We start from the raw sequence: 56954 nt of genomic DNA, 5'->3' as shown, positions 1-56954 counted from the left end.
ACCGGCGGCCTCCAGACGCGAGGCCATCGCCGCATCGTTCTGCGCCAGCCAATCGCTGCTGTTGGCGGTGCGCTTGATGCGCAGGCAGTCCACGCGGCCGATGTTCAGGCCCTGGGTGCGTTCAACCAGCACGCCCTTTTGCTTGGGGCAGTCTTGGGTCCAGACGGTGTTGCGGTTGTTCAGGTCATCAACGCTGGAGCGCAGCGACATCACGCCGACCAGCTCGCCCAGCTTGGTGCGCATCTGCCAGAGCCGGGCCTGCAGCGGCTTGTCCTTGGCCAGGTCTTCGGGCAGCACATCCAGCACCTCGCTGTCCGTGCCCCAGTAGCTCCAGCGCAGGTCGCTGTTCTGGTCCAGGGACACCAGGGTGCGGCCCACCGGCTCCACATGCGAAGGCAGTGGCGCGCAGGCGCTCAGCACCACGGCTGCGGCGGCGCACCCCAGCCAGGACAGAGAACGGGCAGCGGAAAAAGACATAAGGCGGATCCTGAAAACAGTAGCGGCGGCCAACAGACAGCGCGTGGCCTGTGCCACACCGCCAAGCCCTGCATCATAGCAAGGCGCTCGCGGATTCTGTTCTAGGCCGTAGCGGATTCTGTCCGAGGCCGCCGGGCCGAATCAGGAGACTTTGGCAGTGAATGTATCTAAATGCTTCACTTGCTCTGGCAGCTGGCCGGCAGATACTGTTGCGCCGCGCCATCAGCGCTGCAATGCCAGATCACCTTGCCGCCCTCACCCTGCATGGGCTGCATCTCCAACTGGCCATGGATGGTCAGTGCAGTCAGCGACATGTCGTCGCTGTCATACATCAGCCGGCCCTCCTGCTCGGGCGACACACCAGCATCGGCCAGCGAGTCAGGCACTTCCTCATAGGTCTGGTAGTAGCGCGACAGTGCCTGGCGCACGGGCTCGGCCTGCGTCCATTCCTTCTCGAAAGCGTCCTTGCCCTTCTGCGACTGCATGCCTTGCATCAGCATCTGGCTGAAGGCGCCGCCGCCGGCTCCGCCCTTGAGCGCCGGGATGGCCACTGCGGCTGCGATACCGATGATCGCGATCACCATCAGCAGGCCCACTGCACCACCACCGGCCCGGCCGCCATAGGGCACAAACAGCGCAAACAGGTAGGAGAAGGGGTTGCGGCCCGGCATCTTGATACCGGGGCTGATCATGCGCGCCACGCGCTTGGTCAGCCAGGGGTAGCCGCCCAGCAGCTCATGCAGATCGGGGAAGAAGCCCCGGTTGGCCATGGTCTGGCGCGCATACTGCACCAGGTTGATGGTCTTCCACTTCTGGCCGCCCGCAGCCAGCACCGACAGCGCGCGGCCGGCCGATTCCGAGCCTTCGCAGCAGGCGCGGCCGTGCAGGTCGCAGGTGTATTCCTGGGCGCGGGCGTAGGCCGCGCCAATCAGCGGCAGCCACAGCACCGGCATGCGCCAGAAGTGGCCGGTCAGATGGCCTTGCTTGATGTGGCCCAGCTCATGGCCGAAGTAGAAGTTGATGCCGTCGGGCATGGCGCGCATCGCGTCCACCGTGTCGCTCAGCACGATGACGAAGTTGCGGCCCAGAAAGCGGGTGGCAAAGGCATTCATCATCCCGTCGCCTTGCAGCAGATAGGCCTCTGGCGGGTCGACCAGTTCCAGCTTTTTGCAGCATTGCAGGTACTGCAGATAGAGCTCAGGGAACTGCTCGTCGGACAGGCGCACGGCCGTGCCACGCAGCCAGGCGATCAGTGCCGACTGCGCAAAGAGATAAAAAATGAAACCGATGAGCAGGTAGATCAGCACCGTGCCCAGGGACAGCAACAAGATCAGCAACCATGCCAACAGACCCAGAACCAGGGTGATGGCGCCCAGGGTCCGCTCCCGCGGATACACCCACTCCTTCATATGTATCTCCTCTGTAAAGAGCGCGTATCATGCCCGAGACACGCGGCCTTTATAGAGAGAATTTATAAGATGTTGCAAAGCAGCAACTGCCGCGATCTGAAGCTTACGTGCGGCTTACTTCGCGCAAGGTGACCAGCTCTTCGGCCATCGTGGGATGGATGCCAATCGTCTGGTCAAACAGCGCCTTGGTGGCACCGGCTTTCAGGGCCACCGCAAAGCCCTGGGTGATCTCGGCCGCATCGGCGCCCACCACATGCAGGCCCAGCACCTTGTCGCTGGCGTCGTCGACCACCAGCTTGACCAGGCAGCGCTCGCTGCGGCCCGACAGGGTGTGGCGCAGCGGCTTGAAATCGCTGCGGTAGATGCGCACCGCCCCATGGCGCTCGCGGGCCTGGGCTTCGGTCAGGCCCACGGTGCCGATCTGCGGATGGGTAAAGACTGCCGTCGGGATGTTGTCGTAGTCCATCACCCGCGCGGCCTTGCCCGCCTCGGGCCCCCAAATATGGTCCACCCAGGCCATGGCCTCGGCCAGCGCCACCGGGGTCAGTTCCATGCGCCCCACCACATCGCCCAGCGCATGCACGCTCGGCTGGGCAGTGGCCAGCTGCGCATCGACGACGATGGCGCCACTCTTGTCCAGCGCAATGCCCAGCGCCTCCAGCCCCAGGCCGGCCACATTGGCCTTGCGGCCGGTGGCATACAGCACCTGGTCGGCCTTCAGCTCCGTGCCATCGGCCAAGGTCAGTGTGCGCTCGCCGCTGGCGGCATCGCAGTGGATGGCCTTCACTTCGGTCTTCAGGCGCAGGTCCACGCCGCTCTTGCGGATTTCCTCGGCGACAAAGCTGCGCACCTCGTCGTCAAAGCCGCGCAGAATCTGGTCGCCCCGGTGCAGTAGGCTCACCTCCACGCCCAAGCCGTGGAAGATGCTGGCCATTTCGCAGCCGATATAGCCGCCACCCACGACCACCAGACGGCGCGGCAACTGGGCCAGGTCAAACATGTCGTCGGAGACGATCACATGCTCGCTGCCGGGCAGCTCGGGGTGTACCGGCGTGCCGCCGGTGGCGATCAGGATGTGGGCAGCGGTCAAGGTGCGCACATCGGCACCATCGGCAGAAACGACCACGGTGTGGGCATCCGTCAGCCGGCCATGGCCTGCAATGCGCTCCACCTTGGCGTTGCGCATCAGGCCTTCGTAGATGCCATTGAGGCGGGAGATCTCCTGCGCGCGCGCCGCCTTCAGCGCCTGCCAGTCCAGCGCAATCGCCTCGGGCATTTGCCAGCCATAGCCACGCGCCTCTGCAAAGGCCTCGGCATAGCCGGCGGCATAGCTGTAGAGCTTTTTGGGGATGCAACCCACATTGACGCAGGTACCGCCCATGGCCTTGGACTCCACCACCGCCACCTTGGCGCCCCGCGCTGCCGCCATGCGGGCGGCCCGTACGCCCCCCGATCCGCCACCAATCACCACCAGATCCAGGTCCCAGGAATGGCTTGTCTGCATGCTTTGCGCTCCTATGTTTGCGATGCATGGCATTGTGCAAAAACACGGGCCGCAGTGCGCGTGTGCGGTTATCGCTGCATCGCGTAGGCGCAAAGCAAAAGCCTGCAATGCGCAAGCGTTGCAGGCTTTGGAGGCCAGCGCCTAGGGATGCTCTGCAAAACCCTCGCCAAGCGGGATGGACGCGGATCGGGATGAGGCGCAAGGCGTCTTTTGCAGTCAATAGCCGTAGCTATTGACAAGGAAGACAACGCAGCGGATCGCCCGAGACCGCGTTCAGACCACGGCATGGAGTTTTGCAGAGGGTCCCCTAGGGCACTGGCAATGGCAGGCAGATTTACTTGACCAGCTGGGCCAGGTCGCCGGCGCTGTACTTCTTGGCCATCTGCTCCAGGTTGTAGCCCTTGATCTTGCCGCCCTGGCCTTCGCAGCCAAACTCGATGTAGCGGGCCTTGCAGACTTGCTTGGCGGCTTCACGGGCGGGCTTGAGCCATTCGCGGGCGTCGAACTTGTCGGGGTTCTCGGCCAGGAACTTGCGCACCGCGCCGGTCATCGCCAGGCGGATGTCGGTGTCGATGTTGATCTTGCGCACGCCGTACTTGATGGCTTCCTGGATCTCTTCGACGGGCACGCCGTAGGTTTCCTTCATCTTGCCGCCGTACTGGTTGATGATGGCCAGCAGCTCTTGGGGCACCGACGAGGAACCATGCATCACCAGGTGGGTGTTGGGGATGCGGGCATGGATTTCCTTGACGCGCGAAATCGCCAGGATGTCGCCCGTGGGCTTGCGGCTGAACTTGTAGGCGCCATGGCTGGTGCCGATGGCGATGGCCAGCGCGTCCAGTTGCGTAGCCTTGACAAACACGGCTGCTTCTTCGGGGTCGGTCAGCATCTGGCTGTGGTCCAGCTTGCCTTCGGCGCCAATGCCGTCTTCTTCGCCGGCTTCACCGGTTTCCAGGTTGCCCAGGCAGCCCAGCTCGCCTTCCACGGTGGCACCGATCTGGTGGGCCATCGCGACGACCTTCTGGGTCACATCGACGTTGTAGTCGAAGGACGAAGGGGTCTTGCCATCGCTCATCAGCGAGCCGTCCATCATCACCGAGCCAAAGCCCAGGTTCAGTGCGCCCTGGCAGATCTCGGGGGTGGTGCCGTGGTCCTGGTGCATCACCAGCGGGATGTGGGGGTACATCTCGGCAGCGGCCTGGATCAGGTGCTTGATGAAGGGCTCACCGGCATACTTGCGGGCGCCAGCGCTGGCCTGCAGGATCACGGGCGCGCCCACTTCGTCCGCCGCCGCCATCACCGCCTGGACTTGTTCCAGGTTGTTGACGTTAAAGGCAGGGATGCCGTAGCCATTTTCGGCAGCATGGTCGAGCATTTCGCGCATCGAGATCAAAGGCATGGTGGTCGGGTCCGTTCTAATGCAAAGAAAGAGTGTTGCAGCGGTTGCTGCAACACCCTGGATTCATATTTGCGGCATGGTAACCGCTTGGTAACTGCCTATTTTAGCAAGCTCAGGCCATCTGGGCGAGAGGCATACTGAGGCGGTAGCAAGTGGTATAGGGCGCCAGCGCCTCCGGCTGCCCAAAATCGCCCCCGTGCAAAGCCATGATGCGCTGCACAATCTGGTGGCCCAGCTGCAGACTGTCCACCGGCTCGGGCGCTGCCTTCTCCTTCAGGCGGCCGCCATCGTCACAGACCTGCAGCCAGCACTGCCCGCCGTCGATACCGCCCTGCACCTCGATCTGCGTGCCCTCGGGGGTGTGGCGCAGTGCGTTCTCGACCAGGTTGCGCAGGGCCACCTCCAGCAGCACGGCGTGGCCTTTGACCCACAGCTGCTCGGGCATCTCCACCGCCACACTGCCGCCCCGGCGCCAGGCGGCCTGGGCGTATTCGGCCCCCACATTGCGCGCCAGCTGCGCCAGATCGACTGGCGCGGCCTGCTGGGTCAAGGCCACGCGGTTGCTGCGGGCCAAGGCCAGAATCTGGTTGAGCACATGGCCGGCGCGCAGCGCATCGGCATGCAGACGCTGCACCGCCTGGGCCTGCTGGGCGGGGTCCAGCCCACCTTGCAAAGACTGCGCATGCAGGCTGATGGAGGCCAGCGGTGTGCGCAGCTCATGCGCCACCTGGTTGGCCAAGGTCCGCTCGCGCTCCATGGCCTCGTCATTGCGGTCCAGCAGGCTGTTGAAGGCCAGGGTCACCGCCCGGAACTCCTGCCAGTTGTGGCCGGTGGACAGGCGCTGGCCCTGCTCGGGTTCGAGCTGCTCCACATCGCGCGACAGCTGGGTCAGGGGTTTGAGGCCGGCGCGTATCGTGAAACCCAGCACCAGGGTGACCACCGGCAGCAACCACAGCCCCGGCAGAATCATCTGTCCGGCAATGTCATCGGCCAGGTCATCACGCTCCTGCAGGTTGACCAGCACGGCCACCTTGCGCGTGTGCTCGGTGTTCCACTGGGTGAAGGTGCGCCAGACCTCGTGCTTGGGGCCCAGCTGGGCATCAAAAAAGCCACTGCGCCCATCGGCAAAATGCAGGCGCGGCGCGCTGCCGACATTGAGCACCAGGTCGCCCTCGGCGCTCCAGACCTGCAGGCTCATCGACTGCTGGTAGTCATGCGCATGCAGCCCGGGCAGCGGCACCCGCTCGGTCGGCAGGCCCGCCGGAATCTGCGCGCTGTAAGGAATATTGAGCACCAGCGCGGCGACGCCGGCCAGGTGCCCGTCGGTCAGCTCATCGGCTTCCTCAATACCGGTTTGGTAGGCCCAGTAGACAAAGCTGGCCCAGACGATGACCAGCGCCGCCAGAATCCAGACCAGCAGCCGGGTGCGCAGCTGGGGCAGGCGCTGGGGCTTGGCCGCCAGGTTCACGATGCCTGGTCCTGGGGCATGAAATAGCCCACGCCGCGCATGGTCAGGATGTAGTCGGCACCCAGCTTTTTGCGCAGGTGGTGGATATGCACCTCCACCGCATTGCTCTCGACCGAGGCGTCAAAGCTGTAGAGCTTTTCTTCGAGCTGCTGGCGCGACAGCACCCGGCCATGGGCCTGCAGCAGGATCAGCAAGATGGTGTAGGCCCGGGGCGAGAGCTCGACGCCCTCGTCACTCAGCCGCACCTGGTGCAAGGCCGGGTCCAGCACCAGGTCGCGGTAGTGGATCAACGGATTGGCGCGGCCTGCCGCGCGGCGCATGAGCGCACGCAGCCGGGCCTGCAGCTCTTCGGCATCAAAGGGTTTGGAGAGGTAGTCGTCGGCGCCCAGGTCCAGGTTTTCGATGCGGTCATGCACGCCGTCGCGGGCCGTCAGCACGATGACCGGCGTGGCCGGGTCAGGCAGGCTTTTGCGCAGCCCCGTAGGCGGCGGCGCATTGCGCAGCTGCTGCAACAGGCGCGAGCCATCGCCATCGGGCAGGCCCAGGTCCAGCAGCACCACGTCAAAGCCCTCGGCCGTCAGGGCGCGCCAAGCCTCGGCCAGTGTCGGGCACCAGTCCACCGCATGGCCGCGCTGCTGCAGATTGGCCTTCAGGCCTTCGGCAATGCCGGCATCGTCTTCCACCATGAGTATGCGCATGGCTGGCATTGTGCATGACTTGGGCCTGCGCGCCTATGGCCTGCGCCAGGGGCCTGGGACATTAAGAAGCCCTTAAGCCGGCCGCCGCAGCATCGGCAGATGCCTTCCTGCCCGCCGGTCCCGCTGACCGATCCCCGCCCCGCTCTCTACAACCCCCGCTGGCTGCTGGCCACCGTGCTCAGTTTTTTGCTGATTGCGCTCTGGGATGCCTCCGGCCAGGACCTGGCGCTGGCCCACCTCTGGGGCACGGCCCAGGGCTTTGCGCTGCGCGACGACCATTTTCTGGTCACCTATATGCACCAGGGCATGCGCAACCTGGGCTGGGTGATCGTGCTGGCGCTGAGCCTGGGCGTCTGGCTGCCCTTTGGCCTGCTGCGCAAGCTGCCCACCGCCCGCCGGGTGCAGCTGCTGGTCAGCATTCTGGCCTCTCTCGCGGTGGTGGCCATCCTCAAGCGCAGCAGCGCCACCAGCTGCCCCTGGGACCTGTCGATCTTTGGCGGCGTGGCCGAGTATGTGTCGCACTGGCGCTGGGGCGTGCATGACGGCGGCGCTGGCCGCTGCTTTCCGGCCGGCCATGCGGCGGCGGGCTTTTCCTTTGTCGGCGGCTATTTTGCGCTGGCCCGCGACACACCACGCGCCGCGCGCTGGTGGCTGGCGGTCGCCTTGGCCGTGGGCCTGCTGCTCGGCCTGGGCCAGCAGATGCGCGGCGCCCACTACATGAGCCACACCTTGTGGACGGCCTGGCTGTGCTGGACGGCTGGCTTGGCCATCGACATGGGCGGGGCACGCCGCCGCAGCCAAGCTGCGGACTAAGAGCCGCTAACACAACCCTTGATACGTCGTTGCCAAGCCTTGTCGTACGCCTGTACTGCCTGCGGCTTGACGCCTAGTCGGGGGCGCCCAGTCTCAACCGCAAACCTTCGGTTTGCTGGGTCGTGTTACCGGCTCTAACAACCAGAAGGCTTAACCGACCAGGCGCCAGTGGTTGTCAAACATCAGCCCGGTCACCGTATCCAGTGCAGTCACCGCCTGGTCGCTGCTGCGGCTGGTCCGCTCGGCCACCCCGTGGCCGCCGCCAGCCCATAGCCGCGCGCCATCGCGGGCCACCGGGCAGACATCACCCTGGGGGCTGCTGCCCAGGTAGCGCGCCTGGGCGTCAAACCAGGCCATGCAGTCGGACTTGGGGCAGCTGACCACAAAACCACCTTGTGCCAGCGGCGCGCATTCCACACTGCCGCCATAACCGGCCAGCGGTGGCTGGTCTTGCGCCAGCTGCAGGCGCTGGCCATCCCAGACGGCGAAGATGGGCGCGCTGTCACGCCGTGCATCGTCATGCTCGGCCTGCAGCGCAATGCCCAGGCGCTGGCGCGCGGCATCCCAGGCCAGATGCCGGATCGACAGGCGCGGGTCGGGCAGCTTCCACTGGCCCAGCAGTCGCCCATCAGCCGGGTGCAGCGCGACCAAGGATGGGTCCATGCTGTCCAGCCATTTTTTGCTGCGGCCGGTCTCGCTTTGCGTGGGGATGCCGCCGTTGGCAACCACCAGGGTGCCGGCAGGCAGCTTGCCCAGCGCAGCGGGCAGCACCAGCAGCTCATGCGGGTCCATGCCATGGCTGCGCCATTCGGCCAGCTTCTCCAGGCTGACGGCATCGCGCAGGCCAATACAGCCCTGGCTATCTTCCAGATCGGTTTCGGTGGTGAAGAGAATGCCGCTGCGGCCTGCGCCAGATTGAGCCCGCGCAGTGGCCGGCGCCGCCAGCGCCACATGGCCGTTGAAGCAGCGGTCCTCCTGCATCCAGGCCCATTGCAGCGCGTCTGTCTGGGGCTGCCAGCGCAGCAGCCAATCGCCGGGCCGGCGCGCGGCAAAGACCAGCTGGCCATCCGGCAGGGTTTGCACACCATGGCCGCGTGTGGGCAGCGGGGTGCGCGCTGCAATGCGCCAGGCATGGCCGCCACCGGCTTGGGGCAGCACTTCAAGCACGCCGGCCCAGTCCTGCGCCATCGCGCTGGGGCCATCGCGCCAGACCGCTGCCAGCCGGGTCACCCCAGCCGTGCTGCCCGCCTCTTTGGCAAACGATAGTTCAGCCAGGCCCAGCGCGCCCATGGCCGATGCACCCAGCCCGCGCAGCAGCGCGCGCCGGGGCAGGGATGTGGATAACGCGGTCACAGTCTGTCCTCAGTCGCCATCGCTGTCGCTAAAGCCCAGCGGAATATCGAGTGCCGGCGCCACCTCGGCCTGGTACAGCGCGGTGATGCCCTTGAGCTTGGTGGCGAGCGCCAGAATCTCGCTGTTGGCCTGCGCGCCCGCCTTGGCAGGCACTGTGCCGGGGGCCGGCATGGCGGCATCGACCACGCCAATGGCCTCGCGCCAGCGCTGGGCCAGGGCGATATGGCCCTTGCTGAGCAGCAGTGCTTCGATCGAGATCAGGTCCTTGCCGGGCACGGGCGGCTGCTGGCGCTGCGCCGGGGTCAGCAAAGCCTGGGCATGCAGGGCCTGCCACTGGGTCTGCCACTCGCGCCAGTTGTCGGCCATCGCTATGCGGGCAAAGGCGGGGGCCTTGTTGCTGCCCTCGACCACCTTGACCGGCTTTTCCATCTGCGCCCAGCGCAGGCGCTCCAGGCCGCCGAGCCACTGGTTGACCCATTCCTCAATGGCCGCGCCTGTCTCCTTGGCGCCGGGGCTGGCCACATCCTCGGGCTCGCTCTCAGAACCTTCGACACTCCAGGTCTTGCTGCGCAGGGGCTCCAGCGCGGCCTGCAGGCTTAGGGCTTCGGCGCTGATGGCCTTGGCCACCTGCACTGCAAACGCGCATTCGGGGCTGGCCGGTTGCAGGCCCTGGCTCAGCAACCAGTCCAGCGCGCCAAAGCCCTTGGCGGGCGTGCCCACCAGCTCCATGTCGGCAGCGGTCTGCGGACCTTTTTTGACGGCGCGGGTGATCAGCGCTGTACGGATGGGCGTGAAATCAATCTGCCGCAGCGAGCGGCGCTCCACCAAGGGCCCCACGCTGGGCGTGGACAGCTGCAGCCAGGCGGTATGGCTGCGCTGCCACTGGCCGCGCAGCTCTGTCGCCGCTGTTTTGGCGGCAGCGGCCGGCCCGGCGCAGAAGCTGGCCAAGGCCTGGTCCTGCGCGCTGGCGGCCTGGGTGAACGCCGCCGCACGGGCGGGCAGATGCTGGCCATACAGGCTTTGCAGCGCCTGGGCGGCCGTGTAGTAAGGCATGGGGGTGTCCGCCGCCTGTGCCAACGGGGCAACACCGCCCGTGGCGGCCAGGGCCAGCAGGGTGCAGGCCCTGCCCAGCGATTGCGCGGCCTTGGCAGGCCAAGGCTTGATACCGACTTGCGTCATAGAGACTCCACAAACTTGACCAAGGCCTCGCGCTCGGAGGCATCCATGTTCAGCACCTGCTGCTTGGCCTGCTCGGCCTCACCGCCATGCCAGAGAATCGCCTCCAGCACGCCCCGCGCACGGCCATCGTGCAGCAGGCGCTGGTGGCCGTTCACATCCTGGATCAGGCCAATGCCCCACAGCGGCGGCGTGCGCCACTGCTGGCCGTTGGCCAGAAAGTCCGGCCGGCCATCGGCCAGCGCCGGGCCCATGTCATGCAGCAGCAGATCGGTGTAGGGCCAGATCTTTTGGCCGGCAATGTTCTTGGCCGTCAGCCGGGGGAAGGGGCCGGGGCCGGTCACATAGCTGGGCTTGTGGCAGACGGCGCACTGCGCCTGGGCAAACAGGCGCTGGCCCAGCTTGACGGCCGAATCATTGATGTTGCGGCGGGCCGCAGGCGCCAAGGTGGCCTGGTAGAAGATCACGTCGTCGAGCGTCTTGTCATCGATCTCGGGCGCATCGGCACGCGCCTGGGCTGCCGTGCGGCCGGCGGTGGATTTGTCCAGGCCGCCGCCATGGGGTGCGGCCAGGCAGTCCTTTTGCGCCGGGCTGCAGTTCTCGTTCGGGAAGATGCGCGAGGTGATGCCCATGTCGCCCGAGAAGGCGTTGGCCGTCTGGTGCGCCACGCTGGGCGAGTTGGCCTTCCAGCCAAAGCGGCCAATCGCCTCACGCTGGCCGTAGGCATCCCAGACGCGGTTGACCTGGCCCTTGATGGGGCCGGCCAGCGCCGCCTGCTCCTGCACATTGGCGAGGATGTCGGCTTCGGCAATCGCTTCGATCAGGCCTACGCCCACCACCTGGGGCGCAATGCGCGGGCCCAGCATCACATCCTTGGCCATCGGGCCGTAGCCCAGGTCGGTCAGCTCGTAGCGGGGCTGGATGAGTTCGTAGGCCGTGCCATCGGCAAAGCGGCCCTTGATGGGCGTGCCATGGATGCGCACGATGCCCTCGGGCTTGACGCCCTGCACCGCCGCATTGTTGAACTGGTCGCCATAGGTCGGCTCGGGCACCACGCCTACATGCGGGTCGGCCTTGCCGGGCACCGACAGGCGGATCAGCAGCGCCACGGTGGGATCCGGATCAGGGCCCAAGGTGCGGTGGAACTCTGGCGGCTCACCGCGCCCATCCATGATGTGGCAACCGCCGCAGCTGCGCGCAATGAAATGCGGACCCAGGCCATCGCGCGCCCGGGTCGAGGCCGGTGCCTCCACCCAGTTGCGCTTGAAAAAGGAGTTGCCAATGACAAAGCGCGTGCGCTCTTCATCGGCCAGAGAGGCAAAAGGAAACGAGAACGCGTTCTTGCCAGTGGCAAACACCGTGGTGTCGCCGCCGGTCAGCTCGCTGGGGTCTTGCGCGGGGGCCTCGGCGGGGGCGCTGGTCTGCGCCACGCTGGCCTCCGGGCGCAGGGCCACCGCCAGGGCGGTGGCCGCGCACAGACCCGCTGCTGCCCATGCCAGCCGCTGCGCGCGGCCACCGGGCATCTTGTCATTCATCTTCACAGACATAGTGCAGCAACGGTCCTTCGTCAGGGCTGGACCAGAGTCAGCTTGGTGATGCCGATGGCATTGGCCGCCTGCACCAGCAGCTTGGACTGCTCGGTGGCGCTGTCCACCGCCGCCTGGATGCGCTTGCGGCCGGGTGCGTCGGCACCGCCAATGATTTCGCGGTCGAACGGAGCCTGGATGCCCTCGGTCGCCTTGACCGTGCTGTCGATCTGCGCGCTGGTCTTGCCCGACAATTCGGCGTTCTTGGCAGCCACCAGGTCGGCCAGCGAGGCCACCTTCAGGGTCGAGCCATCACGGCGCTTGTACTGGCCCAGCCAGACGTTCTGGATGCCGGTGGCATTGGCGACCATGTCGCGGTGGGTGTTGTCGGAGAAGCAGGAATGCTCGTCTTCCTGGTCCTGCGAGTTCAGCGGCACTTCCATGCGCTCGCCCGCCAGTTCGCCGCGCGAGAGCGAGCCCAGGCCGACGATGATCTTGCGCACCGATTCCACACCGCCCTTGTCGAACTGGGCGCGGTAGTTCTTCTGGCCCGGTGCCCAGGCCTTGCTGACGCTGGCCAGGTCGTCGATCAGCAGCTCGGTCACCACCTTCAGGTAGAGGCGGCGGCGGTCGGCATGGGGGCGCTTGCCGTCCACATAGTCTTCAAACGAGCGGTCGCCCGGGCCGGTTTCGGACAGGTCCTGGCCCCAAAGCAGAAACTCGATCGCATGCCAGCCGGTGGCAATGTTTTCCTCGCCACCGCGCTCGTTTTGCTTGGCCAGGTTCGCCTTGGTGATCTTGAACTTGGGGTCGTTGATGAAGCCGGCGTTGGGCTTGCCCTCGACATAGTCCACATAGGACTCGTCCATCGGCCAGGCATTGATCTGGCCTTCGGGGCCGTTCTCGTCATCGATCGGGCCGCCGTAGAAGCGGAAGGCTTCCGTCTGGCCGTAGAACTCACGTGCGTCGATCCAGCTTTTGCGGGCCGCTGCCAGTGTGTCTTTGGAGGGGGCGGCGAGCAAGGCGGCAATGGCCTTTTGCATGTCGCGTGCCGATGCGAGGCTGTCGCTGTAGTTGGCATAGACCAATTCGCTGTAGCCCACGGCTACCGCACGGGCATCCAGCTTGCTGGCCTTGGCGGCCGCCGTCTGTGCAAATGCTGGTGTTGCCACACCAGTCACTGCGCCCAAACACAGGCCCAAGGCCAACCCCAACACCGAACGGCGTACTAGTCGTTGCGACATAGATTCCCTCTTCCAAAAAACATGCAGGCACAGCGGCGCTGTGCTGCTAAACAACAAGGGCTTGGCTGGGCTGCTATGTGCGTGCGTGTTGTGAATTTTTATCGCAGCAGCTTGGCTAGGTGATCGAAGGCCAGTCTGGTGAACCACCGGTTTGCCCCTGTCTCCGGGGGCAAGAAAGCCTGGCTTCGAATGGATTCAGCGCAGTCCCTTGATCCACACGGACGTGCGGGCAGGCCGCGCTGAGCGGCATAGTATGGCCGCAGTTGCAAATCCGCACAAAACTGGACGGATCTAGAGACGCAAAAAAAGGGCGCTTGCGAGCGCCCTGGTGTGTTGCTTGAAGACAGTTGCGCGTTAGACCACGCGGCTGATCTTCATCATATTGGTGCCGCCGGGCGAGCCCATCGGTTCGCCACAGGTGATCGCATAGATATCGCCGCTTTGCACGATGTCGCGGGCCTTCAGATGCACCTCGGCCTGGGCCAGCGCGGTATCGCGGTCGGCGCTGGTGTCCATCAGCAGGGGGCGCACATTGCGGTACAGCGCCATCTTGCGCTGGGTGGCCACCTTGGGGGTCAGTGCGTAGATGGGGATCTGGGTGCGGTGGCGGCTCATCCACAGCGCGGTCGAGCCGCTGTCCGTCATGGCGACCAGGGCCTTGGCGCCCAGGTGGGTGGCGGTAAACAGAGCGCCCAGCGCAATGCTCTGGTCGATGCGCTGGAAGGTCTTGCCGACAAAGTCGGTGTCCACATCCCAGTCGGCCGAGGCCTCGGCCTGGGCGCAGATATCGACCATCTCCAGCACCGTCTCCAGCGGGAACTTGCCAGCGGCGGTCTCGGCGCTCAGCATCACCGCATCGGTGCCGTCCAGCACGGCATTGGCCACGTCGCTCACCTCAGCGCGGGTGGGCACGGGGTTGGTGATCATGCTCTCCATCATCTGCGTGGCGGTGATGACGACCTTGTCCATCTCGCGCGCCATGCGGATCATCTTCTTTTGCAGGGCCGGCACCGCCGCATGGCCCACTTCTACGGCCAGGTCGCCACGCGCGACCATGATGCCGTCGGACACGCGCAGGATGTCTTCCAGGTGCGGAATGGCCTCGGCACGCTCGATCTTGGCGATCAGGCCGGGGCGGTGGCGGTACTCGGCCGCTGCCACCATGCACAGCTGGCGCGCCATTTCCATGTCGGTGGCGGTCTTGGGAAAGCTGACGGCCACATAGTCGGCCTGGAAGCTCATCGCGGTCTTGATGTCTTCCATGTCCTTGGCAGTGAGCGCCGGCGCGGTCAGGCCGCCGCCCTTTTTGTTGATGCCCTTGTTGTTGGACAGCTCGCCTCCCAGCTTGACGGTGGTGTGCACTGCGTCGCCGCGCACGCCATCGACGGTGAGCACGATCAGGCCGTCATTCAGCAACAAAATATCGCCGGGCTTCACGTCACGCGGCAGTTCCTTGTAGTCCAGGCCCACGCCCTGCAGGTCACCGGGCTCCTGGCGCGAGGCATCGAGCACAAACTTGGCGCCCGGCTCCAGCATCACCTTGCCTTCGGCAAACTTGCCGACGCGGATCTTGGGGCCTTGCAGGTCCGCCATGATCGCCACTTCGCGGCCGGCGCGCTGCGCGGCCTCGCGCACCATGCGGGCGCGGTCCACATGGTCCTGCGCCTTGCCGTGGCTGAAGTTCAGTCGCACCACATTGACCCCTGCGCGGATCATCTCTTCGAGCAGGGCCGGCTCGCTGGAGGCGGGGCCCAGGGTGGCAACAATCTTGGTGGCGCGGCGGATCTTGGGGGAAATCATGGACAGGTCCCTGTGTCTTTGTCTCAAAAGTGGGGCCGGCCCTGTCACCAGATACCGACCCGATGTAATTCAGTTCCATTCTGACACGAGAAACAGCCACTGCGAGTTACAGCGCGGTTTCATTCGATGTGCGTTTGCACAATGGCGCGGCCCATAAAAAACACCTGCAAGGCGCCAGGCCCGGCAGGTGTTGGTTGAGAGCGGGTCAGATCAGACCAGATCGGCAGGCCGGGGCGCGCCATCGCGCATCAGTGCTTCGATCTCGTCGGCCTTCACAGGCACGCCGCGCGTGAGCAGCTCGCAGCCGTCGTCGGTGATCAGCGCATCGTCTTCAATGCGGATGCCGATGTTGTGGAAGGCTTCGGGCACGCCGTCGGCCGGACGCACATAGATGCCCGGCTCGATGGTGGTCAGCATGCCGGGGCGCAGGATGCGGCTGGGGCGGTTGAGGATCAGCTCGCCCGAGAGCGGATCGCGCCGCTCGCTGATGTGGCCGACCTCGCTGGGCTCGATGTAGCTGCCGCAGTCATGCACGTCCATGCCCATCCAGTGGCCAGTGCGGTGCATGTAGAACTGGAAGTAGCTGCGGTTGTCGATGACATCCTGCACGCCGCCGACCTTGTTCTTGTCGAGCAGGCCCAGATCGAGCATGCCCTGCGCCAGCACGGCCACGGTGGCGTCATGCATGTTGTTGAAGCGCTTGCCGGGCCGCGCCAGGGCAATGGCCGCATCCTGGCTGGCCAGCACCAGGTCGTATAGATCGCGCTGCGGGCCGGTGAACTTGCCGTTGGCCGGGAAGGTGCGGGTGATGTCGCTGGCATAGCCATCGAGCTCGCAACCGGCATCGATCAGCACCAGCTCACCACTGCGGATGGGCGCGGCATCGGCGCGGTAGTGCAGCACGCAGGCATTGGCACCGGCGGCGACGATCGAGCCATAGGCGGGGTACTGCGAGCCGTATTCGCGGAAGGCCTGCAGCAGCTCGGCATCCAGGTGGTATTCGCGCACATCCTGGCCGGCATGGATCATGCGTGCCGAGCGCTGCATCGCCAGGATATGGGCACGGGCGCTGATGGCGCCGGCGCGGCGCAGGATGGGCACCTCATGCGCGTCCTTGAACAAGCGCATCTCGTCGAGCACGGTGCACAGGTCGCGCTGCTGCTCAGGCACCAGCGCGCCATAGCGGGTGCGGGCGCGCACGCCGTTGAGCCATTGGGCCACCGTGCCCTCCAGCCCCTGGTGGATCGCAAACGGGTACCACACCACGCTGCGGTTCTCCAGCATCTTGGGCATGCGGGCGGCCTGCTCGGCCACCGAATAGGCTTCGGTCACACCCAAGGCCGCCACTGCGGCCTCGGGGCCCAGGCGGTAGCCGTCCCAGATTTCGCGCGCCAGGTCCTTGGGCGCACAGAACAAGGTGGTCTTGCCATCGGCGCTGATCACCAGGCTGGCGTTGGGCTCGGTGAAGCCGGTGAGGTAGTAGAAATAGCTGTCGTGGCGGTACAAAAAGTCGCTGTCGCGGTTGCGCGGGTGCTCGGGCGCGGTGGGAATGATGGCGATCCCGCCCTCGCCCAGCTGGCGCGCGACCTGGGCGCGGCGCTCGGCATAGACGGACTGTGCGGGAATGGCTGGGGTGGGGGCGGTTGCTTGCATGCTGCTATCGTACTGCAGAGCTTTGCCTGTGGTGGTGATTGCAACAGCATGACAAGCCCTCAAGGTTCTTTTTATGATTTCAGAGACTTGGCACATAATGCCGCATGCCCCACCGCTGGAAACCCAACGTCACCGTGGCCGCCGTCATTGAGCGAGATGGCCGATTTTTGCTGGTAGAGGAAGACACCTCGGACGGCATCCGCCTGAACAATCCGGCGGGCCATCTGGACCCTGGCGAATCCCCCATCCAGGCCTGTGTGCGCGAGGTGCTCGAAGAGACGGCCTTCGACTTCAAGCCCTCGGCCCTGCTGGGCATCTACATGAACCGCTTTGTACGCACCAAGAGCGGCGCGGACACCACCTATATGCGCTTTGCCTTTACCGGCACCGTGGGTGCGTTCTACGAAAACCAGCCGCTCGACGAAGGCATACGCCGTACCGTCTGGATGACCGCCGACGAGATGCGCGCCGAGGCCCACCAGATGCGCAGCCCGCTGGTACTGCAGTCGCTGGATGACTACCTGGCCGGCCAGCGCTTTGCGCTGAACCTGATCTACACCGATGCCTCCGTGCTGGTGCAGCCCGACGGTGTGAGACCGCTGGAGTAAACCCCAAGCCCATGGCCCAGCACCATGGGCTTTGTTTTTGGGCGGCGCGCGGTTTGCGCAAACGCCTTGGTCACCGCTTGGCGCCAACGCGATTGCGCGCCGCTGGCAGGCATGGCATGGTCTGCTCACCATAACGAGGAGACAGACCATGCCACAACGCGCCCCCTTCCGTTTTGCCAACCGCCTGGCCTTGCCACTGGCCGCTGCACTGCTGGCAGCCGGATGCAGCTCCCTGGGCACCGCGCCCAGCAGCCAGCACAGCGCCAAAATTGCCGGGCTGGAAAAGCCCGCCGAGGTGCTGATCGACCAGTGGGGCGTGCCGCATATCTACGCCGGCACCACCTATGACGCCTTTGTGGTGCAGGGCTATATGGCCGCACGCGACCGGCTCTGGCAGATGGACCTGTGGCGCAAGCGCGGCCTGGGCCAGATGGCCCAGGACTTTGGCCCGGCCTGGGTGGAGAGCGACAAGGCGGCACGCGCCGTGCTGTTCCGGGGCGACATGTACCGCGAGTGGCTGGCCTATGGCTCGGACTCCAAACGCGTGGCCGAGGCCTTTGTGGCCGGGGTGAATGCCTTTGTCGCCCAGACCCAGGCCGACCCCCGCCTGCTGCCTGAAGAGTTCAAGCTGCTGGGCTACCAGCCCAGCCCTTGGGCGGCAGAAGACACGGTGCGCATCCGCCACCATGGCCTGACCCTGAACTTTACCGGCGAGGTGGACCGCGCCCAGGCCTTTTGCGAAGGCAAGCAGAACGGCGCCCGGGTGGACTGGCTGCGCCGCGAGCTGGTGCCCGATGTGAAGCCGCAGATCCCCGAGGGGCTGGATGTCTGTGGTCTGCCCGGCAAGGAGCTCAAGCGCGCCTATGCGCTGGCCACTGCCAGCCCGCGCTTCACCAAGGAGAACGTCAAGGTGTCCGTGCTGGACATGACCCCCGAGCAGTTGCTGGCGCTGTCCGAATCCACCCTGAACCAGCCCGATGCCAACACCCTGGCCAGCTACGGCAGCAACAACTGGACGATTGCGCCGGGCATGACCACCACCGGCCGCCCGATTCTGGCCAATGACCCGCACCGCGCCCATGGCGCGCCCAGCCTGCGCTATATCTCGCACATCTCCGCCCCCGGCATGGATGTGATCGGCGCTGGCGAGCCCTTCCTGCCCGGCATCTCCATCGGCCACAACGGCCGCATCGCCTTTGGCCTGACGCGTTTCTACATGGACCAGGAAGACCTGTATGTCTACGAGACCAACCCGCAAAACAGCAAGGAATACAAGTACCAGGGCCGCTGGGAGCCGATGACCCGGGTGACGGAAAGCATTGCCGTCAAGGGCGCGGCCCAGCCGGTCATCGTCGAGAACTGGTACACCCGCCACGGCCCGGTGCTGGCTGCCGAAGGTAACAAGGCCTATGCGCTGCGCGCCGCCTGGCTGGACCTGGGCATGGCGCCCTATTTCGGATCGATGGACTACATGCGCGCGCAGGACTTTGACCAGTTCCGCGCCGCGATGAACCGCTGGGGCGCACCGGGCGAGAACCAGGTCTATGCCGACAGCAGCGGCAATATCGGCTGGATCCCCGGCGGGCTCACCCCCATCCGCCCCAACTGGGACGGGCTGACCCCGGTGCCCGGCGATGGCCGCTATGAATGGACGGGCTACCGCAATGGCGACGAGCTGCCCTGGGAGTTCAACCCCCAGCGCGGCTATGTGGTGACCGCCAATGAAAACAATGTGCCACCCAACCACCCGCTCTACCAAAAGGGCATTGGCTACGAATGGTCCGATTCGGCCCGCGCGCAGCGCCTGCATGGCCTGTTTGAAAAGGCCGCCAAGGAGGGCAAGAAGCTCAGCGTCGCCGACTCTGAAGCCTGGCAGACCGACATCGTCGCCGTACCGGCCCAGCGCCTGCTGAAGCTGCTGGCGCCGCTGCAAAGCAGCGATGCACAGACCGCCCAGGGCCTGGCGCTGCTGCAGGGCTGGGACGGCACGATGGCCAAGGACAGCGCCGCCGCTGCGCTGTATGAGGTCTGGAGCAATGCTACCTTGAAGAAAGCGCTGACCGACAAGGTGCTGGCCGCCCACGAGCGCAGCTTTGCCAAAGAAACCAGCGCCACCCGCATGATCGCGGTGCTGGAGAGCCCGCAGGGCTGGATGAGCGAGGCAGAGCGCGACCAGGTGCTGCTCTCCTCCATCGCCCCGGCGATGCAGTGGCTGCAGACCAAGCTGGGGGCCGATGCCAGGAGCTGGACCTGGGGCAGCCTGCACCAGGCGATCTTTGTGCACCCGCTCGCCGGCGTGGTGGACAGTGCCACCAAGCAAAAGCTCAATGTCGGCGTCGGCGGCATCGGCGGCTCTTGGGCGACGCCCATGGCCACCAGCTACAACGTCGATACCTACCAGCTGACCTCGGGCGCCTCCTTCCGCATGGTGGTGGATGTGGGCAACTGGGATGCCTCGCGTGTGGTCAACACCCCCGGCCAATCGGGCAACCCGGCCAGCCCGCACTACCGCGACCTGGCCAACACCTGGGCCGCAGGCCAGTACTTTCCGCTGGCCTACTCGCGCAGCGCGGTGGAAAAGGCTACGCGCGAACGCATCGCGCTGACGCCACAGTAAGCCGGACTGGCGGCCACTAACGGGTCTTTTCAGCGCGGATAGGCGCTGAAAAGCCCTGTTGCGCGCCACAACGCCACATAGCCCTAGCGAAGCAGGCGCCTGCCGCCAGGCGGATAATTGCGCCCATGGTTAAACAGCGCATCGTAGTGGGGCTGAGTGGCGGCGTGGATTCGGCCGTCACCGCGTATTTGCTCAAAAAGCAGGGGCACGAGGTCGTCGGCATCTTCATGAAGAACTGGGAAGATGACGACGACAGCGAGTACTGCTCGTCCAACATCGACTTTGTCGATGCCGCAGCCGTGGCCGACGTGGTGGGCATCGAGATCGAACACGTCAACTTTGCCGCCGACTACAAGGACCGGGTGTTTGCCGAGTTTCTGCGCGAATACCAGGCCGGCCGCACACCCAACCCCGATGTGCTGTGCAATGCCGAGATCAAGTTCAAGGCCTTTTTGGACCATGCCATGCGCCTGGGTGCCGAAAAGATCGCCACCGGCCACTACGCCCGCGTGCGCCAGAACCCCGACACCCAGCTGTTTGAGCTGCTCAAGGGCCTGGACCCGGCCAAGGACCAGAGCTATTTTCTGCACCGCCTGAACCAGGCCCAGCTGTCCAAGGCGCTGTTCCCGGTCGGTGAGCTGAAAAAGACTGAAGTGCGTCGCATTGCCGAAGAAATCGGCCTGCCCAATGCCAAGAAAAAGGACTCGACCGGTATCTGCTTTATCGGCGAGCGCCCTTTCCGCGACTTTCTGAACCGCTACATCAGCAAGGAACCGGGCCTGATCCTGGACGACCGCAATCGCAAGCTGGGCAAGCATGTGGGCCTGTCCTTCTACACCCTGGGCCAGCGCTCGGGCCTGGGCATTGGTGGCGTGAAGGAAAAAGGCGCCGCCCGTGGCGCCGGCGAGCATGCGCCCTGGTTTGTGGCCCGCAAGGAGCTGGACAAGAACATCCTGCGCGTGGTGCAAGGCCATGACCACCCCTGGCTGCTGTCGCAGGCGCTGAATGCCGACAACACCAGCTGGGTGGCCGGCCACCCGCCCGCTGCCGGCACCTATGGCTCCAAAACCCGCTACCGCCAGCCCGATTCGCCCGCCATCATCGGCGCCGATGCAACGCCCGCGCATTTCCACCTCGACTTCCCCGAGTCGCAATGGGCGGTGACGCCCGGCCAATCGGCGGTGCTGTATGACGGCGAGGTCTGTCTGGGCGGCGGCATCATCGCCAGCGTGGCGCCTTCTACGGCCGCTTAAAAAACAAGCAGTCCCTCAGGCGGGGGCGGCAGGCGACTGCGCCGCGCCCGGCAGCTCATCGCGCAAGATCCAGGCGGCCTCCTGCGTGCAGGCATGCGCGGGGTAGCGGATCTTCATGCGCATGAACACGCGCACAGCCTGGTCGGGCTTGTTGGCGCCTTGCTTGAGCACGCGCACCGTCAGCTCCAGCGCCTGGGGCACCAGATCGCTGCCGGCATAGCTTTTCTCAAACCCATGCAGCAAGGCCAGCGTGTGCGGCAGCTGCATGCGCTTCCAGGCCGTCTGCGCCAGCGCAAGCGTGTGGCTGGCCTCGTTCAGCCGAAAGCCCTTGTCGCGCTTGTAGCAACTGCCCCAAACCTCCAGCGCATCGGTACTGCGCTGCTTTTGCAGCAGCAGCGCAATATAGCTTTGCGCATGGCGCGCCAGCTCATCGGGCTTGTCGCTGAGCTTGAGCACGCGGTGGTAGCGGCGCTGGTCGGCCAGGTTGCCCGGATCGCTGCGCTGCCATTCGCGGGCCTCGGCCAGGGCGGCGTTCATGTCGCCGTTCTGCACCAGCTGGGCCACCTGGGCATCGCGGCGCTGGGCCAGCGCGGTCTGCGGGTCGACCACGGGCGCGCCAGCTTCGGCCTGGGGTGCCTTGTCCGGCGTGATGCCCAGGTCCGCATGGTTCTGGTACATCACATAGCCGATCATCGCGGCGATCACCCCGTTGAAATAGATCACCACAAAGGCCAGCAAGGGCGCCAGCAGCGCCTGAGGCATGACCGTGACCAAGAGCGAAAAGGCCATCGGCACGCCCTGCATCAGCAGGAACAGAAACAGGCAGAGCAGGCCATAGGGCAGACCGATGGCGCCCATGGTGCTCAGCAGCATGGAGGGGTTGATGGCAGCGCGCAGGCTGCCGCTGGTGATCAGCACCATCAAGGTGGCGGGGATCAAGAAAGAGGAGAGCAAATCACCCAGTGCGCCCAGCCCCGGGCTGACCCGGGCGAGCATGCCGATCAGAAAGCCATGCACCAGCAGCACGCCGAAGAACTTCCAGGGCAGCACCTTGAGGTCGGCATCGCAGGGGTAGTCGTCGTAGTCATTGCTGTCGAGCACGCCATGCGAAGCATAGGCCGCAATCTTGAACGCATGCCGGCTGATCGCCAGCAGCAGACCCACCGCCACGGCCAAGCCGATCAACAGACCCCACATCAGCATATAGGCGCAGAGCGACAGCACCAGCGCATACAGCAAGGGCTTGCGCTGCAGCGGAAACAGGAAAAAGCTGTTGAGCTTGCGCCAGAAAGGCTCAATCACCCATTGGGTGCTGTCAACCTCGTCGTCTTGCTGTGGAGAACGCAATGGGCCCATGGCCAGCCTTTCTGTCTGCAGCCCCCGCCGGCGCAGCTTGGCAGCGATCATAAGGCATAGCTTCACCAAAACTTTACATGGAGCTGACGCACAAGGGCGCTAGCCACTGCTGCCCCTGCGCTCAACCCGCATTCAGGTGCTGGCCTGGCTGAGCCAGCGCGTCACCGGCTCCTGGGGCGCGGCGCGTTGCAGCGCCGGCAGCCAGCGCCGAGCGTCTTCCAGCCGGCCGGCCTTGGCCAGGCCATTGGCCACCAGGGCCAGGGTCGCCGGCCAATGGGGGTGGTCGGCAGCGCTCTCCAGCTGCTGGCAGATCTTTTGGGCACTGTCCCATTCGCCCAGGCGCACAAAGCTGCGCGCCAGCGCATGCAGACTGTTGTCGCTGATGCGCGGGGCGGGCCTGGCGCGGTCCACATAGGTTTGCCAGCTGTGGTGCTGGAGTCGGCGCAGCGCGTCGGTGTTGGCTGGCAGCTTGAAGATGGCGCGGGCCGCGCGGTGGAAATCCTCGCTGCCCGGCGCATGGCGGGCGCTTTCAAACCAGGCGCGCAAGATGGCGGCATCGGTCGGGGCCAGCTTGGCGGCCTGGCGCCAGGCGGGCGCGGCCAGCTCAAAGGCCAGCGCATCGGTGTGCTTTTGCGCGCGTTGCACGGCGGCGGCCAGTGCGGCGCTCTGGGCCTGGGCCTGCTGCTTGTCACGGGCCGCCACCTCGACCACCGACTCCTTGCGCCGCAGCTGCAGGTACAAGGCCATCAGCAGGCCGCCGGCCAGCAAGCCGCCAAAGTGCGCCATATAGGCCACGCCCTGCTGCCCCATGAAGTGCTGGGCCAGCTCAAAGCCCATCCACACCGGCAGCACCACCAGCGCGGGCCAGGTGGCGTAGTTGAAGTAGAAGGCCAGCATGTAGAAAAAGCGGATGCGGCGCATGCGGTAGAGCACCACATACATGGCCATCAGCCCGGCAATCGCGCCCGACGCGCCCAGCCCATAGCTGCCCGAGCCGACATAGAACAGGCCGGCAAACAGCGAGGCGCTGACACCGGCGACCAGGTAAAAGCACAGGTAGAGCCCGGCACCCAGCGCCATCTCCAACGTAAAACCAAACAGAAACAGGAACACCATATTGCCCAGCAGATGGCCGGTGCTGCCGTGCAAAAAGGTGGAGGTCAGCGCCTGCACAGGCTGCAGGCCGGCGCCGGCCTCGTAGCTCATCGCCCAGCGCGCGGTAAAGGGCTTGGGCTCCAGCGGCGCAAAGCGGGCGCGGGCCGCCTGCCATTCGGCATGCAGCGGATCGCCTGCCTGGATCACCTCGCCAGCCAGCAACTGGCGGCGAAAGCGCCCTTCCTGCTGCATCAGCAGGTAGATCTGGCCGTAGTCCTGGTTTTTTTGCAGGCCCTGCACCATGCGTACCATCTGCGGCTTGATGCGGCTGTCCGGGTTGCGGCTTTGTGCATCGAGGTACTTCACAAAGGCCGGCACCTCGATCGCCGGCAGCGCCGTATGCGCATAGGTTTTGGAGGCCCGCTCTGCTGCCCTCTCCTCACCCCCTTGCCAGACCCAGAACACCAGGCAGTTGATCGCAATCAACAGCACCGTCATCCAGGGCGGCGACTGCCAGGAGGGTTTGTTTTCCAGAGGGATGGCGATGAACATGGCGCCTATTGTGCAGCGGCGCTGCGGCGGCAGGCTGCCGCGCCGAGCACAGTCAGCGGCAGTGTTGGATTTTTGCGTTAGCCAACCACAGAGATGCGGTGCAGCGCCGGCTTGGCCACACGCACGTAGTCCTGCGCATTGAGCACCATCGAGCGGTCCAGCCGGCCGGCATTGAACGCTATTTCGGCATGCCGCTCCACCAGGTCCGGGTCCACCACCAGGGCAACCTGCGGGCCGGGGCTGAACGGCGGAATGGCGCCGATCACGCAGCCGGTCCGCTCGGTCGCTTCTTCCGCGCTGGCCATCGTCATCTTGGGCAGGCCCAGCGCGGCCGCCAGCAGGCGAAAGTCCAGCTTCTGGTCGCCCGGCAGCACGGCCAGCACCCAGTGCTCGGCATTGCGGGTCTTGCACAGCATGGCCTTGGCACCCTGGCCCGGCGTCGTGCCCCGGATGCGCGCCACCTCGTCCGATTTGCCCTCTGCCGAGTGGCTCAGCACCCGAAAGCGGGCGCCCTCGCCTTCCAGCAACTGCTGCAGCTGCTCAAACACGCTCATGGCTGCAATCCCGGTGCCACCACCGCGCCTTGCACCTGGTGCTGTGCCAGCGCCTGGGCCACAAAGCCGCTGGCCTTGGTCTCTTCGACAAAGGCGGACAGCCACTGGATGGCGGCCTCGCACCGGCCCTTGGGCAGGCCCATGGCCTGCTGGATCAGCATGAAATGCCCAGGCAGCATGCGCAGACCCGGGTGGCTGGCCACGGCGGCCTCCAGCTGTACCTTGACGCCTGCAGCCACATCGCCCAGGGGCTGCAGATAGACATCGACCACCGCCGGCGAGGTGGGTGCCCGCAGGATGCGGGCGTGTTTCAGCGCCCGGCTCAGGTAGAGGTCATAGGCGCTGCCCTGGCCCACCACCACTTCGTGCTCGGCCACATCCACCTGCGCGTTGTCGCTCAGCGCCGAATCGCTGCGCACCATGTAGGCGCCCTCGATCAGCACATAGGGGGCAGAAAAACCAATGCCCGCGCCACGCACCGGGTCCACCGCAAAAAAGCCGACATCGGCCTGGCCCTGGGTCACCGCATCCACCGAATGGGCAGCGGCCTCAAACAGCTGCAGATCCAGCGGCAGCCCCAGCTGGGCCGCCATGCGCGTTGCCAGATCAACGGAAACGCCTGCGCCCGAGCCATCGGCCCGTTTGTGCGCCAGCACGGGATTGCCCACATTGATGGCCGCGCGCAGGCGGCCAGTGGGGGCGATGAGGGAAGCGATGTCAGTGGTCTGTGTCATGGCCGCTTTCGAGAAAGGTGGAACAAAGGGCTGCGCGCTGGGTAGGGCCGACGCTCGGCGGGCAGGGGCGCTGCAGCCTCACATTCTCCCGCTGCTGGTATGACCTGTGGCGCACCGGCCTCTGCACGGCGCCGAAATTACGGCGTCGTCAAAATCCCGGTCAACGCGTGGTTAATGTAGTAGTTGCTGCGCCCCACCTTCTGCTTTAGCAAAAAGCCTGTCTCCGTCAGAGCATCCAGATACTTGGTCGCCGTCAACCGTGATACCTGCAGGTCGTTCTGCAGGAACTCAATCTTGGTGTATGGATGCATAAACAAGCTGTTGATGAGGTCTTGGCTGTAGAACTTGTGCTGTTCCCGAATGCGGTGCTTGTAGTCGAACAAGGCGTCCCGAATGGCAATCACCGTCTTCACCGTCTGCTGGGCTGTTTGCTCCACCGCCTCTAGCATGTAGAGCACCCAGTCCTCCCACGCATCATCGTCACGCACGGCCTGCAGCAGGCGGTAATACTCAGCCTTGGTTTGCACAATATGGCGGCTCAGGTACAGCACCGGAATGTCCAGCAGCCCCTCCTTGACCAAATACAGCACATTCAAAATGCGCCCCGTTCGACCATTGCCGTCATAGAAGGGGTGAATGCTCTCGAACTGGTGGTGGATCAGCGCCATCTTGATGAGCGCGTCTACGGGCACTGCATCGGGGTCGTTGATGGCCTGCTCCAAATCACGCATCAGCGCCACGATGGCATCCGGCTCCTGCGGCGGTGTATACACCGTGCGCCCTGCACCATCTTTCAAGGCTGTGCCGGGCAATTTGCGAAAGCCTGCCTGGTTGCGTTCCAGCTCACGCTGCATCCCAATCAGATGGTTGGCTGTCAGCAAGCCAGTCTCTTTCACCAGCCGAAAGCCCGTGTACAACGCCTGCCGGTAACTCAGCACCTCTTTGCTGGCGGCAGACAGCTGGCTTTCAGAGGACACATCGTCTTTAAAGAGCTCATCGTGTGTGGTGACAATATTCTCAATCTCTGAACTGTCCTTGGCCTCCTGCAAACCCAAGGTGTTGATGAGAATGCTTTGATTGGGTATGGCCGCAGCAATGCCCTTCAGCTCCGCCAGCTTGCGGCTGGCGCTGGCCAACTTCTTGAGAATGGGGGCGGTGTCAAAGCGCTCGGCCTGCAACGCGGCAAGGGATTCCATGAGGTCAACCCAACATGTATAGAAAACGCCAATTCTTATACATATCGCCGTCCACGTGTATAGAAAAGCTGCGTTTCATGCACCTTTCCGCGCAACGCAGCCTCCAGCTGCATAGCTAACTACGGTTTTCTATACACATTGACCTGCATGCTGCGAAAGCCCAGCATGAGGAGGCACTGCGCGACTACAGGGGCTCCACGCTAGCAATGGGGCATTCGACACGCAGGATGTCCATAAGGCGTGTTATCTGCGGGAAGCCATTCAAATCATCCCGCCACGCAAAGGAGCAAAGCTGCGCAAAGGGCTGGCATTTGCGCACCTCAGCGGTCAAGGCTTGTAGGAGGTTGGGGCGGACTATCTGGCAAAGATGGAGCGGCTACCACCGAAAGTCTCTGGTAGAAGCCGAGATGAATTGCTAAAAGCGTCTGGGCGAGAAGCTAATGGCCAGGACGTTTGCGCGCCAGGTGGCCGAGCTCCATATTCGAGCGTCAATCCTCAAATTGACCGCGCTGGGCACGCCCCAGACGGGCGCTGCTGCGAAATCAAAAATTTTGCGCCTGTCAACGGCAATTAAAAAAGGTCCGCAGCGTACGCGCCAGGGACCTTTATTGACAAATCAGCACAGGTGCTTTTTAGAACGGAATATCGTCGTCCATATCGTCAAAGCCCGACGCAGCGCGTGGGGCCGGCGCGGGCATTGGCGCCGGTGCTGGACGGGGAGGTGGCGCCTGGCGGGGTGCGGCTGCTGGGGCCATGGCCGGTGCTGGGGCGCGGCGCTGGTAGTTGCCTGCGGGTGCACCGCCGCCGCCACCTTGGTCGCCGTAGCCGCTGTCGCCATAGCCGTAGTCATCACCACCGCCCTGGCCGCCACCGCCGCCCTGGCCTTGGCGGCTGCCCAGCATTTGCATGGAGTCAGCGCGGATTTCCGTCGCATAGCGCTCCTGGCCGCTGGCCTGGTCGGTCCACTTGCGGGTGCGCAGGCTGCCTTCCACATAGACCTGGCTGCCCTTGCGCAGGTACTGGCCGACGATTTCAGCCAGACGGCCATTGAATACGACGCGGTGCCACTCGGTGGCTTCCTTGTTCTCGCCGCTGTTCTTGTCGCGCCAGCGGTCGGTGGTGGCGATGGTGACGTTGGCTACCTGGTCGCCCGAGGGGAAGGTGCGGATTTCAGGGTCGCGGCCGAGGTTGCCGACGATGATGACTTTGTTGACGGATGCCATGGTTCAGGTATTTCCTTTGAAAAATGGGCGCCTACTATGCGTTGGCAGTGTTGCAGGCATTGCAGCCTTCAAAGCGCCCATCACTGTGATTCAGGGGCGTATCCTACCCCAAAGCGGCCAGGAATTTATCGCCCGGTGGCCGCAGATTTTGCAACGGGGCCTGACAGGCCTGCCGCATTCCCAGCCAGCGCTTACTTTTGTGCAGCGCCAGCGCCAGCCACGGTGCGGGCCTGCGGTTGCAGCGGCCAGGTCAGCACCAGCCACAGCAGCGCCAAGGCGCTGGTGGCGATGAACAAATCGGTCACGCTGCCCCAGCGGGTCAGCACCCCACCGAGCGCGCCACCGGCAAACAGGCCCAGCGATTGCAAGGTGTTGTAACTACCCAGCGCGGCACCGCGCAAGGATGCTGGCGCCATGCGCGAGACCAGGCTGGGCTGCGTGGCCTCCAGCGCATTGAAACCGCAGAAAAAGACAAACAGCAGCACGCCCATCAGCCAGAGCGTGGGCGCATGGCCCGAGGTCGCTACCAGGCCTAGCGCCATCTGTACCAGGGCCACCAGCGCGATCGAGCCCAGCAGCGCGCCGCGCAGGTAACCGCGCCGCTCCAGTGCAAACAGCCCGCCCATCAGCACAAAGGACAGCACCACAGCCGGCAGGTAGACCTGCCAGTGCTCAGCCTTGGGCAGGCCTGCGGCCACCAGCATCGCGGGCACGGCCACCCACATGGACATCTGCACCGTGTGCAGCACAAAGACACCGGCATTGAGGCGCACCAGGTCGGCATGGCGAAACACCTCGCGTAGGCCACTGCGTGCGCCGCCCCGGTGCTCCAGCGGCTCCGGCGGCACCACCCATAGCACCACGGCAATGCCGCCCAGCGCCAATCCACAGGTCATCAAGAACAGACCGCTCAGGCCTATATGCACCACCAGCAGCGGGCTAAGCACCAGCGCCAGCGCAAACATCAGGCCAATGCTGGCGCCCACCAGGGCCATGGCCTTGGTGCGCACCACATCGCGGGTCTGGTCGGCCAGCAGCGCCGTGACGGCGGCGGACACCGCGCCGGCGCCTTGCAGCGCCCGGCCCAGCAACAAGGTATGCAGATTACCGGCCATGCCGGCGATCAGGCTGCCGGCGGCAAACACCAGCAGGCCCAGCACAATGACTTTCTTGCGCCCATAGCGGTCAGACGCCATGCCCAGCGGCAGCTGGCAGACGGCCTGGGTCAGGCCATAGACGCCCATGGCCAGCCCGACCAGGGCCGGGTCATCACCGCCAGGGTATTTGTGGGCCTCCAGCGCAAACACCGGCAGCACCAGGAACAGGCCCAGCATGCGCAATGCAAAGATCAGCGCCAGGCTGAAGCTGGCGCGCCGCTCGGCCGGCAGCATGGCCGTGGAAGAAGAAACAGAAGTGAGAGACAAGGGCGATACGCAGGCAAACAAGGGACGGATGGCGACGATCGCCAGCGGCAAGTGTAGAGCGCAGCCGCAAGCCCTGCTGGTAGACGGAATCTCAGCGCCCACCCGCGCATCAGAAACCATAGCTAGGTGCAAAGCTGCAGCAAGCCCTTACATCGGTTTTGGCCGCAAGTTGTAGGCCGCTCCCCTGGGGCTGCGCCCGGTTTATCCGCAAAGCATGTGCAGCGATACCCGGGAGATTGCACAACGAACGGGCAGGCTGGCTATCATGAGGGGTTTTGGATCTTGACGCCCACATGCCACCACGCACCCCCACCGCCCCATCCGCTGCCATCGACCTGCACCATGAACTCGGCGTGTCCGAGGCGCGCCAGGACGACAGCCGCTACCTGGGCGCGCGGCTGGCACACAGTCGCATCGCCATCCGTGGCGCGCGCACGCACAACCTCAAGAACATCGACCTGGACATCCCCCGCCACCAGCTGGTGGTGATCACCGGGCTGTCGGGCTCGGGCAAGTCCAGCCTGGCCTTTGACACCTTGTATGCCGAAGGCCAGCGCCGCTACGTCGAGAGCCTCTCGGCCTATGCGCGCCAGTTTCTGGGCCGGCTGGACAAGCCCGATGTCGACCTGATCGAGGGCCTGTCGCCCGCCATCTCGATCGAGCAGAAGGCGACCAGCCACAACCCGCGCTCGACCGTGGGCACGGTCACCGAAATCCATGACTACCTGCGCCTCTTGTATGCCCGCGCAGGCACGCCGTTCTGCCCCGACCACAACCTGCCGCTGGCGGCCCAGACCGTCAGCCAGATGGTGGATGCCGTGCTGGCCCTGCCCGAGGACACCAAGCTGATGATCCTGGCGCCGGTGGCGCGCGGCAAGAAGGGCGAGTTCGTCGAGCTGTTTGCGCAGATGCAGGCGCTGGGCTATGTGCGCTTCCGGGTCGATGGCCAGATGTACGAGCACGAGACCCTGCCGGCGCTGGCTAAGAACGAGAAGCACGACATCGACGTGGTCATCGACCGGGTCAAGGTGCGCGCCGGGCTGCAGCAGCGCCTGGCCGAAAGCATTGAGGCCGCGCTGCGCGTGGGCGGCAATGAAGGCAATGGCCGGGTGCTGGCGCTGGAGATGGATACGGGCGTGGAGCATCTGTTCAGCAGCAAGTTCTCCTGCCCGGTCTGCAGCTATGCGCTGGCCGAGCTGGAGCCGCGCCTTTTCTCCTTCAACTCGCCCCAGGGCGCCTGCCCGTCCTGCGATGGCCTGGGCCTGCATGAGGTGTTTGATGTCGAGCGCGTGGTGGCCTTCCCCACGCTCAGCCTGGCCAGCGGCGCCATCAAGGGCTGGGACCGGCGCAATGGCTACTACTTTGCAATGCTCGAAAGCCTGGGCCGCCACTACAAGTTCGACATCGAGCAGCCTTTCGAAAGCCTACCCGAGGCGGTGCGCCAAGTAGTGCTCTACGGCTCGGGTGATGAAGAGATCGCCTTCAAGTACGAGCTGGCCAGCGGCGAGAACGCCGGCAAGATGGTCACCAAGAAGCACCCCTTCGAAGGCATTCTGCCGAACATGACGCGGCGCTACCGCGAGACCGATTCCAGCATCGTGCGCGATGAGCTGGCCCGCTACCAAAGCGTGCAGCCCTGCCCGGATTGCCATGGCGCGCGCCTGCGCCGCGAGGCGCGCTTTGTGCGCGTGGGCGATGGCGACCAGGCCCGTGCGATCCAGGACATCAGCCAGGTCACCCTGAGCGAGGCCTATGCCTGGTTCAGCAGCGTGCAGCTGACAGGTGCCAAGGCCGATATTGCCGCGCGCGTGATCCATGAAATCAGCACCCGGCTGCAGTTCCTCAACGATGTGGGCCTGACCTACCTGAGCCTGGCGCGCAGTGCCGAGACCCTGTCGGGCGGCGAGGCGCAGCGCATTCGCCTGGCCTCGCAAATCGGCTCGGGCCTGACGGGTGTGATGTATGTGCTCGACGAGCCCTCCATCGGCCTGCACCAGCGCGACAACGACCGCCTGATCGCCACCTTGCAGCACCTGCGCGATATCGGCAACAGCGTGATCGTCGTCGAGCATGACGAGGACATGATGCGCGCAGCCGACCAGATCATCGACATGGGCCCAGGCGCCGGCGTGCACGGCGGCCAGATCATGGCCCAGGGCCGCTATGCCGACATCTGCGCCAACCCGCAATCGCTCACCGGCCAGTACCTGAGCGGCCAGAAATCGATTGCCGTACCCACGCGCCGCACGCCCTGGCTGCCGGTGCTCGCCAGCACCGTGGGTGCGCCGGTAGGCAAGGCCGTGGCCGACAAGAGCGGCTCGCAGTTCCCGACCGTGCGCACCTCGCTGGAGAAAAAGCCCAGCGGCAAAGCCAGTAGCACCAGCAGCGCCAAGGGCCGCAGCCTGCAGGAAACAGCCCCCGTCCCGGTGGACCCGCATGCGGTGCAAAGCCTGCGCCTGATGGGCGCCAGCGGCCACAACCTGCGCGATGTCACCGTCGATTTCCCCGTCGGCCTGTTCACCTGCGTGACCGGCGTCTCGGGCTCGGGCAAATCCACGTTGGTGAACGACACCTTGTACGCCGCAGCGGCCCACAAGATCAACCGCGCCCAGGGCGATGTCGCGCCCTACCAGGAGATCGAAGGCCTGGACTATTTCGACAAGGTCATCAATGTGGACCAAAGCCCCATTGGCCGCACACCCCGCAGCAACCCGGCCACCTACACCGGCCTGTTTACCCCCATCCGCGAGCTGATGGCCGAGACCAACACCGCCAAGGAGCGCGGCTATGGCCCAGGGCGTTTCAGCTTCAACGTGGCCGGTGGCCGCTGCGAAGCCTGCCAGGGCGATGGCATGGTCAAGGTGGAGATGCATTTTCTGCCCGACGTCTATGTGCCCTGCGACATCTGCCACGGCCAGCGCTACAACCGCGAAACCCTGCAGGTGCAGTGGAAGGGCCGCAATATTGCGCAGATCCTGGAGATGACAGTGGAAGACGCGCACAGCTTCTTCCGCGATGTGCCCACCATTGCTCGCAAGCTGCAAACCCTGCTGGATGTGGGCCTGAGCTATATCCGCCTGGGCCAGAGCGCCACCACCTTGTCGGGCGGCGAGGCCCAGCGCGTCAAGCTCGCGCAGGAGCTCTCCAAGCGCGACACCGGCCGCACGCTCTACATCCTTGATGAGCCGACCACCGGCCTGCACTTTGCCGATATCGACCTGCTGCTCAAGGTGCTGCACCAGTTGCGCGATGCCGGCAACACGATTGTCGTCATCGAGCACAACCTGGACGTCATCAAGACGGCCGACTGGGTCATTGACATGGGGCCGGAAGGCGGCGCCGGTGGCGGGCAGCTGGTGGCCCAGGGCACGCCCGAGCAGGTCGCCGCCAACCCGGCCAGCCATACCGGACGCTACCTGGCGCCCTACCTGGGCAAGTCCTGAGCTGTCATCCGCCTGCAGTAGTATCGAGCCCACCCAAACACCGCAAAGGCTCAGAGATGAAAGCATGGTTGGAGCGCCTCCTCGGCAAAAGCACTAAGGCCCCAGCGGCAGCCAGCCCGGCCTCGAGCCCGGCTGCGCCGCAGAGCGAGGGCCTGCTGGTCAACGCCTACGCCACGGTGTGCGTGCTGCCGCCGCTGGATTTTGAACACCAGCTGCTGGCCCAGCGCGATGCCAGCGACCCGGCGCTTGCGCCGCACCTGGAAGGCTTTGTGCAGCATGTGCTCAGCCGTGGCGATGGCGAGATAACGGCCCGGCGCTACGGACTGATGCGCCATATCGAGCGGGTGCAGCAGCAGGTCAGCCTGGTCGTGAGCGAGGCGGCCTGGCCCGCCTACCTAGCCTGGGCGCAGCGCGCCAATGCCCTTTCCTTTTTGCCCGACGCCAGCATTTTCGACACCCAAGGCCGAGAGCTACTCAATGCCGCCGGCCAGGCCGCGGACCCCGAGGCCGCGCTGCCCAGCCTGCCCGACGCGCTGGCACGCAAGGCACGCAGCGAAGCGGTACTGCAAGCCCATGGCTTGCGCAGCCCCGCCAGCCTGCCGCCGGTGCTGGCCGAGGCCGAGCTGCAGCTGCGCACACCCGAAGAGATCGCCGCGCGTGCGGTTGCGGTGCTGGCGGCCGCCGTGCGCGCCGAGTCGCTGGCCAGCGAGCAGGCGCTCAGCAGCGACGAGATCCTCGCGCGCCTGCCCGATGCCGCCGCAGCCTGGTCGCCGCAGGAGCGCGCCTTCATGCAAACGCCAGCGCCTGAGGCCCAACTGATCGCCAACATGGGCTGGCGCTATGAATGCGTGGCAGTTTTTGCCTGGGCGCTGGGCCTGCAGCAGACGCTGCCCTTCCCTGACAGCATCTGCGATGTGGGCCCGCTGACGCGCCGCTTTCTGGACGCCGGCAGCAGCCAGGCCCTGCTGGCCCAGGCGCAGCCGCGCAGCGCCAGCGAGCTGCTCGATGCGCTGGACGAAACCTTCCGCCTGCACTGGTGCATCCGCGATGCCCAGATCAAGCAGCAGCCCGCGCCCGATGGCCTCTTGCCTGGCGTCGTGCTGGAGCGCCACCGCGCACTCAACTGGCTGGTGCGCTTTGCCCATGCCGACTGGGATGATGTGGACATGCCCACCTGAGAAATGAACGCACCCATGCCCGATGACCTGATCTTCCGCCCGGCCACGCAGGCCGATCTGCCCGCCATCATCGCCCTGCTTGCCGACGACCGCCTGGGCCGCGCGCGCGAGGTGCTGAGCGATCCACCAGACAGCCGCTATGTCAGCGCCTTCGCCGCCATCCAGGCCGATGCCAACCAGCTGCTGGCCGTTGCCGAGCAGAACGGCCAGGTGGTGGGAACCTTGCAGCTGTCGTTTATCCCCGGGCTCTCACATACCGGCGCCTGGCGCGGCCAGATCGAGTCGGTGCGCATCACCTCGTCATTGCGCGGCCAGGGTGCTGGGCAGCAGCTGTTTGCCTGGGCGCTGGCGCAATGCAAGGCGCGGGGCTGCCAGGTGGTGCAGCTGACGACCGACCGCTCGCGCGAAGATGCGCAGCGCTTCTACCAGCGGCTCGGCTTTGTTGCGAGCCATCTGGGCATGAAGATCCAGCTCTGATGCCGCGCGGCGATCAGGGCACCAGGCGAATCAGCTTGCCATCGGGCCCATCGGTCAGCAGGTAGACCAGGCCATCGGCGCCTTGGCGCACATCGCGGATGCGCTCACCGAGCGATTCGTAGAGCCGCTTCTCGCCCGTCACCTTGCCGTCCTTGACCGTCAGCTGGGCAACGCTGCGCGACTTGAGGCCACCGACCAGCAGGCTGCCTTTCCAGGCCGGGCCATAGCGGTCGCTCGTGACAAAGGCCATGCCCGAGGGCGCAATGCTGGGCACCCAGTAGTGCAAAGGCTGCTCCATGCCGGCCTTTTGGGTGCCTTCGCCGATCTTGCCGCCGCCGTATTCCTCGCCATAGGTGATCACCGGCCAGCCATAGTTCTTGCCGGGCTGGGGCCGGTTGATCTCGTCGCCGCCCTGCGGGCCGTGCTCGTGCTGCCACAGGCTGCCATCGGCCGCCACGGCCAGGCCCTGGCTGTTGCGGTGGCCGTAGCTGTATATCTCGGGCAGCGCATCCTGGCGGCCCACATAGGGGTTGTCCTTGGGCACGCTGCCATCCTTGGCGATGCGCACCAGCTTGCCGTGGTGGTTGTTCAGGGTCTGCGCATCGTTGCGCAAGGAGAAGCGGTCACCCAGGCTCAGGAAGAGGTTGCCATCGGGCGTTTCGGCAATGCGGCAGCCAAAGTGGGCATTGCTCTTGGCCTTGGGGCGCTGGCTGAACAGCACTTTGACCTCTTCAAGCTGGCGCTCATCGGTCGCGATACGCGCCGTGGCCAGCGCCGTGCTGTTGGTGCCGGCCTGGGGCCCGGCTTCGCTGAAGCAGAAATAGATGCGGCGGTTGCTGGCGAACTGGCTGTCGGCCACCACATCCAGCAGGCCGCCCTGGCCGGCATCGACCACCTTGGGCACGCCTTGCAGTTCGGACTGCTTGCGGCCATCGGCATCGAGCAGCCAGAGCTTGCCGCCGCGTTCGGTCAGCAAAAAGCGTTTGTCGGGCAAGGGCGCAATGGCCCAGGGGTTGAGATAGCCGCTGCCCACCACCGTGGGCTTGGGCAACGCGGGCGCCGCCGTTTGTGCTTGCGCAGTGCTGGCGGCGCAGACGGCAAGCAGCCAGCTGGCGCCCAGCGCCCATGAATGAAAACCCTTGCGTGCCTGTTTCTGTCTCATGTTTGCCCTTTGCGAAGTGTCACTGACCTTACCATGCTGACCATGGATACCCCCAACAGTTCCCCTTCAGCCTCCCCTTCTGCAGCTGCCAGCCCGGCCGTCTGGGATTTTGTCGTCATCGGCGCCGGCATGGCCGGCAGCGCCACCGCCTGGCACCTGGCCAGCAGCGCCCAGGTGCTGGTGCTGGAGCAGGAATCCCAGCCCGGCTACCACACCACCGGCCGCTCGGCAGCGCTGTTTGAAGAGCACTATGGCCCAGCCCAGGTGCAAGCGCTTACCCGGGCCAGCCGCCAGTTTTACGAGCAGCCGCCGGCTGACTTTGCCGAGCATGCGCTGGTCAGCCCCCGGGGCGTGCTGTATGTGGCCACGCCCGAGCAGTTGCCCGCGCTGCAAGCTGCCTACGACGAGGCGCGCCAGCATTCGCCCGGCGCCAGCTGGCTGGACAAGACCGAACTGAAAGCCTTCTTGCCCGCCTTGAACACCGAGGTGCTGGAAGCCGGCTTTACCGACGATGGCGCCCGCGATATGGATGTGCATGCGCTGCACCAGGGCTTTTTGAAGGGCATGCGCCGGCGCGGCGGCCAGCTCTGGAACGATGCCCGGGTGCAGAGCCTGCACTGGGATGCCAGCACCAGCCACTGGCAGATCAATCTGGCCGATGGCCGCGCGCTGCAGGCCCTCCATGTCGTCAACGCCGCCGGCGCCTGGGCCGATGAGCTGGGCCAGATGGCCGGGGCCGCTGCGATTGGCCTCACACCCAAGCGCCGCAGCGCCTTCACCTTTGCGATGCCCGACGGCATGGACGGCCAGCACTGGCCGGCCGTCATCGATATTGGCGAGCAGTGGTACTTCAAGCCCGATGCCGGCCAGCTGCTGGGCTCGCCCGCCAATGCCGATGCCACCCATCCGCATGATGTGCAGCCCGAGATGATGGACATTGCCGAGGGCATTGACCGCATCATGCAGGCCAGCCACTTCGACATCCGCCGCCCCAGCCACAGCTGGGCGGGCCTGCGCTCCTTTGTTGCCGATGGCGAGATGGTGATCGGCTGGGATGGCCAGGCGCCGCAGTTTCTGTGGGTGGCCGCGCAGGGCGGCTACGGCATCCAGAGCGCCTATGGCTACGGCCTGCTGGCGCGCAACCTGGCCTTGCATGAGCCGCTGGACCCGGCGCTGGCCGGCCAGGGTGTGCAGCCTGAGGCGCTGTCGCCCACGCGGTGCTCGCGCTGAATAGCGCAGTGCCAGCACGCAGCCGCGCTTGCTGGCACACTGCTGGAAAACTTTGAATAACATCCGGCGCTGCGCACACCAGCGCCTCCAGCCATGTCTGCTTCCAGCTCCCCCGTCCCCTTCCGCCCCACTGACCTCGCGTTGGCGCTGGTCGTGGTGGTGGTCTGGGGCATCAACTTTGTGATCATGAAATGGGGCCTGCAAAGCCTGACCCCGTTTGAGCTGGGCGCCCTGCGCTACCTCTGCGCCGCCTTTCCGCTGGTGCTGTTCATCAAGCCGCCGCGCGTGCACTGGCGCTGGGTGGTACTGTTTGGCCTGCTGCAGGGCGTGGGCCAGTTCGGCTTCTTGTTCACCGCGCTCAAGGTGGGCATGACGGCGTCGCTGGCCAGCGTGATGCTGCAGACCCAGGTGTTTCTCACGGCCGTCTGGACCTGGGTGCTGCTGCGCGAGCGGCCCGGCCGCCCGCTGGTGGCCGGCATGGGCATTGCGGCGCTGGGCCTGGCCTGCCTGCTGATCAATGAGTTGCGCAGCAATGGCGCCGGTGGCACCACCTTGGCGGGCCTGCTGCTGGTGCTGTGCGCGGCCACGTCCTGGGCCTGCTCCAACGTGGTGGTGCGCCTGGCGCAAAAGGAAAATGCCAGCTACAACCCGGTGGGCTTTATCGCCTGGAGCAGCCTGATGCCCATCCTGCCCTTTATCGGGCTGAGCGCCTGGTTGGACGAGGGCAGCGTGGGCAAGTGGCTGCATGCAGCCACCTGGCAGCAGATCCCCTGGCTGGCCTGGGCATCCATCGCCTACCTAGGCTGGGTGGCCACCATCGTCGGCTACGGGCTGTGGACCCAACTGATCCAGCGCTACTCCGCCAACCGCGTGGCGCCCTTCAGCCTCTGCGTGCCCGTCATCGGGCTGACCACCGGCATGCTGGTGCTGGGCGAGACGGTGACCGGCTGGCAATGGGCCGGCGCTGTGTGTGTCGTGCTGGCGCTGGTCGTCGTGGTCTGGGGCGGCCGCTGGCTGCAGGCAGCGCGGCGCTAAACCCTACCGAAGAACACCGCGCTCAGCGGTCTTCGATCTTGGCGGTCTCGACGATCTGCTGGTACTTGGCCACCTGGGCCTTCAGGAAAGCGCCCATGTCCTGGCCGGGCGCGGCCATCACATTGCCACTGGCTTCGAGCTTGGCGCGAAAGCTCGGTGACTGCAGGGTGTCATCGATGGCCGCACGCAAGGCCGTAAGCACCTGCGGGGGCAGCTTGGCCGGGCCCATCAGCGCAAACCAGCTGTTGATATCGACCTTGGCAAATGCCGAAGTTTCGGCCAGGGCGGGGATGTCAGGCGTGACCGTGGAACGCTTGGCCTCGGTCGTGCCCAGCGCCACCACCTTGCCGGCGCGGATATGCGGCAGGCCCGAGGACAGCACAAACACCCCAAACTCCAGGCTGCCGCCCAGCAGGTCATTGGTCAGCGGTGCCACGCCCTTGTAGGGCACATGGGTCATCGTCACATCGCCCGCCTGCTGCACCATCTCGCCAGCAATGTGCAGGGCCGTGCCCACGCCCGAGCTGCCGTAGCTGTACTTGCCGGGGTTCTGCCGCAGCAGGCTGAGGAACTCCTGCGTGTTCTTGACGCCGCTGGCCTGCGAGGCCACCAGCACCATGGGCTGCGTCGCCACCAGGCTGATCGGCGTGAAATCCTCGAACACGCGGTACTTGATGGCCTTGTTGATCAGCGGCGCAATCGCCACCTCGTTGTTGGCCGCCAGCAGCAGGGTGTAGCCGTCGGCCGGCGCCCGGGCCACCTTCTGCGCGCCGATGGCGCCACCGGCACCACCGAGGTTCTCAATCACCACTGGTTGCTTGAGCCGCTGCGCCAGCTCGGTGCCCACCATGCGGCCCACCGCATCAGTGCTGCCGCCGGGTGGGTAGGCAATCACCAGGGTGATGGGCTTGTTCGGGTAGTCCGCAGCCGCTTGCGCGCCTGCCGCCATGCTGGCTGCCCATGCCAGCAGACCGAGGGTTGCCGCCCGGCGGGGGCGAGAGAAAAGCATAGGAGGCATCGGGAATCCTTATGGCGGTGGAGGCGTCGTCAGAGGAAAAGCTGCAGGGCGCATTGTGTATCGACCCCAGAGGCCCTGCGCAGCATCCCGGAAAAAGAAGCAGGGTCCGTGCCAGCATGCAGCGCGGACCCTGTCGTCCTTGGTGCGGAGGCAGTTCAGTCCACCGCGTTCAGCAGATCGCGGGTCTTGATCGCAGCGGCACGCGCCGCGCTGGCAAAGTCCTCGCCGCTGCTCGCATACAGAATGGCGCGCGAGGAGTTGATGATGATCGGGCCGCCGCCGATGCGGGCTGCCTTGACGGTGGCAACCGCATCACCGCCCTGCGCACCGACGCCGGGAATCAACAGCGGCAGGTGCGGCGCCACGGCGCGCACGCGCTCGATCTCTTGCGGGCGGGTAGCGCCGACGACCAGACCCAGTTGGCCATTGGTGTTCCAGGGGCCTTGGGCCAGGCGCGCCACATGCTCGAACATTTGCGGCTGGCCGGGCACATCGGCCAGGGTCTGGGCCTGCAGGTCGTCACCACCGGGGTTGGAGGTGCGGCACAGCAGGAAGGCGCCCTTGCCTTCGTACTGCAGATAGGGCGTGATGGAGTCAAAGCCCATGAAGGGCGACAAGGTCACCGCATCGGCACCATAGCGCTCAAAGGCCTCCTTGGCGTACTGCTCGGCGGTCGAGCCGATGTCGCCGCGCTTGGCGTCGAGAATCACCGGTACCTGGGGGGCCACGCGGCGCATATGGGCCATCAGCTTTTCCAGCTGGTCCTCAGCGCGGTGCGCCGCGAAATAGGCGATTTGAGGCTTGAAGCTGTTGACCAGGTCATGGGTGGCATCGACGATGGCCGCGCAAAAATCATAGATCTTGCTGGCATCGCCGCGCATCGTGGCGGGAAAACGGCTGGGTTCCGGATCCAGGCCCACGCACAGCATGGAGTTGTTTTGGGTGGCTGCGGCGCGCAGCTGGTCGATGAAAGGCATGGGCGCTATTGTAAAAGCTAGCACTGCCAAGGCTGCGCACGGCTGACTGCGTCGCACGGGGATTGCGGGCACAATCGCAACCCATGCCTAGCCTGACACGACAACAACTGGTGATCCTGTGCCTGCTGACCCTGGTCTGGGGGCTGAACTGGCCGGTGATGAAGACGGGGGTGCAGCACTTTCCGCCGCTGAGCTTTCGCGCGCTGTCGATGCTGATCGGCCTGCCCTTGCTGGCGCTGGGCCTGGTGGTGCTGAAGGTGCCCTTCCGGCTGGAGCGCCGCTACTGGGGCCCGCTGCTGGTGCTGGGCTTTTTCAACATGGTGATGTGGCACACGCTGATCATCGTGGCGATTCCGCTGCTGCCCAGCGGCCGCGCGGCCATCCTGGGCTATACCATGCCTATTTTTTCAGCAGCTCTGGGGGCACTGTTCTTCAGCGACCGGCTGCCAGCACGCGCCTGGCTGGGCGTGGCCGCTGCCGCAGGCGGCGTCTTGCTCTTGCTGTGGAACGAGATGGACAAGCTCGGCGGCAAACCCACCGGCGTGGCGATGATGCTGCTGGCCGCCGCCAGCTGGGCGCTGGGCACCCAGCTGCTGCGCCGCACGCGCATCCCGGCCGCCACCTTGACCCTGGCCTTCTGGATGACGGTGATGACCACCCTCTGCCTGTGCCTGCTGGCCACGCTGCTGGAGCGCCCGCGCTGGCATGCGCCCGATCCGGTCGCCTGGGGCACCATCCTGTTCAATGCCGTGCTGGTGATCGGCTTTGCCCAGGTGGCCTGGTTCTTTCTGGTGCGCACCCTGCCGCCGCTGGCCTCCACCTTGAGTGTGATGCTGATCCCCGTGCTGGGCGTCTTCAGCGGCGCCTGGTGGCTGGGTGAGATCCTGCACTGGCAGGACTGGACGGCGGTGGCCTTGATGGTGCTGGCCATCGCCTCGGTGCTCTGGCCCAGCCGGGCACGCGGCTGAGCCTGCACGAGGCGGTCCTGGGTTGCTGCTATCAGCGGTTCGCAGCTTGCGCGGGCGCTGCCAGGCTGTCGTTGTCCATCGTCAGGTAGACCAGCACCAGCAGCAAGGTGATGAAGAAGCGGAAGGCATCGGGCACGCCATTCCACGCTTTGGACATCCACATGCCAAACCACTCACCGCCCACCGACATAAAGCCCACCTGCCAGGTGAGAAAGCCCAGGGTCAGACCCGCAATCGCCCATTTTTTGGCAGCGCGAAAGCCGGCGGCATCGGCATGGCGAGCCCGCAAGAGCTTGCTGCCGCCGATCCAGCACAGCACAGCCGTCAGCGCCTCCAGCGCAATGATGCCGGCATAGCCCAGGTGGTGGACCCATTCCGCTTCAATGGCGCGGTACATGATGCCGTTGCCGGGAAAGGTGGTGTCCATCAGGAACACATGGTGCACAAAGGCAAAGTTGGTGGCGTAGTCGGTGATATTGCCAAAAGCCACCAAGGTGGCGAAGAAAGCCATGGCCAACACCATGGCGGACTTGGACAGACGAATCATCATTCGAAGCTCCAGACGTGAGAGAGTGAGAAAGGGATAGGAAAAAGACAGACGGATGCCGTGGCGCCGAACAGCAAGGCTCGGTACCTGATCCATCAAAGCTGTGCCAACGCGCGGTTGGCGGGGATGTGTGCAAGAAGCACGGAGGCGCGCAGATCGGGACTGGAAAACCTGAAGCCGGCAGCGGGTCTGGGAAACACGCAGGCCAACCGGATCGAATGTCGCGCCAGGAGGGAGGCTGGATTCTGCCAGCCCGCTGTGGAGGCTGTCAACGCTGGCCGATTAGGCCATAAAAAAACGCACTGCCCAAGGGGAGTGCGTTCTGTGTTCCAACCGGGCGGGGCCCGGTGCTTGATCAGCGAGGCGCGTTCAGCAGACGGGTCACATCGCGGTCGTTGGGCAAGGCATAGTCATAGCCCGACAGGATGCGGCTGTCTTCGGTCCGCACCAGCTTGAGGCTGACGTAGGTGAAGTTGGCAGCAGGCGAGAAGGTGCCGACCAGCACCATGGAGGCGTTCTGGCTGCGGGCGATGTCGCGCATTTCGCGGGACAGCAGCAGCTCGCCGGTGCCTTCGCGCACATACAGATCGGTGCGCAGCTTGACTTCCTTGACGTGGAAGCCACGGGCGGCCATCTGGTTGGCATAGATCTCGGACAGGGTGCGGCCCAGAGGCGACGAGGCGCCCATGTTGTTCACATTGACCACGGTGGCCACCAGCACGGGGCCGGTACCGGTCGATTGGGGAGCGACCGAGGCGGTCAGCTTGTTGATCGCATCCTGGCTGTTGGCCAGGAAGACGCTGGCGTCAGCGGCCTGGTAGGTGGGCTCGCTGCGCACGGTGCTCACGGGCTGGGCAGGCTCGGTCCAGCTGGCGCAACCAGCCAGCACAGCGGCCGAGGCCACAGCGGCAAGGGTGGTCAAACGCAGCATCATTTGTTCACCACCTTCATGTTGACGGCGCGGTAGGCTTCGGTCTTGGCGAACTGGCCGACGGTGGCGTTGTCAACATAGTAAACATTGGACTTGCGCGCGACGTACTGACCCTGGCGCAGCACCGTGGTGGTCAGCAGCACTTCGGAGTAAGCCGGGGCGCCCGCGATGGTGGCGGCCTGGTAGTCGGTGCCGATGGTCGGGCTCACGCCAGCGATGACCTGGCCGTTGTCGCCTTCATAGGCCCAGTTGCCTGCTTGCTGCAGGTTGTGGTGCACGATCTTGGCGTCGTAGCTCACTTCAAGCTGCTGGCCGGGGGTGTTGTAGACCGATGCGCCGTGCTGCACCAGCTTGGTCACGACGAGGTCGTGGAACACGCTGTCAAAGGCACTGGCGTTCTGTGGCAGGGCCACATACAAAGGCGTCTTGGCGTTGAGACCATTGCGCTCCAGCGTCGCCAGGGTGTCTGCCACCACGTCGCTGGCCATCAGGTCCCAGTGGCCCGCAGCGCGCACCTTCATCTGGGTTGGTTGCGCATAGTTGGCGCCGTATGGAACGGGCGCCTCTACCGCGCAACCCGTCAACGCGAGGACGGCGCCTGCCAGCGCCGCCGCTCCGATGGTCTTTTTCAAAGCCATGTTTCCCTCCTCGGAATTAGATAGCCGACGGGCCAACACCCGCCCAGGCTTGCATCCATTGTTGTAGATGTGGTGGTATCAAGACAAGTGAAACGATCCAAAGTGCGAGCAGAGCCGCGCATTTTGTTGTTTTTGCTCACACTTTGGAACCAGCCCTTGTCGGCTGAAATAAATCAGCCCGCCGCGCGTTTTTGCAGAATCTCGAAGGCTGGCAAGGTCTTGCCTTCCAATACCTCCAAGAAAGCACCGCCGCCAGTGGAGATATAACCAATCTTGTCTTCGATGCCGTACTTGGCAATGGCCGCCAAGGTGTCGCCACCGCCGGCAATGCTGAAGGCGGGCGACTGGGCAATGGCCTTGGCCAGGGTTTCGGTGCCGTGGGCAAAGGCATCAAACTCGAACACGCCCACCGGGCCATTCCAGACGATGGTGCCAGCCTTCTTGAGCTGCTCGGCCAGGCGCGCGGCCGTCTCTGGGCCGATATCCAGGATCAGGTCATCATCGGCCACCTCGGTGGCCGGCTTGATGGTGGCCACAGCATCGGCCGCAAAGGTCTTGGCGACGACGACATCGGTAGGAATAGGCACATTGGCGCCGCGTGCGGCCATGGCATCGATCACCGCCTTGGCATCGCCCACCAGGTCGGCCTCGGCCAGCGACTTGCCGATGTTCAGGCCTGCAGCCAGCATGAAGGTGTTGGCAATACCGCCGCCAACGATCAGCTGGTCTACCTTGCTGGACAGCGACTGCAGAATGGTCAGCTTGGTCGACACCTTGGAGCCTGCAACGATGGCCACCAGCGGACGCGCCGGCGCTGCCAGGGCCTTGGTGATGGCATCGATCTCGGCCGACAGCAGCGGGCCGGCGCAGGCGATCTTGGCGTACTCGGCGATGCCATAGGTCGTGCCTTCGGCGCGGTGGGCCGTGCCAAAGGCGTCGTTCACATAGATGTCGCAGAGCTGGGCCAGCTTTTGTGCCAGCGCGGGCAGGTTTTTCTTCTCGCCAACATTGGTGCGGCAGTTCTCCAGCATCACGACCTGGCCGGGTGCCACGTTGACGCCATCGACCCAGTCAGCGACCAGTGGCACTTCGCGGCCCAGCAGCTGGCCCAGGCGCTGGGCGACGGGGGCGAGCGAGTCCTCGGGCTTGAAGGCGCCCTCGGCGGGGCGGCCCAGGTGGCTGGTCACCATCACGGCAGCGCCGGCCTTCAGGGCCATCTCGATGGCCGGCACCGAGGCACGCACGCGCGTGTCTTCGGTGATTTCGCCCGCGTCGTTGAGCGGCACATTCAGATCGGAGCGGATAAAAACGCGTTGGCCTTGCACCTTGCCTTGGGCACACAGGTCGGAGAAACGAAGGATGTTCATGGGAATGGATACCAAAGAGTCTAGAAACCGGGGCGCGCGCCATGCAGGGGCCTGCGCATGGCCGCCATTGTAGAGGCCTGTCCAGCCTCTCCCAAGCGGGCGGTCGCGCCGGCGTCTCTCTGAAGGTTTACCAACCCAGGCCGATATGCAAAGGCAGGTAGACCGCCATGCCGACCACAATCGTGCCCAGGATGCCGCGCTTCTTGAAGTAATAAATGGTCGCGCAGATCACTGCCGGAATGCGGGCATCGAGCAGGGTCTTGGTCAGCTCGCCCTTGACCATCAGGAGCTCGGGCGCAATGACGGCCATCAAGGCGGCCAGCGGGGCGTATTTGAGGCCACGCTTGAGCCAGTCGGGCAAGGGCAGCTCGTTCTTCGGAATCATGAAGAACGCACGGGTGACCACGGTGATGATGGTCAGGCCCACAATGGCTGTCAGCTGGTAGAGCAGATCCCAGTCGTCCTGGCTCATCGCACATGCTCCTCACGCACGGGCACGGCCGTGGTGCCATCGTCGGGCTGCTCGGGCCCGGGCGATGGCAGGGGTTTGTTCTTGGCTACGACCACGATCTTGGGCTTGCGGCCGCGCTGGTCCACCGCCTCGACCAGGAGGCCGATGGTCACTGCGCAGGCAATCGCCACCAGGATATTGAGCTTGAGCGGAATGCCATAGGCCGCAATCGCCGCCGTCGCCGCCACCAGCGCCGCCACCTTGGTGGCGCGGTCGATCAGCATCGAGTACAGCACGCCCAGCAGCGCCAGCACGCCGGCAAAGCCCAGGCCCCACTCCAGCGGCACCACATTGGCCAGCAAGATGCCGGCAATCGAAAAGCCCTGCCAGGTGATGAAGTTGAGCGACGAGGCACCCCAGAAGTAGTAGACCTGCTGGGGCTTGGCCACCGGCGCGGTGTAGCGGCGCATGAAGGCGACAAAGATCACATCACCGCTGAAATAGCCAATGCAGAGCCGGTGCCAGAGCGGCAGGTGCGCAAAATAGCTGCGCCACATGCTCGACAGAATGACAAAGCGCAGGTTCACGCAGGCGGCGGTGAACCAGACCACCCACATCGGCGAGCCCATGGCCATCAGCGGCAGCACGGCCAGTTGGGCGCTGCCGGCATAGACCACCAGCGACATGAAGATGGCCATGGGGGCGGAAATACCCGCTTTGACCATGGCCACGCCGGTCACCAGCGCCCAGGCCGCAATGCCCACGGCCGTGCCGGACATGTCGACCACGCCGGCACGGAAACTGGGGTGATCGATGGCGCGGCGCCGGTGGTGCAGGCTCATGGAGCCGCCACGGGGAGCCTGTCGTCACCCAACACCTGGCCGGGTTGCAGCGCATGGCCGCGCAGAAAATCTGCCGCCTTCAAGCGCTTGCCACCGGGCCGCTGCAGCTCGCTGATGCGCAAGGCAGCTTCGCCGCAGGCCACCACAATGCCCTGGCCATCGGCCGCCAGCACCTGGCCGGGGACGGCATCGGCGGGCGAATGCCGCTCGGGCTGCGCTGCCCAAATCTTGACCACTTCATCACCGACGCGGGTCGACGCAGCCGGGAAGGGGTTGAAGGCGCGCACGCGGCGGTCAATCTGCTCGGCGCTCAGCGCCCAGTCGATGGCGCTTTCGGCCTTTTCGATCTTGTGCGCGTAGGTGATGCCTTCTGCCGGTTGCGGCTCGCGCTGCAAGCGGCCCTCGGCGCTCAAGGCCAGCGCCTGCACCAGCATGCGGCCGCCCAGCGGTGCCAGCTTGTCGTGCAGGCTAGCGGTGGTGTCCTGGGCGGCAATGTCCAGCGCTTCCACCAGGCACATGTCGCCGGTATCCAGGCCCGCATCCATCTGCATGATGGTGACGCCGGTCTGGGCATCGCCCGCTTCGATGGCACGGTGGATGGGGGCCGCACCGCGCCAGCGTGGCAGCAGGCTGGCGTGGATGTTGAGGCAGCCCTTGGCGGGCAAATCCAGCACCCATTGCGGCAGGATCAGGCCATAGGCCGCTACCACCATCACATCCGGTTGGGCGGCCAGTAGCGCTTCACGTGCTGCGGCGGCGTCTTCGGGGTATTTGCCATCCAGGCGCAGGCTGAGCGGCTGGCTGACGGCAATGCCGTGCGCCAGCGCGCATTGTTTGACGGGGGAGGCTTGCAGCTTCATGCCACGGCCGGCGGGCCGGTCGGGCTGGGTCAGTACCAGCGGCACTTCGTGACCGGCGGCCAGCAACTGCTCCAGGGCCACACGGGCAAATTCCGGCGTGCCGGCAAAAACTACTTTCATGTCTTTTGAGGATAGGGGGCAAGCTGCGATCAGGGGCGCGCAGCGGGGACATCAGTCTCGCTGGCGGGGCTCGGGCAAAGGTTCATCGATGAACATCAGCTTTTGCACCACACCTTGCGGATCGATATGCACATGCGCGAATCGCTTGATGCCATTGTCCCAGAATCGGTAGGTCCAGACCTGTCCCTTGAAGCTCCAGACCGAGGTGATTTCCATCGGCGGGCCAAAATCCTGCAACAGCTGCTGCTGCCTGAACTGGCCCAGCGGGATGGCACCAAAGTTCTCGGCACTCAGCACCTGGGTGGTCGTCTGCAGCTGGCCATCGGCAGCAAAGCGCAGCTGGTAGGCCTCGCGCCCCATCGGCTGGGTGGTGTAAAGCCAGCGCTCACCTCCATCGTCAAGCTTTTTGACGGTATTGGCAGGGCCCAGCTTGCTCAGCACCTCCTGCTGCGGGGTGCCGGGCTTGAACTGGGTGGGATAGGCACAGCCAGCCAGGGCTGTGCACAGTACGAACAGCGCCATCGCGCCCCACGCGCGGCCAGGCAGCCAGCTCCGTGAAGATCGCGTCGTGCCCATATCAGCCCTTGGCGTCGGCCAGTTCGCGCTTTTGCTGCTTGACCAGCTTGGACTTGATGCGGTTGCGCTTGAGTGGCGACAGGTATTCGACAAACACCTTGCCCAGCAGGTGGTCCATTTCATGCTGGATGCAGATGGCCAGCAGGCCTTCGGCGTCGATCTCGCGGCTGTTGCCGTTCTCGTCGAGTGCCTTGATCTTGACCGCCACCGAACGCTCGACACCGTCATAAATGCCGGGCACGGACAGGCAGCCTTCGTCACCCACCTGCTTTTCATCGCTGGCCCAGAGGATTTCCGGGTTGATGATGGTCATGGGCTCGTTGCGCTCTTCGGAGACGTCGATCACCACCACGCGCTCATGCACGTCGATCTGCGTGGCTGCCAGGCCGATACCGCTGGCGTCGTACATGGTGGCCAGCATGTCCTGGACCAGGGTACGGATGCGGTCATCGACCACGGCCACGGGCTTGGCGACCTTGTGCAGACGGGGATCGGGGTAGCAGAGAATCGGGAGGATAGACATAGTTTTCGCTCTTGAATGTCGTTATTTTCGCCACTTTTGCGCTTCAATGCCCAGATGGCTTGCAATAATCATTGATCGATCAAGGGCTTGGCCCGAGAATCAGAGGCAATTACAAACATTGACAGCAGGCCCACTATGGCCTGACAGCGACTGAGAGGGAGTCACCCGGCCATGCGAGCATCCACCACGCCCCTGTTCCACCAGCTGCGCAGCAGCGCCGTTGCAGTCGCCTGCATGGCCTGCGCAGGCATGAGTGCCTGGGCCGCCACCCCGGCAGCGCAGTTGCCGGTCACCGCGCAGCAGCGCAGCACCGCCCAGCAAGTGGCGGCGCAGGGCATCCCCGAGGCCGACCTGGTCGCCAATGCACCCGATACCTATGTCGTCAAGCGCGGTGACACGCTCTGGGACATCTCCCGCGTCTACCTGCAGCAGCCCTGGCGCTGGCCCGCACTGTGGGGCATGAACCTGCAGTCCATCGCCAACCCCCACCTGATCTACCCCGGCCAGACCCTGTACCTGGAGCGCCGCAATGGCATGGCGCGCCTGGTTACCTCGCGCTCGGGGGAGGACGAAGTCATCCGCATCTCGCCGCGCGTGCGCAGCGAAAGCCTGTCCGGCACCGCCCTGCCCGCCGTCAACCAGCGTTTGATCGAGGCCTTCCTGGTCGAGCCCGAAGTGCTGGGCGCTGGCGAGAGCGAAAAGGCCCCGCGTCTGGTTGGTGCCGCGCAGGAGCGCGCGCTGCTGTCGCCTGGCGACCGCGTTTATGGCCGTTCGGCCGACCAGTCGCTGGAAATGGGCCAGGAGCGCCAGTACTACCGCGTGTTCCGCAATGCGGTGCCCATGGTCGACCCCGAGACCAATGCCGTGCTGGGCTACGAAGCCCAGTACCTGGGCAAGGTGCAGCTGATGGCTGGCGAGCGCCAAGAGACAACGCTCGACGTCAAGGGCAATGCCCACACCGATCCGGTGCCGGCATCGCTGGACATTACCTCGGTGAAGGAAGAAATCCGCATTGGTGACAAGCTGCTGCCGATGCCACGCGTCAACGTCACCAGCTATGTGCCGCATGCGCCCGATGAGCACCTGCAAGGCAGTGTCGTGTCCATCTATGGCAGCAACAGCGTGGCCTATGCATCGCGCAACAACGTGATCGCCATCAACCGCGGCCAGGCCGACGGCGTAGAGCTCGGCCATGTCTTCCGCCTGATGACACGCGGCGCGCGCATCAAGGACAAGACCGACAGCGACCAGACCGTCATCAAGCTGCCCAATGAGGCCAATGGCCTGGCCATGGTCTTCCGCAGCTTCGACAAGGTGTCCTACGCACTGATTCTGGAAGCTAAGGAAGGCGTGAAGGTGGGTGACTCCCTGATCTCGCCCGACTACCGCCCCTGACAGGCTTGACCGGGAAAGCGGCTCTTGCCCATGACTGAACAAGAGTTGCACGACTGGTTACGCTTGAGCGCCACGCCCGGCCTGGGCAATACCGCCATCCGGCGCTTGCTGGCGCGCTTTGGCTTGCCGGCGGAGGTGCTGGCCCAGAGCAGCGCCGCGTTGGAGACCTGCATCACCCCCGCGCAGGCCCAGGCGCTGCACGCCCCCAGCCCCGAGCTGCAAGCGCTGCAGACAGCAACCTGGACCTGGCTGACCACCGCCCCCGCGCCCTTGCAACGGCATGTGCTCACCCTGGGTGATGCCGACTACCCCCCATCCCTGCTTGAAACCGCTGATCCGCCGGTGCTGCTCTACATCACCGGCCACAGCCGCTGGTTTGGCGCGCAAGGCCTGGTCTGGCCGCGCAAGGCACTGGCGATGGTCGGCAGCCGCAACCCCACGCCCCAGGGCGCCCTCAATGCCCGGGCATTTGCCCAGACCCTGGTGCGCCAGGGCGTCACCGTTGTCTCGGGCATGGCGTTGGGCATTGATGCAGCTGCCCATGCCGGCGCGCTGGAGGCCGTCACCGGCCAAGAGCCCGCCACGATTGCCGTGATCGGCACCGGCATCGACCGGGTCTACCCCCGCGCCAACCACCAGCTGGCCGGGCAGATTGCCGAGCAGGGCTGGATCGTCAGCGAGTACCACCTGGGCACCCCGCCGCTGGCGCAGAACTTTCCTAAACGCAACCGCCTGATTGCCGGTCTGGCCAGCGGCACCTTGGTGGTCGAGGCTGCTACTGCTTCGGGCTCCCTGGTCACCGCCCGGCTGGCCAGCGAACAGGGGCGCGAGGTCTTCGCGATTCCCGGCTCGATCCATGCGCCGCAAAGCAAGGGCTGCCATGCGCTGATCCGACAAGGCGCCAAGCTGGTGGAGTCGGTGGAAGATATTCTGGAAGAGCTGCCGGCGTTGGGTATGGCTACCACCCCCACACCCACATCCACATCCACAGCATCCAAGCCCAAGGATTCGCGTGGCGCAGCGGCGAGCGGTGCCAGCACAGAAGACCCGGGCTTGCTGCAGGCGCTTGGTTTTGACCCGGTGGATCTGGACAGCCTGTGCAGCCGCACCGGCATCGATATCGCCAGTCTGCAGATTCAACTGCTAGAGCTGGAGCTCAAAGGTCAGGTGGCGCGCCTCCCGGGCGGCTTGTTTCAGCGCCTGGCGGCAGGCTAGGCCCGCAGCCGATTACTGCAGCAGCCGCTCGGGGTTGGCCTCGATCTTGGCCAGCGCATCGCGCGCGGCGCGGGCGGTGATGCCTTCGGCATCGCGCGGCAGCAGCAGGCCGGCTTGCAGGTAGTGCCCCATGCGCCGCATCTGGAAGAGGAAGCAGGAGCCGCTCAGCGCCGCAAACAGCTGCAGCTGCTTGTGCTGGCTGTGCCAGACATACTGCACCTGCAGCAGGCTGGCATTGTGGTCCAGCAGGAACCAGTTGCCCAGCGACAGGTTCTTCGCCCACTCCAGCACCTCGGGCTGCACCAGCGCACCATCGTCGGCAATCACCTGGATGCTGCTGGTATCGATGCCCAGCATCAGCTCGATGCTCTCGGCGCTGAGCGGGTATTCCTCGGTTACGACCTCGTCGAGCGCGTCTTCGAGGTGGGCCAGGCGCTCTGCCAGCGCAATGATGCGCTCCTGCGGGATCTCATTGGTCTTGGCCAGGAAGGCCTCGGCCACGATGTCCATCAGGCTTTTGATCATCTCGTCCTGGCGCTCGCCCACCATATTGGATAAGGTCAGGCCCTGGCGCAGCACGGTTTGCAAAAGCGGCAGCTGGCGGATCACCCGGGCGCGCTCTTCCTTGCTGGGCTTGGCAGATGCCGACCAGACCAGGTCCAGCGCAGCCTTCTTGAATTTTTGCGTGTTCTCGTGCTCGGCGCCAAAGCGGATGGCCGACATCGCCAGCACATCGGACCACTGCTTGAACAGGAACTCCCGCACATCGCTGTCCACCGGCATCTCCAGCAGCATGTCGCGCAGCTGGATGGTGTACTGGATGGCCAGCGTTTCCTTTTGCTCGATCTGCTGGGCCAGGCTGACCAGCTCGCGCGCGGTGGCGGTCTGGCCAGTCAGGTTCTTTTCGAGGAATTTCTGGAATTCCTTGAGCACCAGCTGGAACACGCGGCTGCCGGTGTCCGGGTACTGCTCGATGACCTGCACCACCCGCTTGACCTCGGCTTCCAAGGTGGTGCCATTGAGTGCAGCGGCCTCAAAGCCCAGCACGCAGGCACCCATGCGGTCGATCAGCTGGCGTGCCGGGTGTTCCGTGTCGTTGAAGAAGGCGGGCTCGGCCAGCGCCACGCGCAGCACCGGCACCTGCAGGCGCGCAAACCAGATGCGGATACCGGCCGGGATGCGGTCTTCGTTCAGGATGCTCTGGAACATCAAGGCGATGATCTCGATGATCGCCTTTTCCTCGTCGGACGAGGCCACGCTCTTGAGTGCCGAGGACTGCTGGCGCACCGCCAGCGCCACCGGCGCCACCACCTGGACGGCGTCATAATCGTCATCGGCCGGCGCGGTATGGAACCAGGCCGACTGGATCGCCGTAGGCGGCGACACCAGCGCATGCTGCAGCGCTGGCGAGATCACATAGCCACCGGCCTCGCCGAGGGAGGCACGCACCGATGTCGGACCGCCATTAGAGCGGCCACCGGCCACGTTCTGCAAAAAGCCACGCAGCTGCGCCAGCACGCCCTGGTTCTTCTGGCGGGCGGCGCCCATGGCCAGCAAGCCGGGGGCTGCACCGCCGGCCGGCATCAAGCCCGAGGGCATGCTGGCAGCTCCCGAGGCGGCGCCAGCCGCAGCAGCTGCGGCTTGGGCAGCGGCCATGCCACCCATCGGATGCGCGGCGGCAGCAGCCACAGCTGCAGCGGCCGGCGCATGGCGTTCGCTTTCAGTGCGTTTGATGCGGTAGCTGCGCAGCTCGTCTTCAGTCGCTGCGCCTTGTTCGTCATAGAAGCGCCCCACGGCGGTGTAGCCGCTGATGCCCAGGGGCGCCAGCGCTTCGAGCATCGGCGTCCAGAGCAGGTCCAGGGTCTTGCGGCTGAGGCCGGCGGCTTCCCAGGCCTCGATCAGGCGCAGGCACCAGGTCTCGGGGCGCAGCGCATCGGCGGGGCCCAGCTCCTGGTCTTCCAGGAATTGGGTCACGCGGCGCACGCTGTCCAGCTCCAGCGCTACCAGTTCCAGCAGCAAGGCAGCCAGGCGCGATGCGATGATGCGGCCTTCGATGGCTTCGTTGCTGACCAGCTCAAAGCTGGTGATGGTGGGAGGTGCGGCTATCGGCTCGGGAGCCGGCTCGCCTGCCAGCAGGCTTTGGCGCAGCAGCTTGTTGGCGCTGTCCAGCCAGGCTTGCTGGCGGCTGTCAAACTCGGCAATGGCGGCGGACAGCGCCACATGCGAGCGGGCGGGATCGGTGCTGGGCCGCGCCATGATCTGGAGCAGCTCAGCACGCAGGCGCGCCGCCACCCCAGGCAGACCCACGCACAAGCCACCGACAAATCTCAGCCGCGCTTCACGGGCGAGCTTTTTTTGCCAGGTGCGATGGTGCGAAGGTGCAACAGCCACAGAAATCCCATCCCTTTATCGGTCTTGCTTTATACCGTAGCCCCGGCATTGGGGTCGTTCGGGTCGAGGTCCTTTTGGCTGACCTTGACCAAGTCTTCTCGCTTGACACCCAGCCACATGGCGATGGCCGCAGCCACGAACACCGAGGAGTAGATACCAAAAAGAATACCAATGGTCAGCGCCAACGCAAAGTAATGCAAGCTGGCACCGCCAAAAAGAAACATCGACAGCACCATCGCTTCGGTCGACGCGTGGGTGATGATGGTACGGCTCATCGTCGAGGTGATGGCGTGGTCAATCACTTCAGGCGTGCTGAGCTTGCGGAACTTGCGGAATGCCTCGCGGATCCGGTCAAAAATCACCACCGATTCATTGACCGAGTACCCCAGCACCGCCAACACACCGGCGAGCACGGCCAGCGAGAACTCCCACTGGAAGAAGGCGAAGAAGCCCAGGATGATCACCACGTCATGCAAGTTGGCGACGGCCGCAGCCACACCGAACTTCCACTCAAAGCGCATCGCCAGGTAGATCACGATGCCCAGCACCACGGCGCCCAGCGCCATCAGGCCGCCGTGCACCAGTTCCTCACCCACCGAGGGGCCGACGAACTCGCTGCGCAGCAAGGTCACCCCCGGGTCGGCTGCCTTGAGCACGCCCATGACCTTCTCGCCCTGCTGGGCCGTGGTCACGCCTTTTTCGATAGGCAGGCGAATCATCACGCGGTCGGCGCTGCCCACGTTCTGCACCAGGATGTCCTGGTAACCAAGCGAGGCGACCTGTTCGCGGATCTTCCCCACGTCAGCGGGCTGCTCGTAGGCCACCTGCATGACGGTACCGCCGGTGAATTCCACCGACAGGTGCAGGCCACGGGTGGTCAGGAAGAACACCGCCAGCACGAAAGTGATGACCGAAATCGCGTTGAGCACCAACGCGTATTTCATGAAAGGGATGTCTTTTTTGATACGGAAGAATTCCATGGTCTTCCTCCTTAACGTTTAGCAGATGCCACGGAGCGCACGTCTTCGCCCTCGGGCTTCCAGACCTGGCCGATCGACACGCTCTTGAGCTTCTTGCGGCGGCCATACCAGAGGTTGACCAGGCCACGCGAGAAGAACACGGCCGAGAACATGCTGGTCAGAATGCCGATGCAGTGCACCACGGCAAAGCCGCGCACCGGGCCGGAGCCAAAGGCCAGCAGCGCCAGGCCCACGATCAGGGTAGTGACGTTGGAGTCCAGAATGGTGTGCCAGGCATGTTCATAACCGGCATGGATAGCCGCCTGCGGCGACGCACCGGCGCGCAATTCCTCGCGCACCCGTTCATTGATCAGCACGTTCGAGTCAATGGCCACACCGATGGCCAGCGCCATAGCGGCAATGCCCGGCAGGGTCAGGGTGGCCTGCAGCATCGACAGAATGGCCAGCAGCAGCAAGACGTTCACGCCCAGCGCAATGGTCGAGACCACGCCAAAGATCATGTAGTAGATGCACATGAAGACGGCGATCGCGATGAAACCACCCACGATGCTCTTGATACCGGCTTCCACGTTCTCTTTACCCATGCTCGGGCCGATCGTGTATTCCTCGATGATCTCCATCGGCGCAGCCAGCGAGCCGGCGCGCAGCAGCAGCGAGGTATCGCTGGCTTCCTTGGTCGTCATGCTGCCCGAGATCTGCACGCGGCCGCCACCGATTTCGGAGCGGATCACCGGTGCGGTCACGACCTGGCCCTTGCCCTTTTCAAACAGCAGGATGGCCATGCGCTTGCCAATGTTCTCGCGCGTCACGTCCTTGAAAATATTCGCGCCCTTGCCGTCCAGGGTCAGGTTGACGGTGGCCTCATGGGTCTGGCTGTCAAAGCCGGGTTGGGCATCGTTCAAGTTCTCGCCGGTCAGGATGACCTGCTTTTTCACGACGATGGACTGGCCATGCGGGTCGCTGTACTTTTCAGAGCCAAAAGGCACGGGGCCAGCGCCCATTTCGGCGGCACGCGCGTCCGAGCTATCGTCGACCATGCGCACTTCCAGGGTCGCGGTACGGCCCAGGATGTCCTTGGCCTGTGCGGGATCCTGCACACCGGGCAGCTGCACCACGATGCGGTCGGAGCCTTGCTGCTGGATCACCGGCTCGGCAACGCCCAGCTCATTGATACGGTTGTGCAAGGTGGTGATGTTCTGCTTGAGCGCTTGCTCTTGCACGCTGCGCAGCGATTCAGGCTTGATGTTGGCACGCACCACATAGGCGCCGCCGGTGCTGACCACGTTGGCCTGCAGGTCAGGCATGGTGTCCACAATCAGGTTACGCACCGTCGTGGCCGTGGCCTCGTCTTGCAGGCGCACTTCCAGCGACTGGCCTTCGCGGTTCACACCGCCATGGCGAATCTTCTTGTCGCGCAGTGCCAGACGCACATCGCTGGTCAGCGCTTCGGTGCGCTTGGTCAGCGCTGCCTGCATGTCCACCTGCAACGTGAAGTGCACGCCACCGCGCAAGTCCAGACCCAGGTACATGGGCTTGGCATGCAGGGCGGTGAGCCAGGCGGGCGAGCGGGAGATCAGGTTCAGCGCCACCACATAGGAGGGGTCGTTGCTGTCAGGGATCAGTGCGCGCTCAAGCACGCCCTTGGCCTTGAGCTGTTCGTCTTCCTTGTCGAAGCGGGCGCGGATCGAGCCGTTTTCCAGCGCGATGCTCAGCGGCTTGACGTCGGCATCGGCCAGCACCGATTCCACACGCTGCTGCAACGCAGAATCCACCGTGACAGTCGCCTTGACCGAGGCCACCTGGACAGCAGGCGCCTCACCAAAAAAGTTGGGCAGGGTGTATACAACCCCTACCAGAAGCGCGATCACAATGATCGCGTACTTCCAGACCGGATAACGGTTCATGATCGCGCTCTTACCTTACGCAAAATAGAAGGCGCAGCCATGCTGCGCCAATTGCTGTTTCAACGATGGATTACTTCAGCGTACCCTTGGGCAGCACCTGCACCACAGCACCACGCTGCAGTTGCACGACGACGCCTTGGGCCAACTCTACTTGCAGGAACTGTTCGTCCAGACCCACCACGCGGCCCACCAGGCCACCATTGGTTGCCACTTCGTCGCCCTTCACCAGCGCGTCGATCATGGCACGGGCTTCCTTTTGGCGCTTCATCTGAGGACGGATCATCAGGAAATACAGCACCACAAACATCAGCACCAAAGGCAGCATGCTGGTGAGGGTGGAGGTCATGCCGCCGGAGGCAGCAGCAGCCGGTGCGGTCTGGGCAAAAGCAGAAGAGATAAACAAATGAAGCTCCCAACGTGGATGCAGGCCTTGCCTGGTTGACCAAAACCAAGGCCCAAAGAGAAGCATTGTATGCGTGCCCCTCTGCGAACACCCAGGCAATACCTTGGATGCCTCTGGTTTTTCCGGTTGTTTTCATGGAATTAAGCAGCTTTCATGCCAGCGCATTGGTAGAAGCCACTATGGCTAATACCGCTGCTTAGATGGTAATTGCGCGCAAAAGTGCTGAGACCGCCCTGCGAAAGCTGCGTGATATGACAAATTTGTCACGCCATCCAGCCAGCCGCGCTGACAAAAAAGCCGCCTAGCATCTTGCACAGGCGGCTTGGATTGGACGGCCTTCGCAGACCACTTTGCTGGGCTTTAGGCGTTAGACCTGGGCCGGTTCCGGCTGCGGCGCAACCGATGCCGCACCACCCGCATCCGCAGGGGCATGCCAGCGTGCCATCAGCTGCTGCCATTTGGTACGGGCAGCGGCCAGGTGGCGTTCCTTGACATGGCCGTAGCCGCGGATGTCTTCGGGGATGCTGGCGATTTCGACGGCCAGCGCCAGGCGCTCGGCGCTCAGGCCCTGCAGCAGCTCCTCGATGCAAGCGCGGTACTCCTGGATCAGCGCGCGCTCGGTGCGGCGCTCTTCGGTGCGGCCAAAGATATCAAGCGCACCGCCGCGCAGGCCCTTGAGCCCCGCCATCACGCCAAAGGCCTTGCGCATCCAGCCGCCATAGGCCTTCTTGACCAGCTCACCCTTGTCATTGCGCTTGGCCGTGGTGGGTGGCGCCAGGTGGTGCACGATCTTGTAGTCGCCCTCAAACATGCTGGCAATCTTCTCGATGAACTCGGCCGTGGTGTGCAGGCGCGCCACCTCGTACTCGTCCTTGTAGGCCATCAGTTTGAACAGATAGCGTGCCACCGCTTGCGACAGGCGCGTGCTGCTGCCCAGCTTGGCCTCGGCCGCATGCACCTTGTCCACAAAGGCCTGGTAGTCGGCTGCGTAGGCGCTGTCCTGGTAGTCGGTCAGGAAAGCCACGCGCTTGGCCACCAGCTCCTGCAAGGAAGGTTTCTTCACCAGCTGGATCACCTGCTGGGCGGCAAACATGGCCTGCACCTGTGGCAGGTGGGCAGCGCACTGGCGGCCCCACTCAAACGCGGCCTTGTTGTTGTCCACCTGCACGCCGTTCAGCTCCATCGCCCGCA

Annotated in this window: 48 protein-coding genes and 1 pseudogene (2 of these 49 cut by a window edge); 13 read left to right on the top strand and 36 right to left on the bottom strand. The window is 64.9% G+C overall.

Annotation, left to right across the window (positions count from 1 at the left end):
* The 6 genes from EDF71_RS09700 to EDF71_RS09675 form a co-directional block, all read right to left on the bottom strand.
* A protein-coding gene (locus EDF71_RS09700; RefSeq protein ID WP_133856364.1) for a hypothetical protein crosses the window boundary here: on the bottom strand, positions 1–477 show its 5' portion. 396 nt of this gene lie to the left of the window's left edge; 477 of the gene's 873 nt are visible here — the first part of the coding sequence; the start codon lies at positions 475–477; the stop codon falls past the left edge of the window.
* A gap of 176 nt (positions 478–653) precedes the next feature.
* Positions 654–1886: a M48 family metallopeptidase gene (locus EDF71_RS09695; RefSeq protein ID WP_133856363.1), complete on the bottom strand. Its 1233-nt coding sequence runs from the start codon at positions 1884–1886 to the stop codon at positions 654–656.
* Positions 1887–1989: 103 nt separating this feature from the next.
* The gene (gene gorA, locus EDF71_RS09690; RefSeq protein WP_133856362.1) at positions 1990–3390 is read right to left on the bottom strand and encodes a glutathione-disulfide reductase; all 1401 of its coding nucleotides are present in this window, start codon (positions 3388–3390) and stop codon (positions 1990–1992) included.
* 334 nt (positions 3391–3724) lie between these two features.
* Complete coding sequence (gene fba, locus EDF71_RS09685; protein WP_133856361.1) at positions 3725–4789, bottom strand: class II fructose-bisphosphate aldolase; 1065 nt, start codon at positions 4787–4789, stop codon at positions 3725–3727.
* A 112-nt stretch (positions 4790–4901) separates the two neighbouring features.
* Entirely contained in the window at positions 4902–6251 is a 1350-nt protein-coding gene (locus EDF71_RS09680; protein ID WP_133856434.1) for a histidine kinase dimerization/phospho-acceptor domain-containing protein, read from the bottom strand.
* A 2-nt stretch (positions 6252–6253) separates the two neighbouring features.
* The gene (locus EDF71_RS09675) at positions 6254–6955 is read right to left on the bottom strand and encodes a response regulator transcription factor (RefSeq protein WP_133856360.1); all 702 of its coding nucleotides are present in this window, start codon (positions 6953–6955) and stop codon (positions 6254–6256) included.
* A 99-nt stretch (positions 6956–7054) separates the two neighbouring features.
* Between EDF71_RS09675 and EDF71_RS09670 the strand changes: the two genes are divergently transcribed.
* Positions 7055–7768 carry a phosphatase PAP2 family protein gene (locus EDF71_RS09670; RefSeq protein WP_133856359.1) on the top strand — a complete coding sequence of 238 codons (714 nt, stop codon included), beginning with the start codon at positions 7055–7057 and terminating at the stop codon, positions 7766–7768.
* A 150-nt stretch (positions 7769–7918) separates the two neighbouring features.
* Here the strand turns inward: EDF71_RS09670 and EDF71_RS09665 are convergent, their stop codons facing one another.
* The 6 genes from EDF71_RS09665 to EDF71_RS09640 all read right to left on the bottom strand — a co-directional run bounded on the left by EDF71_RS09665 (position 7919) and on the right by EDF71_RS09640 (position 16520).
* The gene (locus tag EDF71_RS09665; RefSeq protein WP_133856358.1) at positions 7919–9121 is read right to left on the bottom strand and encodes a DUF1513 domain-containing protein; all 1203 of its coding nucleotides are present in this window, start codon (positions 9119–9121) and stop codon (positions 7919–7921) included.
* 9 nt (positions 9122–9130) lie between these two features.
* Complete coding sequence (locus EDF71_RS09660) at positions 9131–10300, bottom strand: imelysin family protein (RefSeq protein WP_133856357.1); 1170 nt, start codon at positions 10298–10300, stop codon at positions 9131–9133.
* Entirely contained in the window at positions 10297–11844 is a 1548-nt protein-coding gene (locus tag EDF71_RS09655) for a di-heme oxidoredictase family protein (protein WP_243854244.1), read from the bottom strand. Before EDF71_RS09655 ends, EDF71_RS09660 begins: the two co-directional genes overlap by 4 nt.
* 20 nt (positions 11845–11864) lie before the next feature.
* Positions 11865–13067, bottom strand: a complete 1203-nt coding sequence (locus EDF71_RS09650; RefSeq protein WP_133856356.1) for an imelysin family protein — start codon at positions 13065–13067, stop codon at positions 11865–11867.
* A gap of 354 nt (positions 13068–13421) precedes the next feature.
* Positions 13422–14867: a pyruvate kinase gene (gene pyk / locus EDF71_RS09645; RefSeq protein WP_133856355.1), complete on the bottom strand. Its 1446-nt coding sequence runs from the start codon at positions 14865–14867 to the stop codon at positions 13422–13424.
* 210 nt (positions 14868–15077) lie between these two features.
* Entirely contained in the window at positions 15078–16520 is a 1443-nt protein-coding gene (locus EDF71_RS09640; RefSeq protein WP_133856354.1) for an aminopeptidase P N-terminal domain-containing protein, read from the bottom strand.
* A 104-nt stretch (positions 16521–16624) separates the two neighbouring features.
* Between EDF71_RS09640 and EDF71_RS09635 the strand changes: the two genes are divergently transcribed.
* The 3 genes from EDF71_RS09635 (at position 16625) to mnmA (ending at position 20998) form a co-directional block, all read left to right on the top strand.
* Positions 16625–17128 carry an NUDIX hydrolase gene (locus tag EDF71_RS09635; protein WP_133856353.1) on the top strand — a complete coding sequence of 168 codons (504 nt, stop codon included), beginning with the start codon at positions 16625–16627 and terminating at the stop codon, positions 17126–17128.
* Positions 17129–17276: 148 nt separating this feature from the next.
* Complete coding sequence (locus tag EDF71_RS09630; protein WP_133856352.1) at positions 17277–19745, top strand: penicillin acylase family protein; 2469 nt, start codon at positions 17277–17279, stop codon at positions 19743–19745.
* Positions 19746–19870: 125 nt separating this feature from the next.
* Positions 19871–20998 carry a tRNA 2-thiouridine(34) synthase MnmA gene (mnmA, locus tag EDF71_RS09625; RefSeq protein ID WP_133856351.1) on the top strand — a complete coding sequence of 376 codons (1128 nt, stop codon included), beginning with the start codon at positions 19871–19873 and terminating at the stop codon, positions 20996–20998.
* 15 nt (positions 20999–21013) lie between these two features.
* On the opposite strand, the gene EDF71_RS09620 is transcribed toward mnmA, so the two are convergent.
* From EDF71_RS09620 to EDF71_RS09600, 5 genes are all read right to left on the bottom strand, one after another.
* Complete coding sequence (locus tag EDF71_RS09620) at positions 21014–22354, bottom strand: hypothetical protein (protein ID WP_133856350.1); 1341 nt, start codon at positions 22352–22354, stop codon at positions 21014–21016.
* 132 nt (positions 22355–22486) lie between these two features.
* Positions 22487–24001: a rhomboid family intramembrane serine protease gene (locus EDF71_RS09615; RefSeq protein WP_133856349.1), complete on the bottom strand. Its 1515-nt coding sequence runs from the start codon at positions 23999–24001 to the stop codon at positions 22487–22489.
* Positions 24002–24078: 77 nt separating this feature from the next.
* Complete coding sequence (locus EDF71_RS09610) at positions 24079–24555, bottom strand: YbaK/prolyl-tRNA synthetase associated domain-containing protein (protein ID WP_208301019.1); 477 nt, start codon at positions 24553–24555, stop codon at positions 24079–24081.
* Positions 24552–25289, bottom strand: coding sequence for an ABC transporter substrate-binding protein (locus tag EDF71_RS09605; protein ID WP_133856348.1), 738 nt, complete (start codon positions 25287–25289; stop codon positions 24552–24554). Before EDF71_RS09605 ends, EDF71_RS09610 begins: the two co-directional genes overlap by 4 nt.
* A 137-nt stretch (positions 25290–25426) precedes the next feature.
* On the bottom strand, positions 25427–26485 hold the full coding sequence (locus EDF71_RS09600; protein WP_133856347.1) for a Fic family protein: 1059 nt from the start codon (positions 26483–26485) through the stop codon (positions 25427–25429).
* Positions 26486–26690: 205 nt separating this feature from the next.
* Between EDF71_RS09600 and EDF71_RS09595 the strand changes: the two are divergent.
* A pseudogene (locus EDF71_RS09595) lies at positions 26691–27024 on the top strand (IS5/IS1182 family transposase); the annotation flags it as partial.
* A 93-nt stretch (positions 27025–27117) separates the two neighbouring features.
* On the opposite strand, the gene ssb reads toward EDF71_RS09595, so the two are convergent.
* Together ssb and EDF71_RS09585 are read right to left on the bottom strand one after the other, a co-directional pair.
* Positions 27118–27708, bottom strand: a complete 591-nt coding sequence (gene ssb / locus EDF71_RS09590; RefSeq protein ID WP_133856346.1) for a single-stranded DNA-binding protein — start codon at positions 27706–27708, stop codon at positions 27118–27120.
* Between the two features lie 191 nt (positions 27709–27899).
* Positions 27900–29099, bottom strand: a complete 1200-nt coding sequence (locus tag EDF71_RS09585) for an MFS transporter (protein ID WP_133856431.1) — start codon at positions 29097–29099, stop codon at positions 27900–27902.
* Positions 29100–29425: 326 nt separating this feature from the next.
* Here EDF71_RS09585 and uvrA point away from each other — a divergent pair, with 326 nt between their 5' ends.
* The 3 genes from uvrA to EDF71_RS09570 are packed head-to-tail and all read left to right on the top strand — an operon-like array spanning position 29426 to position 34230.
* Positions 29426–32575 carry an excinuclease ABC subunit UvrA gene (uvrA, locus tag EDF71_RS09580; RefSeq protein WP_133856345.1) on the top strand — a complete coding sequence of 1050 codons (3150 nt, stop codon included), beginning with the start codon at positions 29426–29428 and terminating at the stop codon, positions 32573–32575.
* A 56-nt stretch (positions 32576–32631) separates the two neighbouring features.
* On the top strand, positions 32632–33753 hold the full coding sequence (locus EDF71_RS09575) for a DUF4272 domain-containing protein (RefSeq protein ID WP_133856344.1): 1122 nt from the start codon (positions 32632–32634) through the stop codon (positions 33751–33753).
* A 15-nt stretch (positions 33754–33768) separates the two neighbouring features.
* On the top strand, positions 33769–34230 hold the full coding sequence (locus tag EDF71_RS09570; protein WP_133856430.1) for a GNAT family N-acetyltransferase: 462 nt from the start codon (positions 33769–33771) through the stop codon (positions 34228–34230).
* Positions 34231–34243: 13 nt separating this feature from the next.
* Here EDF71_RS09570 and EDF71_RS09565 read toward each other — a convergent pair whose 3' ends face one another.
* Positions 34244–35392, bottom strand: a complete 1149-nt coding sequence (locus tag EDF71_RS09565; protein ID WP_133856343.1) for a PQQ-dependent sugar dehydrogenase — start codon at positions 35390–35392, stop codon at positions 34244–34246.
* Positions 35393–35434: 42 nt separating this feature from the next.
* Here EDF71_RS09565 and EDF71_RS09560 point away from each other — a divergent pair, with 42 nt between their 5' ends.
* Positions 35435–36622, top strand: coding sequence for an FAD-dependent oxidoreductase (locus EDF71_RS09560; protein ID WP_133856342.1), 1188 nt, complete (start codon positions 35435–35437; stop codon positions 36620–36622).
* Between the two features lie 93 nt (positions 36623–36715).
* Positions 36716–37657 carry an EamA family transporter gene (locus tag EDF71_RS09555; protein ID WP_133856341.1) on the top strand — a complete coding sequence of 314 codons (942 nt, stop codon included), beginning with the start codon at positions 36716–36718 and terminating at the stop codon, positions 37655–37657.
* A gap of 22 nt (positions 37658–37679) precedes the next feature.
* Here the strand turns inward: EDF71_RS09555 and EDF71_RS09550 are convergent, their stop codons facing one another.
* Together EDF71_RS09550 and pyrF are read right to left on the bottom strand one after the other, a co-directional pair.
* Positions 37680–38675, bottom strand: a complete 996-nt coding sequence (locus tag EDF71_RS09550; RefSeq protein WP_243854243.1) for a tripartite tricarboxylate transporter substrate-binding protein — start codon at positions 38673–38675, stop codon at positions 37680–37682.
* A gap of 155 nt (positions 38676–38830) precedes the next feature.
* Positions 38831–39652: an orotidine-5'-phosphate decarboxylase gene (gene pyrF, locus EDF71_RS09545; protein WP_133856340.1), complete on the bottom strand. Its 822-nt coding sequence runs from the start codon at positions 39650–39652 to the stop codon at positions 38831–38833.
* A gap of 83 nt (positions 39653–39735) precedes the next feature.
* On the opposite strand from pyrF, the gene EDF71_RS09540 reads away from it, so the two are divergent.
* Complete coding sequence (locus tag EDF71_RS09540) at positions 39736–40620, top strand: DMT family transporter (protein ID WP_133856339.1); 885 nt, start codon at positions 39736–39738, stop codon at positions 40618–40620.
* A 31-nt stretch (positions 40621–40651) separates the two neighbouring features.
* Here the strand turns inward: EDF71_RS09540 and EDF71_RS09535 are convergent, their stop codons facing one another.
* From EDF71_RS09535 to def, 9 genes are all read right to left on the bottom strand, one after another.
* On the bottom strand, positions 40652–41170 hold the full coding sequence (locus EDF71_RS09535; RefSeq protein WP_133856338.1) for a DUF2165 domain-containing protein: 519 nt from the start codon (positions 41168–41170) through the stop codon (positions 40652–40654).
* A gap of 352 nt (positions 41171–41522) precedes the next feature.
* Positions 41523–42101, bottom strand: coding sequence for a FlgO family outer membrane protein (locus EDF71_RS09530; RefSeq protein ID WP_133856337.1), 579 nt, complete (start codon positions 42099–42101; stop codon positions 41523–41525).
* Complete coding sequence (locus tag EDF71_RS09525; RefSeq protein WP_133856336.1) at positions 42098–42736, bottom strand: hypothetical protein; 639 nt, start codon at positions 42734–42736, stop codon at positions 42098–42100. The genes EDF71_RS09530 and EDF71_RS09525 overlap by 4 nt, the downstream gene beginning before the upstream one ends.
* Before the next feature lie 173 nt (positions 42737–42909).
* Positions 42910–44103 carry a phosphoglycerate kinase gene (locus EDF71_RS09520; RefSeq protein WP_133856335.1) on the bottom strand — a complete coding sequence of 398 codons (1194 nt, stop codon included), beginning with the start codon at positions 44101–44103 and terminating at the stop codon, positions 42910–42912.
* A gap of 127 nt (positions 44104–44230) precedes the next feature.
* Positions 44231–44575 (bottom strand): AzlD domain-containing protein, encoded by a 345-nt coding sequence (locus tag EDF71_RS09515; protein ID WP_133856334.1) that lies wholly within the window; start codon positions 44573–44575, stop codon positions 44231–44233.
* Positions 44572–45396: an AzlC family ABC transporter permease gene (locus tag EDF71_RS09510; protein WP_133856333.1), complete on the bottom strand. Its 825-nt coding sequence runs from the start codon at positions 45394–45396 to the stop codon at positions 44572–44574. Before EDF71_RS09510 ends, EDF71_RS09515 begins: the two co-directional genes overlap by 4 nt.
* Positions 45393–46376, bottom strand: a complete 984-nt coding sequence (gene fmt / locus EDF71_RS09505) for a methionyl-tRNA formyltransferase (RefSeq protein ID WP_133856332.1) — start codon at positions 46374–46376, stop codon at positions 45393–45395. Before fmt ends, EDF71_RS09510 begins: the two co-directional genes overlap by 4 nt.
* A gap of 51 nt (positions 46377–46427) precedes the next feature.
* Entirely contained in the window at positions 46428–46898 is a 471-nt protein-coding gene (locus tag EDF71_RS09500; protein ID WP_133856331.1) for a hypothetical protein, read from the bottom strand.
* Positions 46899–46953: 55 nt separating this feature from the next.
* A complete protein-coding gene (gene def / locus EDF71_RS09495) occupies positions 46954–47475 on the bottom strand; it encodes a peptide deformylase (RefSeq protein ID WP_133856330.1) in 522 nt (173 codons plus the stop codon).
* A 171-nt stretch (positions 47476–47646) separates the two neighbouring features.
* Between def and EDF71_RS09490 the strand changes: the two genes are divergently transcribed.
* Complete coding sequence (locus EDF71_RS09490) at positions 47647–48870, top strand: LysM domain-containing protein (RefSeq protein WP_133856329.1); 1224 nt, start codon at positions 47647–47649, stop codon at positions 48868–48870.
* Positions 48871–48900: 30 nt separating this feature from the next.
* Positions 48901–50085, top strand: a complete 1185-nt coding sequence (gene dprA / locus EDF71_RS09485) for a DNA-processing protein DprA (protein WP_133856328.1) — start codon at positions 48901–48903, stop codon at positions 50083–50085.
* A gap of 12 nt (positions 50086–50097) precedes the next feature.
* Here the strand turns inward: dprA and EDF71_RS09480 are convergent, their stop codons facing one another.
* From EDF71_RS09480 to EDF71_RS09460, 5 genes are all read right to left on the bottom strand, one after another.
* Positions 50098–52476 (bottom strand): DUF1631 family protein, encoded by a 2379-nt coding sequence (locus EDF71_RS09480; RefSeq protein ID WP_133856327.1) that lies wholly within the window; start codon positions 52474–52476, stop codon positions 50098–50100.
* Positions 52477–52505: 29 nt separating this feature from the next.
* Positions 52506–53456, bottom strand: a complete 951-nt coding sequence (secF, locus tag EDF71_RS09475; RefSeq protein ID WP_133856326.1) for a protein translocase subunit SecF — start codon at positions 53454–53456, stop codon at positions 52506–52508.
* A gap of 11 nt (positions 53457–53467) precedes the next feature.
* The gene (gene secD / locus EDF71_RS09470) at positions 53468–55360 is read right to left on the bottom strand and encodes a protein translocase subunit SecD (RefSeq protein ID WP_133856325.1); all 1893 of its coding nucleotides are present in this window, start codon (positions 55358–55360) and stop codon (positions 53468–53470) included.
* 70 nt (positions 55361–55430) lie between these two features.
* Positions 55431–55763, bottom strand: coding sequence for a preprotein translocase subunit YajC (gene yajC, locus EDF71_RS09465; RefSeq protein WP_021026469.1), 333 nt, complete (start codon positions 55761–55763; stop codon positions 55431–55433).
* Between the two features lie 367 nt (positions 55764–56130).
* Positions 56131–56954 carry the 3' portion of an indolepyruvate ferredoxin oxidoreductase family protein gene (locus EDF71_RS09460; RefSeq protein ID WP_133856324.1) on the bottom strand. 2776 nt of this gene lie beyond the right edge of the window, so the window shows 824 of its 3600 coding nt (coding positions 2777–3600); its start codon lies off the right edge, out of view; it ends in the stop codon at positions 56131–56133.

Origin of the sequence: Comamonas sp. JUb58 (assembly GCF_004364775.1) — a bacterium.
Classification (GTDB): Bacteria; Pseudomonadota; Gammaproteobacteria; order Burkholderiales; family Burkholderiaceae_C; genus Comamonas.
The sequence above is the reverse complement of the archived record's forward strand: the minus strand, read 5'-3'. Positions and strand labels throughout refer to the sequence as shown.

What these genes read in the sequence shown, in the direction of transcription:
- EDF71_RS09695 (WP_133856363.1), bottom strand. Translation starts at nt 1,886, where the DNA reads ATGAAGGAGTGGGTGTATCCGCGGGAGCGGACCCTGGGCGCCATCACC.
- gorA (WP_133856362.1), bottom strand. Translation starts at nt 3,390, where the DNA reads ATGCAGACAAGCCATTCCTGGGACCTGGATCTGGTGGTGATTGGTGGC.
- fba (WP_133856361.1), bottom strand. Translation starts at nt 4,789, where the DNA reads ATGCCTTTGATCTCGATGCGCGAAATGCTCGACCATGCTGCCGAAAAT.
- EDF71_RS09675 (WP_133856360.1), bottom strand. Translation starts at nt 6,955, where the DNA reads ATGCGCATACTCATGGTGGAAGACGATGCCGGCATTGCCGAAGGCCTG.
- EDF71_RS09670 (WP_133856359.1), top strand. Translation starts at nt 7,055, where the DNA reads ATGCCTTCCTGCCCGCCGGTCCCGCTGACCGATCCCCGCCCCGCTCTC.
- EDF71_RS09660 (WP_133856357.1), bottom strand. Translation starts at nt 10,300, where the DNA reads ATGACGCAAGTCGGTATCAAGCCTTGGCCTGCCAAGGCCGCGCAATCG.
- EDF71_RS09655 (WP_243854244.1), bottom strand. Translation starts at nt 11,844, where the DNA reads ATGTCTGTGAAGATGAATGACAAGATGCCCGGTGGCCGCGCGCAGCGG.
- EDF71_RS09650 (WP_133856356.1), bottom strand. Translation starts at nt 13,067, where the DNA reads ATGTCGCAACGACTAGTACGCCGTTCGGTGTTGGGGTTGGCCTTGGGC.
- pyk (WP_133856355.1), bottom strand. Translation starts at nt 14,867, where the DNA reads ATGATTTCCCCCAAGATCCGCCGCGCCACCAAGATTGTTGCCACCCTG.
- EDF71_RS09640 (WP_133856354.1), bottom strand. Translation starts at nt 16,520, where the DNA reads ATGCAAGCAACCGCCCCCACCCCAGCCATTCCCGCACAGTCCGTCTAT.
- EDF71_RS09635 (WP_133856353.1), top strand. Translation starts at nt 16,625, where the DNA reads ATGCCCCACCGCTGGAAACCCAACGTCACCGTGGCCGCCGTCATTGAG.
- EDF71_RS09630 (WP_133856352.1), top strand. Translation starts at nt 17,277, where the DNA reads ATGCCACAACGCGCCCCCTTCCGTTTTGCCAACCGCCTGGCCTTGCCA.
- mnmA (WP_133856351.1), top strand. Translation starts at nt 19,871, where the DNA reads ATGGTTAAACAGCGCATCGTAGTGGGGCTGAGTGGCGGCGTGGATTCG.
- EDF71_RS09620 (WP_133856350.1), bottom strand. Translation starts at nt 22,354, where the DNA reads ATGGGCCCATTGCGTTCTCCACAGCAAGACGACGAGGTTGACAGCACC.
- EDF71_RS09615 (WP_133856349.1), bottom strand. Translation starts at nt 24,001, where the DNA reads ATGTTCATCGCCATCCCTCTGGAAAACAAACCCTCCTGGCAGTCGCCG.
- EDF71_RS09610 (WP_208301019.1), bottom strand. Translation starts at nt 24,555, where the DNA reads ATGAGCGTGTTTGAGCAGCTGCAGCAGTTGCTGGAAGGCGAGGGCGCC.
- EDF71_RS09605 (WP_133856348.1), bottom strand. Translation starts at nt 25,289, where the DNA reads ATGACACAGACCACTGACATCGCTTCCCTCATCGCCCCCACTGGCCGC.
- EDF71_RS09600 (WP_133856347.1), bottom strand. Translation starts at nt 26,485, where the DNA reads ATGGAATCCCTTGCCGCGTTGCAGGCCGAGCGCTTTGACACCGCCCCC.
- ssb (WP_133856346.1), bottom strand. Translation starts at nt 27,708, where the DNA reads ATGGCATCCGTCAACAAAGTCATCATCGTCGGCAACCTCGGCCGCGAC.
- EDF71_RS09585 (WP_133856431.1), bottom strand. Translation starts at nt 29,099, where the DNA reads ATGCTGCCGGCCGAGCGGCGCGCCAGCTTCAGCCTGGCGCTGATCTTT.
- uvrA (WP_133856345.1), top strand. Translation starts at nt 29,426, where the DNA reads ATGCCACCACGCACCCCCACCGCCCCATCCGCTGCCATCGACCTGCAC.
- EDF71_RS09575 (WP_133856344.1), top strand. Translation starts at nt 32,632, where the DNA reads ATGAAAGCATGGTTGGAGCGCCTCCTCGGCAAAAGCACTAAGGCCCCA.
- EDF71_RS09570 (WP_133856430.1), top strand. Translation starts at nt 33,769, where the DNA reads ATGCCCGATGACCTGATCTTCCGCCCGGCCACGCAGGCCGATCTGCCC.
- EDF71_RS09565 (WP_133856343.1), bottom strand. Translation starts at nt 35,392, where the DNA reads ATGAGACAGAAACAGGCACGCAAGGGTTTTCATTCATGGGCGCTGGGC.
- EDF71_RS09560 (WP_133856342.1), top strand. Translation starts at nt 35,435, where the DNA reads ATGGATACCCCCAACAGTTCCCCTTCAGCCTCCCCTTCTGCAGCTGCC.
- EDF71_RS09555 (WP_133856341.1), top strand. Translation starts at nt 36,716, where the DNA reads ATGTCTGCTTCCAGCTCCCCCGTCCCCTTCCGCCCCACTGACCTCGCG.
- EDF71_RS09550 (WP_243854243.1), bottom strand. Translation starts at nt 38,675, where the DNA reads ATGCCTCCTATGCTTTTCTCTCGCCCCCGCCGGGCGGCAACCCTCGGT.
- pyrF (WP_133856340.1), bottom strand. Translation starts at nt 39,652, where the DNA reads ATGCCTTTCATCGACCAGCTGCGCGCCGCAGCCACCCAAAACAACTCC.
- EDF71_RS09540 (WP_133856339.1), top strand. Translation starts at nt 39,736, where the DNA reads ATGCCTAGCCTGACACGACAACAACTGGTGATCCTGTGCCTGCTGACC.
- EDF71_RS09535 (WP_133856338.1), bottom strand. Translation starts at nt 41,170, where the DNA reads ATGATGATTCGTCTGTCCAAGTCCGCCATGGTGTTGGCCATGGCTTTC.
- EDF71_RS09530 (WP_133856337.1), bottom strand. Translation starts at nt 42,101, where the DNA reads ATGATGCTGCGTTTGACCACCCTTGCCGCTGTGGCCTCGGCCGCTGTG.
- EDF71_RS09525 (WP_133856336.1), bottom strand. Translation starts at nt 42,736, where the DNA reads ATGGCTTTGAAAAAGACCATCGGAGCGGCGGCGCTGGCAGGCGCCGTC.
- EDF71_RS09520 (WP_133856335.1), bottom strand. Translation starts at nt 44,103, where the DNA reads ATGAACATCCTTCGTTTCTCCGACCTGTGTGCCCAAGGCAAGGTGCAA.
- EDF71_RS09515 (WP_133856334.1), bottom strand. Translation starts at nt 44,575, where the DNA reads ATGAGCCAGGACGACTGGGATCTGCTCTACCAGCTGACAGCCATTGTG.
- EDF71_RS09510 (WP_133856333.1), bottom strand. Translation starts at nt 45,396, where the DNA reads ATGAGCCTGCACCACCGGCGCCGCGCCATCGATCACCCCAGTTTCCGT.
- fmt (WP_133856332.1), bottom strand. Translation starts at nt 46,376, where the DNA reads ATGAAAGTAGTTTTTGCCGGCACGCCGGAATTTGCCCGTGTGGCCCTG.
- EDF71_RS09500 (WP_133856331.1), bottom strand. Translation starts at nt 46,898, where the DNA reads ATGGCGCTGTTCGTACTGTGCACAGCCCTGGCTGGCTGTGCCTATCCC.
- def (WP_133856330.1), bottom strand. Translation starts at nt 47,475, where the DNA reads ATGTCTATCCTCCCGATTCTCTGCTACCCCGATCCCCGTCTGCACAAG.
- EDF71_RS09490 (WP_133856329.1), top strand. Translation starts at nt 47,647, where the DNA reads ATGCGAGCATCCACCACGCCCCTGTTCCACCAGCTGCGCAGCAGCGCC.
- dprA (WP_133856328.1), top strand. Translation starts at nt 48,901, where the DNA reads ATGACTGAACAAGAGTTGCACGACTGGTTACGCTTGAGCGCCACGCCC.
- secF (WP_133856326.1), bottom strand. Translation starts at nt 53,456, where the DNA reads ATGGAATTCTTCCGTATCAAAAAAGACATCCCTTTCATGAAATACGCG.
- secD (WP_133856325.1), bottom strand. Translation starts at nt 55,360, where the DNA reads ATGAACCGTTATCCGGTCTGGAAGTACGCGATCATTGTGATCGCGCTT.